Annotated in this window: 42 protein-coding genes, 1 pseudogene and 1 riboswitch (2 of these 44 cut by a window edge); of the genes and pseudogenes, 9 read left to right on the forward strand and 34 right to left on the reverse strand. The window is 54.5% G+C overall.

Annotated elements, in window-relative coordinates:
- The 4 genes from qoxA to qoxD all read left to right on the forward strand — a co-directional run.
- On the forward strand, window positions 1-707 hold the 3' portion of the coding sequence (gene qoxA / locus M2108_RS16070) for a cytochrome aa3 quinol oxidase subunit II (RefSeq protein ID WP_277470402.1). 304 nt of this gene lie to the left of the window's left edge; only the last 707 of its 1,011 coding nucleotides appear in the window; the start codon falls outside the window, past its left edge; its stop codon occupies window positions 705-707.
- 76 nt (window positions 708-783) lie between these two features.
- The gene (gene qoxB, locus M2108_RS16075) at window positions 784-2,727 is read left to right on the forward strand and encodes a cytochrome aa3 quinol oxidase subunit I (protein WP_277470403.1); all 1,944 of its coding nucleotides are present in this window, start codon (window positions 784-786) and stop codon (window positions 2,725-2,727) included.
- Complete coding sequence (locus tag M2108_RS16080) at window positions 2,724-3,320, forward strand: cytochrome (ubi)quinol oxidase subunit III (RefSeq protein ID WP_277470404.1); 597 nt, start codon at window positions 2,724-2,726, stop codon at window positions 3,318-3,320. Before qoxB ends, M2108_RS16080 begins: the two co-directional genes overlap by 4 nt.
- A 1-nt stretch (window position 3,321) precedes the next feature.
- Entirely contained in the window at window positions 3,322-3,615 is a 294-nt protein-coding gene (gene qoxD, locus M2108_RS16085; RefSeq protein WP_039870052.1) for a cytochrome aa3 quinol oxidase subunit IV, read from the forward strand.
- Window positions 3,616-3,753: 138 nt separating this feature from the next.
- On the opposite strand, the gene M2108_RS16090 is transcribed toward qoxD, so the two are convergent.
- The 13 genes from M2108_RS16090 to M2108_RS16150 all read right to left on the reverse strand — a co-directional run bounded on the left by M2108_RS16090 (window position 3,754) and on the right by M2108_RS16150 (window position 31,356).
- Window positions 3,754-5,463: a methyl-accepting chemotaxis protein gene (locus M2108_RS16090; RefSeq protein ID WP_277470405.1), complete on the reverse strand. Its 1,710-nt coding sequence runs from the start codon at window positions 5,461-5,463 to the stop codon at window positions 3,754-3,756.
- Between the two features lie 137 nt (window positions 5,464-5,600).
- Window positions 5,601-6,287 (reverse strand): ECF transporter S component, encoded by a 687-nt coding sequence (locus tag M2108_RS16095; protein ID WP_277470406.1) that lies wholly within the window; start codon window positions 6,285-6,287, stop codon window positions 5,601-5,603.
- Complete coding sequence (locus tag M2108_RS16100) at window positions 6,251-7,957, reverse strand: ABC transporter ATP-binding protein (RefSeq protein ID WP_277470407.1); 1,707 nt, start codon at window positions 7,955-7,957, stop codon at window positions 6,251-6,253. Before M2108_RS16100 ends, M2108_RS16095 begins: the two co-directional genes overlap by 37 nt.
- On the reverse strand, window positions 7,873-8,817 hold the full coding sequence (locus M2108_RS16105) for an energy-coupling factor transporter transmembrane component T (RefSeq protein ID WP_277470408.1): 945 nt from the start codon (window positions 8,815-8,817) through the stop codon (window positions 7,873-7,875). Before M2108_RS16105 ends, M2108_RS16100 begins: the two co-directional genes overlap by 85 nt.
- Window positions 8,814-9,680 (reverse strand): DUF4430 domain-containing protein, encoded by an 867-nt coding sequence (locus tag M2108_RS16110; RefSeq protein WP_277470409.1) that lies wholly within the window; start codon window positions 9,678-9,680, stop codon window positions 8,814-8,816. The genes M2108_RS16105 and M2108_RS16110 overlap by 4 nt, the downstream gene beginning before the upstream one ends.
- Window positions 9,681-9,865: 185 nt before the next feature.
- Window positions 9,866-15,079, reverse strand: a complete 5,214-nt coding sequence (locus M2108_RS16115; protein WP_277470410.1) for an S-layer homology domain-containing protein — start codon at window positions 15,077-15,079, stop codon at window positions 9,866-9,868.
- A 271-nt stretch (window positions 15,080-15,350) separates the two neighbouring features.
- Window positions 15,351-15,558, reverse strand: a riboswitch (cobalamin riboswitch).
- A 1,031-nt stretch (window positions 15,559-16,589) separates the two neighbouring features.
- The gene (locus M2108_RS16120; protein ID WP_277470411.1) at window positions 16,590-19,670 is read right to left on the reverse strand and encodes a GAP1-N2 domain-containing protein; all 3,081 of its coding nucleotides are present in this window, start codon (window positions 19,668-19,670) and stop codon (window positions 16,590-16,592) included.
- Window positions 19,667-20,929, reverse strand: a complete 1,263-nt coding sequence (locus M2108_RS16125) for a hypothetical protein (RefSeq protein WP_090719956.1) — start codon at window positions 20,927-20,929, stop codon at window positions 19,667-19,669. Before M2108_RS16125 ends, M2108_RS16120 begins: the two co-directional genes overlap by 4 nt.
- Window positions 20,930-21,196: 267 nt before the next feature.
- Window positions 21,197-21,832 (reverse strand): beta-mannanase, encoded by a 636-nt coding sequence (locus M2108_RS16130; protein ID WP_277470412.1) that lies wholly within the window; start codon window positions 21,830-21,832, stop codon window positions 21,197-21,199.
- 52 nt (window positions 21,833-21,884) lie between these two features.
- Window positions 21,885-23,162, reverse strand: coding sequence for a vWA domain-containing protein (locus tag M2108_RS16135; RefSeq protein ID WP_277470413.1), 1,278 nt, complete (start codon window positions 23,160-23,162; stop codon window positions 21,885-21,887).
- 590 nt (window positions 23,163-23,752) lie between these two features.
- The gene (locus M2108_RS16140; protein ID WP_277470414.1) at window positions 23,753-26,143 is read right to left on the reverse strand and encodes a transcription initiation factor TFIID; all 2,391 of its coding nucleotides are present in this window, start codon (window positions 26,141-26,143) and stop codon (window positions 23,753-23,755) included.
- A gap of 4 nt (window positions 26,144-26,147) precedes the next feature.
- Window positions 26,148-29,537 carry a tubulin-like doman-containing protein gene (locus tag M2108_RS16145; protein ID WP_277470415.1) on the reverse strand — a complete coding sequence of 1,130 codons (3,390 nt, stop codon included), beginning with the start codon at window positions 29,535-29,537 and terminating at the stop codon, window positions 26,148-26,150.
- Between the two features lie 13 nt (window positions 29,538-29,550).
- On the reverse strand, window positions 29,551-31,356 hold the full coding sequence (locus M2108_RS16150; RefSeq protein ID WP_481856918.1) for a vWA domain-containing protein: 1,806 nt from the start codon (window positions 31,354-31,356) through the stop codon (window positions 29,551-29,553).
- Between the two features lie 176 nt (window positions 31,357-31,532).
- Here M2108_RS16150 and M2108_RS16155 point away from each other — a divergent pair, with 176 nt between their 5' ends.
- Genes M2108_RS16155 through M2108_RS16165 form a run of 3 tightly spaced genes read left to right on the forward strand, consistent with a single transcriptional unit; the run spans window position 31,533 to window position 34,564 of the window.
- Window positions 31,533-31,685: a hypothetical protein gene (locus M2108_RS16155; RefSeq protein ID WP_277470417.1), complete on the forward strand. Its 153-nt coding sequence runs from the start codon at window positions 31,533-31,535 to the stop codon at window positions 31,683-31,685.
- Window positions 31,678-32,601 carry a hypothetical protein gene (locus tag M2108_RS16160; protein ID WP_277470418.1) on the forward strand — a complete coding sequence of 308 codons (924 nt, stop codon included), beginning with the start codon at window positions 31,678-31,680 and terminating at the stop codon, window positions 32,599-32,601. Before M2108_RS16155 ends, M2108_RS16160 begins: the two co-directional genes overlap by 8 nt.
- Before the next feature lie 58 nt (window positions 32,602-32,659).
- The gene (locus tag M2108_RS16165) at window positions 32,660-34,564 is read left to right on the forward strand and encodes a hypothetical protein (protein WP_277470419.1); all 1,905 of its coding nucleotides are present in this window, start codon (window positions 32,660-32,662) and stop codon (window positions 34,562-34,564) included.
- Window positions 34,565-34,987: 423 nt separating this feature from the next.
- On the opposite strand, the gene M2108_RS16170 is transcribed toward M2108_RS16165, so the two are convergent.
- The 10 genes from M2108_RS16170 to M2108_RS16215 all read right to left on the reverse strand — a co-directional run bounded on the left by M2108_RS16170 (window position 34,988) and on the right by M2108_RS16215 (window position 44,005).
- Window positions 34,988-35,317 (reverse strand): hypothetical protein, encoded by a 330-nt coding sequence (locus M2108_RS16170; protein ID WP_277470420.1) that lies wholly within the window; start codon window positions 35,315-35,317, stop codon window positions 34,988-34,990.
- 187 nt (window positions 35,318-35,504) lie between these two features.
- Window positions 35,505-37,034, reverse strand: coding sequence for an MFS transporter (locus M2108_RS16175; protein ID WP_280777086.1), 1,530 nt, complete (start codon window positions 37,032-37,034; stop codon window positions 35,505-35,507).
- Window positions 36,992-37,630, reverse strand: a complete 639-nt coding sequence (locus M2108_RS16180) for a cysteine hydrolase family protein (RefSeq protein ID WP_277470422.1) — start codon at window positions 37,628-37,630, stop codon at window positions 36,992-36,994. The genes M2108_RS16175 and M2108_RS16180 overlap by 43 nt, the downstream gene beginning before the upstream one ends.
- Window positions 37,631-37,672: 42 nt before the next feature.
- Window positions 37,673-38,719, reverse strand: a complete 1,047-nt coding sequence (locus M2108_RS16185) for an ABC transporter substrate-binding protein (protein WP_277470423.1) — start codon at window positions 38,717-38,719, stop codon at window positions 37,673-37,675.
- A gap of 42 nt (window positions 38,720-38,761) precedes the next feature.
- Entirely contained in the window at window positions 38,762-39,649 is an 888-nt protein-coding gene (locus tag M2108_RS16190) for an ABC transporter permease (RefSeq protein WP_277470424.1), read from the reverse strand.
- A 28-nt stretch (window positions 39,650-39,677) separates the two neighbouring features.
- A complete protein-coding gene (locus M2108_RS16195) occupies window positions 39,678-40,454 on the reverse strand; it encodes an ABC transporter ATP-binding protein (protein ID WP_277470425.1) in 777 nt (258 codons plus the stop codon).
- A gap of 108 nt (window positions 40,455-40,562) precedes the next feature.
- The gene (locus M2108_RS16200; RefSeq protein ID WP_208607192.1) at window positions 40,563-40,937 is read right to left on the reverse strand and encodes a Na-translocating system protein MpsC family protein; all 375 of its coding nucleotides are present in this window, start codon (window positions 40,935-40,937) and stop codon (window positions 40,563-40,565) included.
- 320 nt (window positions 40,938-41,257) lie between these two features.
- A complete protein-coding gene (gene aroB / locus M2108_RS16205; protein ID WP_277470426.1) occupies window positions 41,258-42,397 on the reverse strand; it encodes a 3-dehydroquinate synthase in 1,140 nt (379 codons plus the stop codon).
- A gap of 52 nt (window positions 42,398-42,449) precedes the next feature.
- Entirely contained in the window at window positions 42,450-43,430 is a 981-nt protein-coding gene (locus M2108_RS16210; RefSeq protein ID WP_277470462.1) for a phosphotransferase, read from the reverse strand.
- A gap of 68 nt (window positions 43,431-43,498) precedes the next feature.
- Window positions 43,499-44,005, reverse strand: coding sequence for an NUDIX hydrolase (locus M2108_RS16215; RefSeq protein ID WP_280777087.1), 507 nt, complete (start codon window positions 44,003-44,005; stop codon window positions 43,499-43,501).
- Between the two features lie 148 nt (window positions 44,006-44,153).
- Between M2108_RS16215 and thyX the strand changes: the two genes are divergently transcribed.
- Window positions 44,154-44,855 carry an FAD-dependent thymidylate synthase gene (gene thyX, locus M2108_RS16220; RefSeq protein WP_277470428.1) on the forward strand — a complete coding sequence of 234 codons (702 nt, stop codon included), beginning with the start codon at window positions 44,154-44,156 and terminating at the stop codon, window positions 44,853-44,855.
- A gap of 102 nt (window positions 44,856-44,957) precedes the next feature.
- Here the strand turns inward: thyX and M2108_RS16225 are convergent, their stop codons facing one another.
- Both M2108_RS16225 and helD read right to left on the reverse strand, forming a co-directional pair.
- Window positions 44,958-45,560 carry a GNAT family N-acetyltransferase gene (locus tag M2108_RS16225; RefSeq protein ID WP_277470429.1) on the reverse strand — a complete coding sequence of 201 codons (603 nt, stop codon included), beginning with the start codon at window positions 45,558-45,560 and terminating at the stop codon, window positions 44,958-44,960.
- Between the two features lie 122 nt (window positions 45,561-45,682).
- Window positions 45,683-48,118, reverse strand: a complete 2,436-nt coding sequence (gene helD / locus M2108_RS16230; protein WP_277470430.1) for an RNA polymerase recycling motor HelD — start codon at window positions 48,116-48,118, stop codon at window positions 45,683-45,685.
- A gap of 332 nt (window positions 48,119-48,450) precedes the next feature.
- Here helD and infC point away from each other — a divergent pair, with 332 nt between their 5' ends.
- Entirely contained in the window at window positions 48,451-48,978 is a 528-nt protein-coding gene (infC, locus tag M2108_RS16235; protein ID WP_277470431.1) for a translation initiation factor IF-3, read from the forward strand.
- A 107-nt stretch (window positions 48,979-49,085) separates the two neighbouring features.
- Here infC and M2108_RS16240 read toward each other — a convergent pair whose 3' ends face one another.
- From M2108_RS16240 to M2108_RS16280, 9 genes and pseudogenes are all read right to left on the reverse strand, one after another.
- Window positions 49,086-50,366, reverse strand: a complete 1,281-nt coding sequence (locus M2108_RS16240) for a J domain-containing protein (protein ID WP_277470432.1) — start codon at window positions 50,364-50,366, stop codon at window positions 49,086-49,088.
- Window positions 50,367-50,379: 13 nt separating this feature from the next.
- On the reverse strand, window positions 50,380-52,272 hold the full coding sequence (locus M2108_RS16245) for an Hsp70 family protein (RefSeq protein WP_277470433.1): 1,893 nt from the start codon (window positions 52,270-52,272) through the stop codon (window positions 50,380-50,382).
- Window positions 52,269-52,889, reverse strand: a complete 621-nt coding sequence (locus M2108_RS16250; protein WP_277470434.1) for a nucleotide exchange factor GrpE — start codon at window positions 52,887-52,889, stop codon at window positions 52,269-52,271. The genes M2108_RS16245 and M2108_RS16250 overlap by 4 nt, the downstream gene beginning before the upstream one ends.
- 478 nt (window positions 52,890-53,367) lie before the next feature.
- Window positions 53,368-54,849 carry a sensor histidine kinase gene (locus M2108_RS16255; RefSeq protein ID WP_277470435.1) on the reverse strand — a complete coding sequence of 494 codons (1,482 nt, stop codon included), beginning with the start codon at window positions 54,847-54,849 and terminating at the stop codon, window positions 53,368-53,370.
- 18 nt (window positions 54,850-54,867) lie between these two features.
- Window positions 54,868-55,545: a response regulator transcription factor gene (locus tag M2108_RS16260; protein WP_277470463.1), complete on the reverse strand. Its 678-nt coding sequence runs from the start codon at window positions 55,543-55,545 to the stop codon at window positions 54,868-54,870.
- 35 nt (window positions 55,546-55,580) lie between these two features.
- Window positions 55,581-56,609 (reverse strand): DUF4097 family beta strand repeat-containing protein, encoded by a 1,029-nt coding sequence (locus tag M2108_RS16265; RefSeq protein WP_277470436.1) that lies wholly within the window; start codon window positions 56,607-56,609, stop codon window positions 55,581-55,583.
- Window positions 56,610-56,858: 249 nt separating this feature from the next.
- Window positions 56,859-57,083: pseudogene (gene tnpA / locus M2108_RS16270) on the reverse strand (IS200/IS605 family transposase); the annotation flags it as partial.
- A gap of 216 nt (window positions 57,084-57,299) precedes the next feature.
- Window positions 57,300-57,512, reverse strand: a complete 213-nt coding sequence (locus M2108_RS16275; protein ID WP_277470437.1) for a hypothetical protein — start codon at window positions 57,510-57,512, stop codon at window positions 57,300-57,302.
- Window positions 57,513-57,525: 13 nt separating this feature from the next.
- Window positions 57,526-57,671, reverse strand: partial view of a hypothetical protein gene (locus M2108_RS16280; RefSeq protein WP_277470438.1) — the 3' end only. Its footprint extends 334 nt past the window's final position; only the last 146 of its 480 coding nucleotides appear in the window; its start codon lies beyond the right edge, outside the window — the gene reads right to left on this strand; the stop codon is at window positions 57,526-57,528.

A 57,671-nucleotide genomic window follows, 5' to 3' on the forward strand; every position in this document is an offset into this window, starting at 1 on the left:
CTGTTGTGACTGTAAAGTCCACCCATGCCGTCGAGAATGTGGCGAACGAGTATAAGGATCAGAAGCCGCTTGTCATTTATGCCTCCTCCTCCAACTGGAAATGGCATTTCAGCTATCCTGAGGAAGGAATTGAAACGGTCAACTACGTGAACATTCCGGTTCACCGTGCAGTTGAATTCAGACTGTATTCCTTCGGAACAATCACCAGTTTCTGGGTTCCGCAGCTGGCCGGACAGAAATACGCAATGAGCGACATGCTCACCTATCTTAACCTCTCTGGTGATACCGTAGGCTCTTATATCGGTAAGAATTCGAATTTCAGCGGTAAAGGCTTTGCCCACATGGAATTTGAAACACTGGTTATGACTGACAAGGATTATCAGGATTGGGTTAAGGAAGTGAAGGAGACTGCGCCTGCGCTGACAGAAGACGAATTCAAGGGCCTTCTGGCCGCCGAGCATCTCGGACGCAAAACTTATTCTTCTACCCATCTGGAATTCAGTCCGCCTCCTGGCGATCACAGCGAGCATATGAGCGGTGACGGCATGGAAATGGATATGCAAAACGGCGGTGAAGAACACGAGGATAACAAGGAGATTCATCCTTCCCCGGCGCCTTCCAGCCAGACCGAGTTCGACGGCAACCCTGCCCCTGAGGTAGAAGAGCCTCTGCCAAGCTCACCTGTTGAAGAGCACACGCACCAATAAAACCAACCATGAGAGCTATCCGCTCTTAGATAGCATGAATCATGCTGGCAGCAACAACCTGAAAGGAGCCACCCTAATGGATTTAGAGAAATTTAAGGTTCACGGCGAACCCCTCATTTATGGAGCCATGGTCAGTATTGCACTTGCCACCATCGGGATTCTCGTCGGGTTGACCTACTTCAAGAAGTGGGGCTATCTCTGGCGCGAATGGCTTACCACTGTGGACCACAAGAAAATCGGGGTTATGTATATCCTGGCTGCCCTCCTGATGCTCTTCCGCGGCGGCGTAGACGCCATGATGATGCGTCTGCAGACTGCAGCGCCTGAAATGAAGTTCCTTGATGCGCAGCACTATAATGAGGTCTTTACTACTCACGGTCTGATCATGATCCTCTTTATGGCCATGCCGTTTATCATCGGTCTGATGAATGTCATCATTCCGCTGCAGATCGGCGCAAGAGACGTTGCTTTCCCGCGCCTCAACGCCGTCAGCTTCTGGCTTTTCTTCATGGGAGCCATGCTGCTTAACATCTCCTTCGTCATCGGCGGTTCTCCGGATGCAGGCTGGTCCGCTTACTTCCCGCTGGCGAGTCTGGAATTCAGCCCGACTGTAGGGAACAACTACTACTCTCTGGCACTGCAGATTTCCGGTATCGGTACGCTCATTACAGGGGTTAACTTCATTGTTACCATCCTCAAAATGCGCGCTCCGGGCATGACCCTGATGAAGATGCCGATGTTCACCTGGTCTGTACTGATTACAAACGTTATTATCGTCTTCGCTTTCCCTGTGCTTACCGTAGCACTGGCACTGATGATGTTCGACCGCCTGTTCGGCTCACAGTTCTTTACGATGGCTAACGGCGGGATGGATATGCTCTGGGCCAACCTGTTCTGGGTATGGGGGCATCCTGAGGTATACATTGTTATTTTGCCGGCCTTCGGTATTTACAGTGAGATTATTGCCACCTTCTCCAAAAAGAACCTGTACGGATATACCTCCATGGTATTCAGTATGGTTATCATCTCGCTCCTGTCCTTCCTGGTATGGGCTCACCATTTCTACACCATGGGTCAGGGCGTAATGGTCAACAGCTTCTTCTCCATCACCACGATGGCGATTGCTGTTCCGACCGGGGTCAAAATATTCAACTGGCTGTTCACCCTGCGTAAGGGCCGGATAACCTTTACTACACCGATGCTGTACACGCTGGCCTTTATCCCGATCTTTACTATCGGCGGGGTTACCGGCGTCATGCTGGCGATGGCGAGTGCTGATTACCAGTACCATAACACGATGTTCCTGGTAGCGCATTTCCACTATGTTCTGATTCCGGGCGCGGTGTTCGCCGTTATTGCTGGGTTCCACTACTGGTTCCCGAAAGTATTCGGCTTCCGTCTGAACGAACGTCTCGGCAAACATGCCTTCTGGTGGATTATCATTTCCTTTAACGTAACCTTCTTCCCGCTGTTCTTCCTCGGTCTGATGGGGATGACACGCCGGATGTACACCTATTCGGAAGAGACCGGCTTCGGTCCGCTGAATATGCTGTCGTTCGCCGGAGCGGTTGGTCTGGCTATCGGTTTCGTACTGCTGGTGTACAACATCTACTGGAGTACCCGCTACATGCCGAGAGATACAACCAGCGACCCTTGGGATGGACGTACCCTGGAATGGGCTACACCAAGTCCGATCCCGGCTTACAACTTTGCAATTGTGCCTAAGGTTAATTCCCTGGATCCGTTCTGGGAATCCAAACAGAAGAACATTCCGCTGTTTGAAGACAAAATCACCAAGATTCACTTGCCTAACAATACCGGGAAGCCGTTTATCCTCGGTGTAATCTTCTTCTTCCTGGGCTTCTTCCTTGTATTCAGCATGTGGATTCCTGCTATTGTCGCCGGAGTCGGTGTTATCGTTATGCTGGCTGCAATGTCCTTTGACCAGGATCATGGCTTCTATGTGTCAGCTGAGGAAGTAATCGCTACTGAAAAGAAACTGCGGGGTGAGACTGTATGAAAATAGATGCGTCGAAGCCGCTGGAATATTCAACTGAAGAAAACAGTAACAAAATCTTTGGCTTCTGGGTTTTCCTTGGAGCTGAAATTCCGCTCTTTGCTACGCTGTTTACTGTATATTTTGTAATGGTTAACCGTTATGCCAGCGGCCCTAGCGGCCCTGAGCTGTTCGAAATCGGACCGGTGCTGGCTGAGACCTTCCTGCTCCTGACCAGCTCGTTCACGATCGGCCTGGCTGTGCATGCCATGCGTCTGGGCCACAAGAAAGCCATGATGATCCTTATGGGCATTACACTGCTCATGGGTCTCGGTTTTATCGGGATTGAGATTGATGAATTTTTCACTTATATTCATGAAGGTGCTACTCTTCAGACCAGCGGCTTCCTCTCCAGTCTCTTTATACTGCTGGGAACGCACGGTGCCCACGTCAGCTTCGGCTTCCTGTGGGGAGTAGGCATCATGATCCAGCTGTGGCGCCGGGGAATTACTCCCGCTACAGCTAACAAAACATTTATCTTCTCACTGTTCTGGCATTTCTTAGACGTTGTCTGGATCTTCATCTTCAGCTTCGTCTATCTGAAAGGACTGATGTGACATGATAAAGCAACTATTTCCAATCCGCCATGTAATGGGCTATCTGGCCTCACTGGTCCTTTCAGCCGCTGCGCTGATTGTCATTTACGGCGATCTGTCCCATACAGCCAATGTGGTGGTATTGACGGTCACTGCCCTTATCCAGGCTTCCCTGCAGCTGTTCGTGTTCATGCACATCGGCGAATCGGCAGATACCAAGAAAGAGCTTTACCTCAATATCGCCTATGCTTTGTTTGTAGGCCTAATCACCCTTTTCGGTACCCTCTTCATCTTCGTATGGGGCTGGTACGCGTAAGCTCTACAGCTTCATAATCGTTTTCACAGTAAAGCCCGCGCCATTTGAATAACAGGATGGATCGAACGTGAAAACATAACAGCCCCTGGAACCTAAGCGTTCCAGGGGCTGTTTACGGATACAATTATTTACACTCTGCTATAGCTTGAACCTTGCCAGCTCCTTCTGTAAATCTTCAGCCAGCGTCGCAAGGTACTGGGCGGACATGGACATCTCACCCATGGCGGACAGCTGCTCTCTGGTCGCAGCACTGGCATCCTGGACATCCTCCGCACCTTTACGGGAAGCTTCGCCCACCTGTTCCATCGCTTCTGTCACCGACTGTGATTCCCCAGAGACATGCTCCACCGCGATTCTGATCCGCTCTGTCTGCCGGACAGCAGACTCGATGGCAGACTGGATTTCCGCAAAGGCCAGCGCGACGGCTTCACTCTGCGCGACACCCCGTGCCACAAGCTCCGATCCGGCAGTCATTGAATCGACTGCACCGCTCGTCTGCTGCTGGATATCCGTAATGATCTCCGTAACCTTCAGTGAGCTGTGCCCTGTCGCTTCAGCCAGCTTGCGGATTTCCTCCGCAACCACTGCGAACCCCCGTCCGTGTTCGCCTGCTCTGGCTGCTTCAATAGAGGCATTCAGCGAGAGCAGATTCGTCTGGTTCGCGATATCGTTTATTGTAGTAATGATAGTGTTAATCTCCTCCGAGAGGCTGCCCAGATTGCCGACAATGGCTTGTGTAGCAGCAACGCTGGCATTGATTTCACTCATCCGGGTGATAATGCCGTTTACCGCCTCGGCACCGTATCCGGTTGAAGCCGCAGCGCCTGTCATCAGCCCGGCCATATCATTGCTGCTGCGCTCCACTGCGGCAATATCCTCCGCCATGGTCTGCACGGATGCTGTGGTACGGGTAATGCTGTCCGCCTGGACCTCAAATCCGGCTGCAATATCGCCCGAGGCTTCGGCGATCAGCTGTGAAGCGCGCGCCGTCTGCTCTATGCTTGCACTCATCTCCTGTGAAGAAGCCGACAGCATTTCCGTACTCTCCGATATCCCCTGCATCATCCGTTTCAGACTGGTGAGCATAGAATTGAAGGACTGGTTGATCTGGCCGATCTCATCCCTGGAGGCATAAGCCGCGGTTACGGTCAGGTCACCTTCTTCTGCCCGTTTCATAAGAGCCTGGAGCTCTTTAAGCGGCTTCGTGATCAGCCGGGAAATGATGATACTGATGACAATGCACAGCACCCAGGCAGCGGTAATCAGCAGGCTGCTGACCGTACTGGAGGTCTTGGCATCGGATAGTGTCAGCTCGTTATGCGCTTTGGCATCTGCAATCAGGGAAGCGGCGGCATCGTCAAGCAAGCCGAACAGCTTGGTCCGCGAATCGCTGAAGGCACTTCCCGAATACACCTGGTAGCCCTCTTCATTCAGATTTTTGCCTGCCAGCTGAATGATATTATCACGCTGAGTCCGGTAGTCCTCAAGCAGCGACAGATACTCATCGATTCCGTTGCTGAACTTCGCATTCTTGAACTCAATGGATTTCAGCTGGTTCATCAGCTCGTTGTTCTGCTCAATCTTGCCCTGGATTTCAGCGGTGAGCTGCTTGCTTTTGTCTGAGTCCAACGTCAGCAGATTCTCCAGGAGAAAAGACTCGATCGCCCGGTTATTGGCGCGTATTTCAGTAACCAGATAGATGGGAATCAGATTCTGATTGTAAGTCTCCTGGGACCGGTCAGCAAGTTTACCCGTAAAGAGGATTCCTACAGTTCCGACACCAACCACCAGGATTACTGCAACAGCTACCAGAACTGCCATTTTGAATTTCACTTTTAAATTCCTCATCAGCCTTATTCCCGCCTTCTCCCTATCATTCTATACAATCTATATCGGCGAAAAAAGTCGAAAAATGATGCATAGATTTGAATTTTGTCGAATACCTTGATGTTCGCGGAGTGTTTCGACAGGAATAATGAATCCGTTCAATCCTGCAGCAGCCCGTATTTCCGGCGAAAACGCTCCAGTACACCGGTCCAGCCCCCGGCAAGTATGGCCAAAAAGAACACATTGGACAAGGCATGAGCCAGGTCAAAATAAAAACTGGAAGCGTAAGAAGTCATAACCAGTCCCCAGCTGAAGGCCTCCGGCAGACTAATAATGTACCAGATGTTCATGATCCATCCGAACAGAAAGCCCCAGAGAAAGCCGAACAGCAGCATTCCTCCGCGCTTTTTCATCCACCAGGAGTTCCGCAGCCAGCCTGCGCTTAGCCCGGCCATTCCCCAGGCGAACATCTGCCACGGTGTCCACGGCCCTTGTCCGAAATAAATATTGGATACCAGCGCAGCTACGGCCCCGATGATAAACCCCGCCTCCGCCCCAAACACATAGGCAGACAGGATCACAAGGGCGGATACAGGCTTCACGCTAGGCAAAGCTGCGAACGGAATCCGGCTGACTGCGGCAATAGCCGACAACACAGCCAGCAGCACCAGCTCCCTGGACTCCAGCTTGCGCCGTTCCAGCCGGAGAAAAACAGGCAGCAGTGCCGCCCCGAGCAGCAGAAGGCTCAAAAGCATATAATGGCGGTCCTTCAGCGCCGCCGTAAGCGCCAGGCCGGCCAGAAACAGGGCTACAGCAACGATGAGCGGAAAGCGTAACCTTGCCATGCTGTCATCACATCCTCTATTGTCAGTGCCTGGGGCAGTATATCCCGCACCATGCGGTTAACTGCAGTTGTATAGAAATAGTTGCTGCTGAAAAAATCCGCCGGACTCCCCTCCGCCGTGATGCTCCCGTCAAACAGCAGCGCACAGCGGGAAGCATACCGTGCAGCAAACTCTACATCATGTGTTACTACGGCGATACTCATCCCCTGCTCAAGCAGTTGCCGGAGCAGCCCGGCAAAGCGCACCTTCGCGTCAGGATCGAGGCCTTTGGTCGGCTCATCCAGCAGCAGCACCGCCGGCTTCAGCAGCATTACCATGGCAAGCGCCAGCTTCTGCTGCTGACCGCCGCTGAGATCATGCGGGTGGCTCTGCAGCACCTGCTGAAGCTCAAACGCCTCTGCCAGCCGGGAAATCTCCGATGTGGCTTCATCCGGTGCCAGACGGGCAAACGCAGCCATGTGCTGCAGCTCTTCCAGCGCGGTATCATAGCTGAAATAGAGCAGCGGGTTCTGGGCGAGAAAACCTGCTGTTATCCCCCTGGCCAGCTCCACCTTGCCGCGCTGCGGCTTGGCCAGCCCGCTCAACACATGCAGCAGCGTGGACTTACCGGCGCCGTTGCCGCCCAGAATGGCAAGCAGTTCCCCCCGGTGCAGCGCCAGACTCAGCTTGCGCAGCACCTCCCGGCCTTCCTTCTCGTAACGGAAGGTAACTTCTCTCGCACTTAGCAGCGGAGTGGAATCAACCTTATGCGGCAAGGCAGCGGTGTTATTCCCGGCAGCGGCAGCAGAATTGCCGCCAGGCAGTTCGCCCGCCGCAGCAGACGCAAGGTTATGCAGCCAGCGTTTACCTTCGCGCACCGTCAGGGGGATGGACTCCGTCAGAGCATCCGCCTTCCCCTGTGCAGGCAGCGCCAGGTACAGGCGCGCTGCGGTAGGCAAATACGCTTGGACCGCGGCAAACGTGCCCTCCGCTGCTTTGGAAACAAGCTCCCGCGGAGGGCAGGCCGCCTGCAGCATTCCGTCCTGCATAAGCAGCACACGGTCAGCCAGCGGCAGCACCTCCTCCAGACGGTGCTCGCTGATGATAATAGTCACCGACATTTCCTCATTCAACCGGTGCAGGGTCTGGATGAATTCACGCGCTGCAACCGGATCGAGCTGTGAGGTCGGCTCGTCCAGCAGCAGCAGCTTTGGCTGAAGCAGCAGGACTGAGGCCAGATTAAGAAGCTGCTTCTGGCCGCCGGAAAGCTCATGCACCGGCTTGTACAGCAGCGGCTCCAGGCCGAACAGGCCGGCCATCTCCGCCAGTCTGCTCCGCATCACCTGCGGCGCGAGGCCCAGATTCTCCATCCCGAAGGCCAGCTCATGCCAGACGGTATCCATGACAATCTGCGCCTCCGGATTCTGGAATACCATCCCGATCTCTCCGGCCGCCCGTTCGTCCGGCAGCTCCGCCAGAGGCAATCCTGCATAACGGATCACGCCGCTTCCGGTCCCTACAGGGGTGAGCTCACGCTTCAGCTGGCGCAGCAGCGTCGTTTTGCCGCCGCCAGACGGGCCCATCAGTACTACAAACTCCCCCTCCTCTACCGTAAAGGTGAGCTCATGGAGCGAGTCCCGTTCGGCCCCGGGGTAACGGAAGGATACGCCTTCCGCCGCGATGATCTCCATTGCCAAATCTCCTTTCCTTCCAAGCCCGGCGGAATCAGCACGAACAGGCAGAAGCTGATGTACATCACCGCTTCCCCGCTGCCGAATACCAAAGGCTTCATACGCGGATAGATTTCAAATGTTCCATAGCCCTGCAGCCAAAGAATCAGCGGAATCAGTCCGCTGAGCCCCAGCAGCAGGAGCACGGCTTTGTCTAACCAGTCCATTTTGTATATCGAGTACGTACTGCGTCTGCGCATACCATACCCCCTTGCTTTCATGGAGTCCCCCGTCTGCAGCGCCTCCTCCAGCGACCAGGTCAGCAGCACCTTCAGCAGGGTCATGCCATCACGCATTCTTTTACGCAGGCTCCCTTCACCGACATCAATTCCCCGAAACCGCTGGATCAGGGTGATTTCGCGCAGCCTTCTCTGGAACAAGGGCACAAACCGGATGGCCATCAGTGTCAGCAAGGCCGTCTTGGGCGCAGCCGCAGCAAAGGCATACATGAATTTATCCGTTGTTACGGTGTAGTTATAAGAGATAAATAACAGAAATATCGTAAGCAGCACCAGCATCATGATCAGCCCGTACAGCACAGCCTCCAGCGTAACCGGCTGGTCCCACAGGTAGAACAGGATATGCGCTCCCCTGTGCGAGAACAACGGGTTCAGCACAGCCACGGAGCCGGCCATCAGCAGATAGAAGGGCAGCCCGCGCAGCAGCTGACGGCCCTGCCCCTGCAGCAGCAGCAGGAGGATCAGCCCCGTAAGCTCGGTAATCAGAAAAAGCGGATGCATCATCAGGGCGGCGAACAGCAGCAGCCCGGCGTAATAGAGCAGCGCTACTGCCGGATGCATGGCCCGGAAGCCGCTGCTCATGGCGCTTTGGCTCCGATGTCCTTGCCGAGGTCAAGTGTATACAGCCATTCTATCGTATCCCCGGGCTGAACGGTGTAGCTTCCGGCACTCTTGTCCGGGAACTCTCCGTTCACCCGGTACATCCAGCCGCTCTCCGCGCCATGATCCAATTCATATAGATTGTCTATGCCTTCGACATAGGCAAAGCCTTTGACTCCCTGGAATTCCATCTGGATTTTGTGCTGGCGGGTAATCCGCTTCAACAGGTCCAGCGCACTTTCGCCTTCCTTGATCTCGAACGCCGCCGGCGCAAGAATCACCCCGTGCTCCGCATCTCCTGTAATGGAGATGACGGCTGTGTCCGCCACGGCGGCAGGCTGTGCAGCCGCCGTGGGTTTAGCCGTCGCTGCCTGCTGCGGCGACGGTGCGGGTGCCGGCTTCGCCGCGCCGGCAGAAGGGCTTGCGGCAGCGGACGGCTTCGCCGCTGCCGCTGCGGTGGCGCCGGCGCCCTTGGCGGGCGGCGCCGTGGCCGTGGCCGCCGGACGGTGCGCGTCCGGCGCTATCGTGCCTGCGGGGCTGCTGCCCGCAGGCGCTGTGGCAGGCGCGGCGGCTGTGGCCGCGCCTTGGGTGGCCGTCTCCGCTGCGGGAGACGGCGTGGTGTGCCCCGCCGGCGCGGACGGCGGGGCGGTGACGGCAGCGTCTCCGGGCTGCGGAGACGCGGTGGCCGCCGGCTGCGGGCTCTGTGCCGCAGCCGTGGCAGTGGCGCTGCCGCCCGCAGCCGGGGCGGCGGCATCCCTGCCGGGGGCTGCGCAGCCCGGCAGCAGCAGCGCGGCCAGCAGCACTAGCGCTGGCGGAAGCAAACGGCGGATAGCCGGTCTAATCATTACTCTTTGCACCTCCTGAAATAATCCCGCAGAACATACCCTTTTTATCTTTGAAAAAAAAGGGAAAGAACGAGAGCCTGATGCCCCCGTTCTATCCCGATCCTATCATCTTCATTTATTTTAGCTTAAACCGGGCTGTAAATCTGCTCTTTCTTGTAACCTTTCGCATAAACCGCGGCAGCGTCCTACGGCAGCCGGACTGCAACGACTGCGGCCATTTCACGGGTTACCGCGGCTGCTGGATCAAAGGAGCCGTTATACCCGCTCATATAGCCCAGACCGGATACGGTGCGGACAGCAGACAACGCGTAGCTGCTGATCCGGCTCTCATCCGTGAAGACAGCAGATGCTCCGCTGCCCTCCAGCTTGAAGGCCCTCATGATCATAACCGCCATATCCTGCCGGGTAATATAACCGTTAGGGTTAAAGGTCGTATCGCTTACACCCGAAATAATTCCCAGCTCCTTCGCTTTCAGCACCGTCCCGTAATACCACGAACCGGCTTTTACATCGCTGAATACAGCAGCTGCCGAGGAATCAGCCGGCGTTTCTCCCGTCAGCCTTAACAGCAGGGCTGCGAATTCGGCACGGGTGATCTTCTGCTTCGGAGCAAAGACCAGGGCCGTTTCACTAACGCCCTTCATCAGTCCCTGATTAAAGGCCTCTTGTACGGAAGCAAGCGCCCAGGCAGAGATTTGGCTTTCATCGGTAAAGGTAACGCCGTTCACTGCTCCCGGCGTAATGCTGAACAGCTTGGAATCACCTGTCAGGAAGCGGCTATAGGCTGACAATGCCAGCAGCGCCTGCTCCGTAGCCAGACCGTTGCCTTGCTGTCCTGCAGTGTGGGCATAGCTGCCGTCTGCCTGTCTGAATGAAGCCAGATGGCTCAGCAGCCCGCCCTTCGCTTTTACAAAACGTGCATCTCCCGGACCAATGCCGGCAGTACTGAGGGCAATAATAATCTGGGCAGTACTTTCACTGTTTTCTGTGCCGGATACCTTGTAGCCGCCGTTCTCCAGCTGCTGTCCGGACAGCCACGTTACCGCTTTGTCCAGAGCGGCCTGCACTGCCGCCTGGCTGGTATGGGCGGAGAGTGCCGTGACCGCCATCGCGGTCAGATCCACATCATCAGTGCCTCCGGCGGTCAGCGGGAAGCCGCCGTCCTTGCTCTGCAGCTCCAGAATCGCAGCAATCAGACGTTCCCTGGTCCACAGCGCATCTGCTGGCACCTTATAGGAGCCGCTATCGAGAGCAATCAGGCCAAAAATCAGACCGTTGCTTCCCTGGCTTGCCATATTGCCGTTGTTATAAATCTTCTCAATCAGATTATATCCGCCGATACTCTGCGGATCTGCCCCGGCCGCAGCCACGGCCAGCACCAGACGCTCATAATCGGTTACCTTGCGGAATTCACCGCTGCTTGCAGCAAGCTGCTCCTTCACTGCGGTCAAATAGCCTGCCGGTACAGCATGGCCAGTGCGGGCTAGGCCAATGGCTTGCCAATCGCTCAGCTCCTCTGCTGCTGCCACAGTCTTGGCTGTTGCCGTAATATCACTCGCCAGCTTGCCCTGCTGCGGCTCAAACTTGCTGCGGTCTACGACCGCGTATGTGGTGAAGTGGCTGACTTTACCGGTCATGATGCCTGTCTTCAGATCAAGTGATGCGGGAACCGGTATCCAGTTGCCTGTACTTTCATCCAGCCAGGCCAGCGCCAGATTGGCCGGATTAACGGCTGTAACCGGAATGCGGATCAGCAGATCCGCTGTCTTCAGGAATTTCGTGCCGTCCGGCTTGAAATCATACAATCCCGATACAAGCTCCGTACGGTTTGAGCTGCTCTCTCTTACACTGATTTTCACTGTTCCGGACACTGCACCGGAAGGCAGCTGCAGTTCTACTTCTCCGCCGCTGTCCTTAAGGGAAGCTGCTGCCCCCGGAGTCACATTCTGCTCAATGGTGACCACGTTGGCCGCCAGCTGCTGTTTAAGCGCCGCAGCTTCAGCTGCTGCCATCACTGTACCGGTTACGGCTGTCGTCTGGCCGACCTGATTGAGCGGAAGAGTATTGTCATCAGTAATGGTTACTCCTGCAAGACTTCCGGAACCTGCTGCTCCTGTTCCCCCGGCGCTTCCCGGGCCGCCCGGCGGATTTCCGATATCTGCTCCGCCGTCGGTTGTATAGCGCCAGGCCAGCACATCCCCGCTGCTGAGCTTATAGCTGCCTGCGCTTGTTTTCGGATAGCTGCCGTTGACCGAATACATCCAGCCGCTGTCCTTGCCGCGGTCCATCTCAGCCAGGCCGTCGATCGATCTAATATAGACACTGTCACCGCTGCCGCCGCTCACCACTTTGCTGCCAAGCTGGCGGACCAAAAGGCTGTAAGCTGTTTCGCCTTCGTTCAGCATTACAGTTGTACTGGAGAGAATCGTACCTTTCAGGCTATCGCCTGTAACGGAAATGGTGGCTGTTGCCGGCTGTGGAACCGTGGACGGGCTCACTACCGTCAACGCCTGTGTATAACGGGCGATGCTTGGCAGCTGGCCTTCCGCGTATCCCGTTACAGCCAGAGTATGCGTACCGGCAGTCAGACCTTGCCCGAAGTTTGCTATTCCCTCTGAGTTTGTTGTAGCTGTAACTCCACCGGCACTGACCTGAACTCCTGCAGCTGCAGAGACAACCAGTTCTGGTACATAATTCGCATCCCAGACCTGTGCAATCTGCATAACCTTAACCGTAAATGCTTCACCCTGCTTAGGCTGTGTTGGCGTAACCGCCAGTGATTCGACAAATTGTGTATTGCCTCCGCCGTAATAAACAAGCACCTTGTCAGACGCCTGCAGCACGTAATCGTTCATTCCGGTTTCTGGATAGATCCATTTGCCGCCGCGGGATACGGCAAAGCCCCAATACCCGTCTTTGTGGTAGACGCCGCCCTCAATCCCGCCGATTCCCTGAACGAAAATGCCGTACTGTGATTCTGTTGCCTGCAGTTCAATTCCGCGGGCAGCCGTCAGCTGCTGCAGGGCATCATAAGCGTTGAACGCATCAAGCGTGCCCTCCGCCAAAGGACCCTGCGGTCCTTCAATGGCCAGAGAAGCTGTCACATTGCCGGGAGCTACCTTGAAGGCTTGCGTGTGCCGTACAACTTTAGGGGCAGCCCCTTTGACATAGCCGGTTACGGCCAGCGTGTAGACTTTGGCAGACAGACCCTTTTCAAAGGAAGCCGTGCCCTTATCGTCCGTATTTACTGTTGTGCCGTCAATCGTTACCTGCACACCGGTCGCCGGTGATTCTACCCGACTATTGCTGTTCCAATCCCATTTAGCCTGCGTAACCTTAACCGTAAATGCCTCATCCGGCTGTGGCTGTTCCGGGGTTACAGTTACCTTATTTACTACTTGTGTATCTGCCCCCGCAAAGTAAACGAGAACACGGTCAGACTCCTCAAGCTCATAGACTCCCATGCCTACAGCCGGGTAAATCCATTCTCCGCCGCGATAGACTGCAAAATTCCAATAAGCACCGTAAGTCCCGTTTGCAACACCGGCAATGCCGGATACGTAGCTGCCGAACGACGACTCCGTAATCTGCAGCGGGATATTGTTCAAAGCGGTCAGCTTTTTCAGCGCTGCCAGAGCATTTGCTGCCTTCAGCGTACCTTCTGTAATATTGCCTTCCGGTCCTTCAACAGACAGCCGGATGGATACATTTTGAGAAACAACGTTTAGTGCCTGAGTGTATTTGACAACTGCAGGCGCCTGATTTGCTGCATAACCGGTAACGGCCAGTGTATAATCACCTTCCGCCAGACCAACGCTGAACACGGCTTTGCCGTCCTGGTCAGTCTTCGCAGTCAGGCCGCCGATTGCAACCTCAACACCTGCTGCCTTGGAGATCACTGGATTGGAAGTTTTGGTTACATTGTCCCAGACCCACCGGATCTGATTAACAGTAACCGTGAACGCCTCGTCTTCCCCTGGCTGCGCCTTGGACAAAATTACCGATTCAACAAGCTGGGTATCAGCGCCCCCGTAATAGACGACAATCCGGTCAGAGCCCTTGAGGCTGAAATCCTTCATGCCTACATCCGGATACAGCCACTGTCCTCCGCGGACGACAGCATAGCTCCAGCCATCCCAGCCGCCGAACATTCCCGCAGCTACATTGCCGATAGCCGTAACATAATTGCCGGACGGATTCGTAAGCGCCAGCCCGTTCTGGGCTGCAACCTTCTCCAGCGCTTCGAGGGCATTGCCTGCATAGGCATTCCCTTGGCCCAGCGTACCCTGAGGTCCTTCAATTACAAGCGGTACATATACAAGCGGGTTCTGCGCTGCCGGTTTTGTAAAATCATACAGCTTCCCGTTGCTTCCGCCGCTGAACAGATTATAGGCAACCAGCGCCTGCAGACCTTGCTCGGTAGCATACGCATTGACATTGCCGCCTTCGTTATGGGCAAAACCGCCGCCGGCTGTAAAGAAGCTCAGCAGTCTTCCGGTCAGATCCCCTTCTGCTTTGGTAAAATCAGCCCCGGACGGGTCCACGCCAAAGGAGGTCAAACCAATAATAACCTGGGCAGCACTCTCACTGTTGTCGCCGTATCCGCCTTTGCTGTCCTGTGCAGCGGATAACCAGGCTACCGCCTTCTGTCCGGCTGTCGCTACGCCCGGTTCATTCCGGTGTGCAGCCAGCGCCGTCAAGGCCATTGCTGTCATATCCGGGTCGCTGGCACCTGTGGACAGGGTAAAACCGCCATCCGCATTCTGCTTGGACAAAATCTCGCCGAGCAGCGCAGCTTTGGTCCATTTCGCATCGCCCGGAATGGTATAATTGCCGGAATCCAGTGCGAGCAGCGCATATACCGGGGCATTCAGGGTCTGTCCGCTGATTCTGGTATTGTTATAGATTTTCTCGATCAGATTATAGCCTGCAGCGGAGCCGGTGCCGGCATAATTCTCCGGATCAGCGCCTGCAGCCTTTACTGCGAGCACAATCCGGGCATAATCCGTTACACTGGAAAAGCTGCCGCCGGCAGCCTTAACCTTTTGCTCAAGTGCCTGCACATAGCTGTCAGGTACGGTATAGCCGGCCTGGGCCAGCCCGATGGCCTGCCATTCCGACGTCACACCGCCGGCCAGAATATATTCGGCAGTTTTGTAGGTGGCCTCTTTTACGGTAACTTGTCCGTTTTGCGCTACTGCCTCCAGAGCACCCGGCAGCTCCGAGGAGAAAGCGTCTGCTGCATACATAGCATCTGTTACACGTTCCGCCCCTTGAACCGCTGAATCAGCGGCTGCATAGCTTTGTCCGGAAGGAACAACAGCGCCTCCGATAATCGAGATAACCAGCAATAAAGCCAGGCCAAGCCGCCAATACCTGGCAGAGAATTTCTTCTTCATTGTTAACCCCTTTTCTGTTAATAGAATGATCGTGCCATCAGTGCAGTCAGCAGCACAGACTGGAATTCTCCCCCAGCCTCACTTGCCCAACATAAAAACCGCCCTGTTAAGGGCGGCCGGGAAGAATACAAATTAACGGCTGGACAGCTTGTAAGCTGAGCTTGCTGCTCACAGGCCGGCCATCAGCAGGCGTACCTTCTGCAAGGCGCGCATATGCTCTAAGCCGCAGTTCATCTGCATGTGTTCCGCATTCTTACCCCACGAAGAAGTGAAACGTCCATGAAAAAAGGCAGGTCTCCTGGCTTATGCTTCATCGCTTCCCCTTTGCCTTCCCGTCAGCATAAACAGCCGGACAGTGGCACATCTGCAGGAGTCGCTCTGCATTTACAGTGGCGGGACCGCGCCGGACTTGCACCGGCCTTCCCTATTAAGCGGTTCTATGAAACACAAGAACGCGCACCCTTTTCAATAGCTTATTAAATTTTAATATTCATAATCATATCTACTATTTCCCTCTATGTCCATAGAAAAGCTGTTACAATCTCATTCCATTCCATGTCAGCTATTAGCGCTGGCATAAGGCTGCACGAGACTTGCTCTAACCAGACGCTTGTGTAATAAGGGCAATGTGCGCGTGAACTGCCTAAGTACCTAAACACATAAACACATAAACACATAAACACATAAACACATAAACACATAAACACATAAACAACTCTAACTCTAATAGATAACTAAACTCCCTGCCATGCAAACTAACCTGTACTCGCAGACTACCTTCAACTCTACCTAGACCAGATCAATCACACGCAGACTACATTCTTACACAGGCCACTCCAACCACTGAGACTGCTCCAACCCAACATAGCTAGCTCAAGTTCCCCGCCGTGCAAGTTAATCTGTTCTCACGGACCACCTTCTACCCTAACTAGACCACTCCTACCACACGCCTGCTTTACTCTTACACAGACACCCCGACAACCCCGACCACACACAGACTACTCTGTACATAGGCAAGGCGGACGCGGCAGCTAGTTGGAAAAAAGCAACTTAATTTCGCCGAAACCCTCATTCCAGCGTAATTAATTGGAAAATAGACACTTAATTTACTGGTTAAGCCCACATTTCAGCGAAATCGCCTGAATTAAGTAGCGAATTTCCACTTAGTTCTGTTAATCGCTTGGTTCGGCAGAGATTAGTTGTCTAAAATCCACTTAGTCGTTACATCCAGCCAGCTGTAAAAGGATCATGAACGTACCAGCCCGGCCACATACACAGTTTATTAGTTCAGAATAGAGTATATGCTGCAAATAAGATAAAGTTAGTCTGCAAGAAAACGTTCCTCTACTCTGACTGCGCTCTCTGCAACAATATTCTGTTAACAGCTTCATCGCATTCTGCTGAAAAAAATCCTGAACGCACCCAAGCCGTCATTCGGCTATTTGTGCTGTTCAGGATTATGATAGTTTGTTTTTTTGTTAGTTGGTTGGTTGGCTATATAAAATAGTCGTTACTCCGCTCCGGCAGTGCTCTCTGCACCAGCACCGTTTGTGCCGGATTCGCCAGTGCTTGTCTCACCTGCTGGATTGCTTCCGCCGGCATTGTTACCAGTGTTATTGGTACCAGCTGAAGCGTCAGGCGTGGCCTCAGCTGTGGCGGAAGGCTGTGCTGCCGGAGATGTGGTCACCCCCGCCGCAGGAGCAGGCTGAACAATCAGCTTGTACTCACCGGCCGTAATCATGCTGCCAGCGGCCAGTGCCGCGCCCTGCTCCAGGTCAACGATGACCTGGTACAGCGCAGCATCCGGCTGGCCGGATGACGGCGGCGAAGAGACGGACTCGCCTCCGTCTCCTGTTCCGGTACCCGCGTTGCCGTCCGTCCCGGTACCCGCGTTGTCCGCCGCGCCGCCGTCCGTACTAGAGCCCGCGTTGCCCGACGCGCCGCCGTCCGTACCAGAGCCTGCTGCATCCGTGGCGGCGGCTCCCGGTTCCGGTGACGCCACGAGGCAGTTGCCCGTCGTCGCAACAACATCATACATGTCCGTCACCTCATCCCCGGACATGAGCCCGATCTCCGCCGGCTTAAAGGCGGAACACTCTGCGGCATCCTCAAAGGTGAACACCAACCGGGTGCCGGCTGTCCCGCCGCTGCCAAGCATAGCGGTAACCGTCGAGGCACCGCCGGCCCCGGAGCCATTCTCCGGCTGTGCCGTATCGGCAGGGTCCGGCCGCAGCAGGCTGACCGCTATAATGACCGCGATGATCACGAGCCCCAGAACGGAGCCGCTGATCAGGAGTTGAAATCGGCTGCGGCTGACCCACCGCGCCAGCGGTGAAGCCAGCTTGCCGCGGGCTTCATTGTAGACATTCTGCAGCGCCGGGCCTGCGGCAGCTGCATAGCTTTTGCGGAAATCACGGCTCTTGAACGCTTCACGGTCCTTGTTCATGAAATACTTCAGAATGGCCCGTTTATATCCCGGCCACAGCTTTTTATTCGAGACTGTGAACAGCCGGCTGCCCTGCGACCAGTCGAAGAAACGGTACACCGTCTCCTTATCTCCGCCCGCCTTGCGCACAACCAGCTCCAGCAAAGCCTCATAATCCAGCGGCCCGTCTTCACGCTCACTGATGTGATAGAATGCCAGCGGCAGACGCTCAAACGGCTCCGCACTGCGCATATCCTTCAGCCAGCGCCGTCCAAGCAGCTGCACATCGTCCAGCTCACGCGGCGCAAGTCCGGCAAAAATCCGCTCATCCGGCTTCTCCTCGCCAAACCAGCGGTAGGCGGCCTGCAGGGCATTCGCCTTGCGTCTGCTGATGGAATCCAGCGGCGGCTGCCAGTCCTCAGCATCGCGGTAACGCAGGAACGAAATATCCAGCAGCTGCTCCAGCGTCAGCTCGTCCAGATCAACACGGCTGAGCAAAAAACGGTCTGCCGCATCCGCAAGCTCCAGCAGCAGCGACATCGCCTCCGGATAGAGGCCGCTGCCTCTGCGCCGTTCTTTTTCGGCTTTCTCGACAAAATCATGGGCTGCCGCTACGGCAGCCACAGGATTGTTGTCCCCGGCCAGCTTTTCCAGCAGATATTCTTTGATCATATCCCGGGCAAAGGACTGCTGCAGCACCTCCGGCAATGACCGCCCCCAATGGAATACGAAGCGCATAACCTCCCTTGAATCAGCCGCAGCAGCCAGCCGGGATTCCATATATGGCTCCAGCAGCTGTCTGCGGAATACTGGCTGGCCAAGCACTTTTTTGAAAAAAGCTGCACTCAGCCCGTCATTGCTCTCGATAATGCCATAAGCTGCAGCCAGCACATCCTCCCGTCCCGCAGCCGGACAGTTCAGCATGCCGTTGATGAAATAATCGACGATTTTGCCGCGGTAATTATGACCCTCCAGCACAAAGTACTCCTTAAACTGCTCCAGCACCTCAGGCTGGGGAATCCCGCGCTGCCGGATGGCATCATACTCACGGTCGAAGCGCTCCAGGAACAGATCATTCAGCCGTACCCGTGACTCCAGTGCTCCCCGGGGCTTAAGGTAGGACAACAGACCGCTGAGCACAGCGATTTTATTGTCCGCGTACGACTGCTCATCCCCCTGCTCAATCTCATAAAAGACCGCCAGCTCGTTGTAAACCGCCAGCTGCAGCTTGCGATCAACCCCTTCACCTGTCAGCAGGGAATCGGCAAAACGGGCATAATCCTCCATGCTGCCCTTCCGGTTAAGCGTCTTCCAGACAAGCTCGGCAAAAGGCTGGCGCGTTCCGCCAAAATCAGTATTCAGCATCCGGCCGGAGGCCAGATCGAACACATAATCCTTCTCGATATTGCGGTCCCCGGGACGCAGCGAGCCTTTTTCCACAAAGGTCAGATGGATATATTTGCGGCTCTGCGGCTCATTCGCATACGTAATCACGCCCAGTCTGCGGCGGAAATCATACGGCAGCACACTGAACAGGACCTCCGTCAGCTCTGCGGCACGCCGTGACACCTCGCTGATCGGCACATCAAGCGCAATGTAGATTTTTTTCTTCCCGGCTACGGAGAGCATAACCGCCTGCAGCAGGGCCTTGAACGTTTCTTCGGTAAAACCGAGCGTGCGCAGCACCGTCAGCGGGTCAGGCCGGCTTTCGCGCTGCCGCACAGGGATTTGGTCCAGCTCCGGCAATGTTCCCCCTGGCTCACCTTCATGACTGACGGCAAAGTCTGCATGCAGCCAGTCCCCGTAATGCTCCACAATCTCCTCCGAGCGGATCGGCGGCACAATAAAGTTATGGGCGAAAAAAGCGCTCCGCTGCCCCGTAAAATCAGCCGCCAGGTAGCGGCTCTGCCCAATTACGGTATCGTTCGTCTCCGTATGGAACAGATGCAGCGCAGCTGGATAAATCTCCTCATTCTTCTCGCCGCGTGCCGAAAGCTCAGCCGGAGCATCGTAGACGCAGAAGGGATGGAGAATTTTTTTGACAAAATTATGATCCAGACTGTCCGATTTCGCTACCGTATCGAAGCCCTCGGTTGCCCGGTAAACCCCGCGCCGCTCGCGGGTGTACATCTGCTGGGTGATGCCGGACCCTGAAAATCTGTTCACGGCCCGTCGCTCCCCTCAATATAATTCAGCTTATGCAGCAGCCAGATAAAAGGCTCGTCCACACGGATCGGGCTGACCACACCCTCTATCCTCTGATTGACCGGATTGCTGCCCAGCGCAGACACGGCGAAATACCCCGTATTGGCAAAATAAACATCCATCGTATCCTTAAACGGGCGGTCCACCTTCTCGATGAAGCGGCGGATTTCTCCGTCGATGTTATGATATTCGTCCAGGTTCAGCGTTTTGCGGTGCACATAGTTATTAAAAACATTGCTGTTCGACTTGATATAATCGCCGTCCTCATCCTTGAGCGAATGCAGCATATCGCTTTTGGTCAGCACGACCGCTGTCGGGATGGAGGTTTTGCTCTTCTCCTGATAAGCGATAAAATCGCCGAACATCGTCAGCACCACATCGCGCGGCTCATCATACTGCGATACCCACTCGCCGGGCTTGTCGCCGTAGTTGATGCGGATCTTCTCACGGATGGAGCGGATCTGCAGCGGATCGACCATGAACAGGATACCCGCCGAGTTTTTGATATGCTGGCCGTGTAGCCCGAGATAATCCTGATCGACCATGCCTTCGCCGGCAACATCGAAGAACACCAGTGTCAGCGGCGGCTTGCTCTCATCCTTGAAGACAAACTGGAAGATGAACGGCTCCTGCATTTTTTCCTTCTGGGTCGAGGCCAGCAGATCGCCGCGCTCAAACAGCGGTTCTTCGTACAGCGTGCGGAACTTGCGGCTGATCTCGGCATTCAGCGGCATGCAGGCTGCGTCAAAATGCCCCGCCGTCGTATGCTGCAGCGTATGGATCAGCGAGGTCATATACACCGACTTCCCTACCTGGGAAGCGCCGATGATGGAGATAATATTGCTCGGCACCTTGCCCGCGGTTACAGGCAGCTCATTATGGCAGGCCGGGCAGAGCCGTCTGCGCGTCAGCACCCCGTAGCGGTCGGTGAGCCCGGTCAGCACATGATCCGTGTAATGGTGGTATTCTTCCGGAATGTCAGCCGGATTCAGAATGGCCTCCATATCATCCACCGTATCGAGCCCGAAGCGCTCGCGGTACTTGTTGAGGGCATCATCCTCGCCCAGTGCGTAATTCTCATCATCCTCACGGCTGTGCATGGCCCGGAAAACGACTTCCTCCGGCTGGAATTTCGTGAAGCAGTAAGGGCACACAATATCATAAAAAAGCGGCCGCGGCTGCGGCTGGTTTTTCTTCATAAAGCGGCTGAAAAAAGACATTTCTTTTCCTCCCAGCGTTTTGTCGTTGTCTGAGCGTTACTTCTTGTTGGCCATTCGTTATGGGGCTATGCGCTGCTCTGTACCTTAACGGCACTTTGTACAACTATTTTACCTGTCAGAACGGCTTTTTACCTTTTAGCTGCACTTTGTACACTTATATCAGCCAGTTTAGCCCCTTTTCGGGGAAATCTCCTGATCTGGCTGCAAAAAGTGCAGCTAAAGCCTGTTCCAGCAATAAATCCGAGCCTTTAGCTGCATAAAGTACACTTATTCCGGCACCAGCTCGTAATACTGCCCGTACTTCCGCCCGTCGGTGAAAAAAATCCGCACAAAGTCTTCTTTACCGATCTCGATCGGCGGCAGCGTGTTCCGTCCGGCGGCGAAATCCTGCACGAACGGGAACAGCACGCCGTCCTCCCTGGAAGCCGGGTACCCGCCTCTTTTTTTGACATAGCAGAGTACATCCTTCGGCACCGGCACTTCGGCGGTAATCGTCATATGTACTGTTTTTTGCTTGCCGAATATCGTTTTCTTCTGGCTTACTGAATAATAAATTCTGGCCTTGCCGGCACTGACTGTAATCTCGTTAGAACGGTCCGGCTGCCTGATGAGCAGTGTCTCACCGTTATCGTTAATCCGGGCATATATGGTATAGACCACCAGGCCGATATCATCCATCCGGTCCCGGTAGCCGTTGTTCGCTTTGTATTCCTCGCGGGTGTACAGCTTCATGCCGGAAGGCGGAAGCTCCCCCCGGCCTGGGCCCTCCGCTGTTCCTTTGTGGATGCAGACCGCCTGTACGCCGTCCGGCCATCGCCATCTCAGCGTACAGAACCGGTCCTCCACCCGGGCAGTCACTTCCGTAATGGCCTGTGCAGGGGGAGTTTCTTCGGCGTACCTCATGACTGTATGCTCCTTTCACCTGTTCATTAACTTTAGCTGGTGCTGACGGGCCTTAAAAGCCTTTGCTGTTCCTGTTTCTGCGCGGAGAATGAAACCCTTCGGAACCGGATGCTGCGGCTGCCGCCTCTCTTCTCCCCCGGCGGGACAGCCGTCCTTCACCGACCGGTACCACATAAGTAAAGAGTGAAATAATAGCCGCTAGCACCAGTACAGCGCTCAGCCGGACCAGCGTATCGCCGACGGAATGGCCGTCAAGCCCGAATTCGAGAATCAGACCGGCACACAGGCCGGCTGCCCAGCCGCCGATACCGAAGCTTTTGGCCAAATGCCGGTTATCAAAAATAATGCCAAGCCCAATCCCAAGCGCAGTACCCACCAGCATCAGCGCCAGAATCCGCACAACTGCATAATAGGGACTGTCTGCCGTAGCATCGCTGCGCTCTGTGAGCAGGGTGCGGTCGCCCAGCCGGTCATAGATCTGCTGGAATACCTCACCCAGACGGCCCGCATCAGTAACATCGTAATACTGTCCGCCTGTAACAGTGGCAATATCCTGCAGCAGAAGGGAGCCGGATTTGTCATCAAGCGCAAGCCCGATGGTGTTAACCGCAATCCCGCGGCTTATATACTCATTCAATTCAGTAGATGTATCAAACTGGCTGAAGCCGTCTGAGAGCATAATGACCATGGCACCCCGGCTTGCTTCTCCGTCACTGCTGATTACATTCATTGCCTCAGTCAGAGCGCCGCTGATATTTGTACCGCCTTCAGTCGTCTGGAGGTTGCTGATAACCTCGGATACCTGTTCGCGGTTATCCGTACTCCGCAGGGAGATCAACGGCTGGACAACCGAAGCATTCTCGCTGAAGGTTACTACAGCAACCTGATTGTCTTTATCCATCTGCTGTACCAGCGATCTGGCAGCGGCGTACCGGCTGTTGTCCGGATCACTCTGCTGCATGCTGCCGGAGTCATCAATGACCATAACGACGTTTTTGACCGTTTTGATGCCGCCGAAGTTCAGCTCATATACAAACTCCATCAGTGAGCCGAGGCCAAACAGTATCACTACAGTCAAAGGCAGCAGCTTCCACGACAGCCCCAGATAGCGCTGCTTCCACGACAAGCCGTTCAGCCGCGGGGAGATCATCTCAGCCAGCAGTGCCCCCAGTCCGATACCAAGCGCCACTATGGCGAAATAGATGCCGACAATCAGGATTGACGGCAGATCATAAGGCCTGCTGCCCAGCAGCAGCTCTCCAAGCACAAAAGCTATGCCGCCGCCAAGCAGGCTGAAACACAATAAAAGCAGATTGATTTTCCGCTGCATCCATCCTCATCCTTTCAGGAACAACTATTGTTATATTTATACGTTGCGGAGCACAGCCAGCCTGTTATCCTCTTGGACGTGTGTTCCCTGGCGAAGTAGGCGGCGGAAAAACTCCCTTGCAGATAACAACTGGCGGGCCGGCTGAAATCAGAGGCATTTTTGACTCTCATTCGGGCCGTTTGCCTTTCCTTATCAGTCCGGAGTATGCCCGGGCTAGCTGCAACACCCCAGATTGGAATGTCTGCAACTTCCTTCCCAGCAAATTTTCGCCACAGCCACCGATTAATCGATACATTCACGTATACGGCAAAAACAGAACAAACTACCTTAGCATTTTAGCAGTTCGGCAGTTCAGCAGTTCAGCAGTTCAGCATTTCAGAGCTTCGAAAGTTCAGCATTCGGCATTCAGCATTCGGCATTCAGCATTTCTCTTCATTTCAGAATCTTAGCTTTTTACACCCTTAACACTTCAGTATACTTAGCACCTCAATATCATACCTCTAGCGCAACAATCCCACAGCGCAACAATCCCGCAGCGCAACAGCACCTCAGTGGCCTACCTTAGGGGTAGCCTTCCCCAGCCTCATTACTCATCTAAGCTCAGGCAGCTGCTCCTCATCCACGCCGTGCAGCTTATAGCCGTTCTGGACATAGGTTTCATAGTAGACCCTGCCGTTACGGTAATAGAGCAGGTCTTCCAGATGGAAGCCGCCCATCAGGTTGAGCTTCTCCACACCGCTTCTGCGCTGCTCGTGGACAACGCCCAGACGGTAGATCCGGGTCGTGCCGTCAGCGTTCAGCGCATAACGCAGAAATTCGGAGCCGCTGTCGCCGAAGAAATACTTCTCCTCATGACGGTGCTCCTGCGTATACTCGAACAGGCGGACGTTGATGGCTGCCCCGTCCTCAAGACCGAGGTACAGCTGCTTGAACAGCTCTTCCCTGGACACAATCTCCCGGTTCTCGTAAGCCGCTGCAACATTGGCCCGCCGCAGCAGCTCTTCCTCGAAAGGGAGAACGAACGGCGCTGCAGTCAGCAGCTCTCTCCTGCATACCTCGATCAGCCGGCGGACAACCGCCGGACCGCCCTGGCGCAGCAGCTCCGAGATGCTGCCCATGAAGCGGTCGCTGAAGAAGATGCCCGGCCCGCGCCGGGCCTCAATGTCCAGCATGACCTCTGCGGTCACGGTGCGGTAGTATTCCATAATATTCTGGTCCACCGCTTCACCGGACCGTCCAATGGTGGACAGCGCAAGGCTGCGCAGCTCTTCTTCCAGCGCCTGCATTGTCTGCACCTTGGCCTTGCTCTCAGCATGCAGTTGCTCCAGCGCAGCGTCATAGCGAAGCGCTATGTCCAGCTCCAGCTTCAGCCTGAGAATCTCGTATTTTCTACTATATATACTCTCAAACAAATAATGAATGAAATTGCGCACGGTCCGCTTGTCGAGCAGCGGCACCCGCTGGAACGGCTGGCGCTCCACGCTCTGCGCGTAGAGCTGCTCCAGCTCCTCCTCGGCACCAGCCAGCGCCGAGCGCAAACCGCCCATGTGCTGGCGCAGCGCGTTCAGCACATTGCCCCCGGCCTCGCCCTGCTCGGCCGTCCACTCCGCCAGCTGGAAGAACGTCACCGGCGGAGTTGCCTGCTCCTGAGCCGCCAGTACGGCGGCCCACTCGCGCGCAGGGTCAAGGGCCGCAGCACGCGCAGCGGATACATCCGCAAAGTTGCTGCGGAAATACGCCTCACCGCCGTCGCCGAACAGCAGAGCTTCCGCCTCGCGCAGCGAGAGCGGCTTCAGCTCGCTGTAGGACGGGCGGCCGTGGCTCATCAGCCCAGTCATTTCGGCGATGCCCGCCTCATCGGGCAGGAGGCCCGCAGCCCGCTCGCGCAGCCCTTCCGGCGTCAGGCCAAGCAGCGCCTGGCGGTCGCGCAGACTCCAGGTGCCGCCGGTCTGCAGCTTCGCGGCCAGAACATGAAAAGCATGGTACAGCACCGCCATGGCAATCGGCTTGCTCGGCCTGCGCACCGCCGAGAACCCGGCGGAGGCATAGCCCTGCCGGCCGGTGCTGCCGCGTATGCCGCTTTTGAACGTCATATTGTTGTAACCGCCATGACCGGAAGCCTGATCGGAAGAAGGACGCACCCGGTTTTTGAGCAGGCTGATGTGCGCGATAATCTCGTAGTTATCCTCCATGCCGTTCACCGGGGTCATGCCCCGCTCGTTTTTATCCGAGAGCAGGTAGACCAGATCAAACAGGGCGGAAGGTCCATGGGCTACCGGAATAGACAATCCGTCCTCCGTAACCAGGAGCGGCGCTTTAAACGTATAGTCCGGCAGCTGCATTCCTTCCAGCTCACGCAGAAAAGCCAGCCCGACCGAGCTGGAATATCCGAAGTTATCCCCCTGCTCCCGCTCGTTGATCAGCGTGTACAGGTCGGTCTGCACCGATTTGAACGACTGGCTGAGCACTGCCCGGGCCAGCAGGGCCACTTCCGGCAGCAGCACATTAAGCGGATCATCGACCCGCGTAATGATGGTGAGATGAATTACGTCAAAAGAAGAATACAGCCGTCCATAGTCTGCTATCCTGTTGCCAATCTGCCGGAGCGTCCGGTTCATTCCGGCCAGATAACGGCCGTCTTCGTAAAACTCCCGGTAAACGTCCTGGCGCACTGTTCGGGGATCACGCCCTGCCGTATCCGGCAGGGCCATCGTCATCACCCGTTCCTTGCTATCTCCCTCTTTACTGTGCTGTTCCTTGCCGCCATGCGCGCCGGCATGCAGCGCCAGCACCCCGGCGGCGTTATCCCATTTCCGCTCGCAGCGCATAAGCACCGGCTCAATCGCTGCCGATACCTTGTCGCCAAGGAACAGAAACAGCGCAGGGTAATGGATGCTGCTGCGTCCATCCCCCTTGCTGTGCAGCGCCTCTTCCTGCGCCGCATATTGTTCTGCATAGACCAGTGCTTCTGTTCTAATCATAGGCTTACTTCAGCTTTCTGCGGATGCTGGCCAGCTTGCCGGTCAGACTCTTGTAGAAGCCGTACATTTCATCACCGTCAGCATGCTCTACCCGCTCGTATTCCAGACTGTCGCGCGCTTCGAGGAAGGAGACATACAGCCCCTCCAGCTTATAGAGCAGCGGGGTTACATCCTCGGCTGCAGTCATTTCCCCGGAACGGCGTGCCGCTTTGCGCAGCAGCACACTGCGGCTCTTCTCATCCAGCGCGCGGAAATGACGGTAGACGGCATATTCCACATAGCTGCGTTCCTTCATTAGATTGGCGAACGGCTCCCAGGCATCTTCTTCCTCGTCGCGGTCGTAGACGTAGAGCGCGCCTTTTTTGATAATCGTGTCGGTGTAGAGTGCCTCGATAAACTGGTCAAGCCATTTATCTTCGTCAAGGTATTGGCGCAGCAGCGCATCCAGCTCAGCAGCCTTGGCTGCCAGCGCATCATATTTAGCCAGCTCTTCGCGCACACGGCTGATCAGCTGCGGCGAACGGATGAGATTTTCCTGGGCCATCTCTTTGTTGATGCTGCCGAAGATGTCCTTCACGCCTTCACGCTCCAGCCCGTTCTCACGCAGTGAGCGCAGTTCATCGGCAGCCTTCTTCACTTCGCCAAGGTTCGGACGGGAAGCGCCCAGCTGCAGGTCATAGCCGCTCAGCAGCTTATCGATATCGAACGGCTTGGTAAAGACAACAGAGTAGCGGCTGCTCGTATTTTCGTCCAGCCCTTTTTCGGTAATAACCCCGGACGCCAGCGCCTTCTCAAAATCAGCCCGGACTCTGGCATTGTACTCACGCACACGGGCATTCTCATACGTATCGCCCCAGGACTTCTCTGGAATCGGCGACGGCAGATAGGTCCAGTTGTTCTTGTCCGTCATCACCAGATGGCGTCCGATGCCCTCTTTGTCAAGAATGGTACGCTCGTAGTTTTCTTCATATACGCGCAGCGGAGTATAGACAAAGAGCGGCACACCATTACGGGTGTTAAGCCAGAAAATCCGGTTCTTGACCTCGCTCTCCTTGATCGTAAACTGCGATTTGCCGAGCGCGTTGTTCTGGTAATTGCGGATCCCCTTGAGGATGCCCGGCGCTTTAACCGGCACAGAGACAAAGCCCCATGACGGGAAATGCAGGCTGCCCGAGCTGTTGCTCAGATGGAAAATCGGCACCGCATCCTCATCCAGCCGTCCTGCTATAATCCGCTCCACAAATTTGTCCAGCGGCTCTTCGCGGCCGTACTTCATCACCAGGAAGTCTTCCATCGAACGGGTAATCAGATCCCCGAACTTGTCGGTCAGGAACTCGGAAATGGAGCGGACGATGTCAATCTCCTGTTCTCTCACCCAGCGTCCGGAATGCTTCAGCATTTCGCGGGCAAAATCACGGATCAGGTCGTCGCCGTCCTTCTGGTCCATCAGCTTGGAGATATTAGCTGCAATATCCGGCACGTTGACGATATTCCAATAGTAGGTTTTGTTGCCGCGGTGGTCGGTCTGCTCTTCACCGTTCAGCAGAATGTTCCCGTTCTTCTCAAAAATCGCGCTCAGCGCACTGAGAATCTCCGTAAACACCCCGTAAATCCGGCTATTTTCTTCGTTCAGCAGCTCAAACAGATCCTCGTAGAACTGGATCATCTGCTCCGTACGCTCAACATCGGCATGCAGCCAGTACTCGTTGATTTTGGCTTCGATATAAGCATTTTTCTTCTTCTCCTTGGACACAAAAGCGCTCCGTGCATCGCCCAGCTTCTCTTCCGCACTGTCCTGGGCCGTCTCGATATCACGCGGCAGACGCAGCAGGCTCTCGCGCAGCGCTTCGATATAGGACTGGATCAGCTTCAGAATGCAGAAGCCCTTCTCGGTATACAGCAGCCGCGACACATAAAACGGCCCCTGCTCCGGATGCAGGAAAATGCGCTCCAGCTCCTCGCCGAACCGTCCGGTGATTTCGCCCGGCAGCTGTTTTTTGGCCTTGATATATTCTTCACGCGCCCGGGACAGGAAGCTCTGCTCCAGCTCGGTGTCCATATCGACGACCTGGTTTTTGATGACATTAGCATGGCTCAGCCGCTCACTGTTCTGATAGCCCGGAAGCGGTTCAGGTACGCGGGATTCGAATGTTTTGATCATCGTATCGAGGTCGATGCCCAGCTTGCGGGCAAATTTCTCGACATCCTCCTGGCCCGGAGCCTGCTGGAACATCTTGTCCATTTTGTCGAACAGGCGGTAGGCCAGATAAGTGGTCATCTCTTCAATCGGCAGCACGGCCGACGAAGCCCCGATAATGTTATATTGATAGTTGGCCGGATATGTCTTGTTCATCTGTGCAATGTTCGTGTTGATGTTGCTGATATAATCGTGGATGGCGAATTCCTCGCCGGAGGCTTTTTCCTCACTGGCCATAAAGTTCGTGATATTCTCAGCCGTTACGTTCATGCAGTAATCGTAGGCGTTCTCCAGCAGCTTACCTTCTGTGTTGGTTGCGGAGATCAGATGGCAGAGGTTAAATGGCGGCAGCGGCGAATTTACAGTCAAAATGTTGCCGTACTGCTGGCGGAACCGTTCACCCCGGCTGTCCACATTCATCCAGTAATCCAGCTCTTTGAGCGCCGCATAACCGTTCTTGCGGATATACTCGCGGGTGTGCTCGCTCAGGCTTTTATTGGACAGATTGACGTCCGGTGTGAACAGGTAACCGAGTGTGTTGACCCGGTCGATGCCTGCCGCACCGTAGTCACGTTCAATAATCCCGCGCACAATATAGGCGATGTCGAGAAAAGAACCGCTGCCTGTACCCCCGGAAAGGCCGGTAAGCAGGAATACCATCAGCTTTTTGTTAGTGCCGACTGACAGTGTTTTGATCTTCTTGTCGATTGCGCCGACAACCTGGTTGATCTTGGTGAACATCAGCAGGCGTCCGGCCTGGCGCACACCGGCTGCCCCATTCATGCCATCGGTAATGCTCAGCTCAGGCGACAGCCATTCCGTAATATACGGGTCAAGGATGCTTCTGTTCTGCAGCAGACCTCCGATTTCCGCGTTCGCAAGCAACACAAATTCGCTCTGCGGGTCAAGGCCGATGCCTTTGTATTTTTTGCCGCGGTCCTGTTCATTCGTTTCAAAAGCCAGAAATTCCACGTTGTCCGGCTTATCCCGCTTCTTCTTGGAAATCGGGTCCTCAGGCAGCTTAAAGCGGCGGTTAATCTGATACTTCAGGCGCAGCAGGGCATCAATTCCCGTTCCTCCAAGGCCGATGATCAGGATTGGATTGTCAATCGTATCCACTCTGATCTTGTCGCTGACGATTCCCCCGCCAAGCGATACGTCTAGCTGCTGTATATGCTCTCTTACTACCGGTTTCATAGGTTCTCCCCCTCTATATTAAAAACTCCAACAGAATAGTCTTGTCTACTGTCTGCAACGGCACTGAAACGCGGTCCCCGCTCTTCAGTTCCAGTCCGCGCGAAGCGTCAGCCGCCCGCCCGGATCTCTCTACTGTGATCCCCTCGCTGCTGCGCAGGAGCAGCCGGTCGTTTTTGCCTGGTGTGAAGATAACCTTCTCGCTCTCCTTCAGTTCAGGAGCCAGCTGGAGCAGCTGGTGCAGCGTGAATTTGCCGCGGAAGCCGGACAGCTTCTTGTACTGCGGATACGTCTTCTCACCAGTGTTGCCGTCCAGCACCTCTACGACCATCTGTCCGACAAAGCCGCGGTTGGCCTGCTTGCGCAGCATCCATACAGCCACCGCCGCAATGAGCAGCAGCAGAACGCCGCCGATGATAAAGTACAGGGTGTTCGAGGACTTTTCAGCCTGAAGCGGCTCTTCCCCCGTTGTTCCGCTGCCTGTAGCAGGGGCTGTACTCACAGCTCCTGTCTTAGCGTCGATCTTGAGTACATCACTTTCACGGTAAAAGCTGCTCTCCTCCGCACGGACCTTCAGCTCGTAGGTATGGCTCTCCTTTATTTCAAAAGCGCCCTTGAACTCCGCCCCGGAATTGTCCAGCGGGATTTCCTCCACAGCCCCTGTATCGACGTCCGTAACTAGCAGCACCGCATTCATATCTTGATACAAATTGCTGAGTGTTACCTGAGCACCATTGCTGTACAGATGGGAGACGATGCCCACGGTGTCGCCCTTCTTGTACGTTGCTGACGGCAGCGCGTCTATCTTGAGCTCGAGATCATAGTTGAATACGAGATTGATGTCGATTTTATCCTTGGGAACACCCTTCACCTGAAGCTTCCAGTCTCCCTGCTCCGGCGACAGCAGCTTGATCAGGCTATAGGTGGACGACTTGGACAGCAGCACATCATCTGACGGGATCGCGACCTCCTTGCCCGACGGATCGGTCAGCTTCGCAGTCACCGGCTGTGCTGACATAATCGAGATATTCGCCTCCAGCACGCTGCTGTTCGGCACATTTACTGTAACCTCCTGGAAGCTGCCGTCCGCCGTGATCGACTGGACCGGAACAATCTTCAGCTTCAGGTGGCTGGCAAAAATCTCGCTCAGAATCTGCGGCAGATCATCCGCGGAGTTCGTTGTAAAGGATTTGCCGCCTGTCTCATTGGACAGTCCGGCCAGAATGTCCTTATTCAGCTTGCCATCAGCATTGAGCCCTATAGTATAAACCGGATAGCCCTTCTGCTTGGCGGCATCCACCGCAGCAGACAGCTCCTGGTCAGACTGGCTCTGCGTCCGGCCGCTTGCCTCATCGAGGTCATTGTTGCCGTCGGCCAGCATGACGATCATCGGCTCATGGCTGGGGTCACTGCCGTTCTCCAGCACCTTGACCGCTTCTTCCATACCGACAGCGATGTCGGTGTACGGCCCGCGGTTCAGCCCGTCGATGAAATCCTTCAGATCCTGCTTGTCGCCGGCTGAGCCGATTTCAAGCAACGCCTTCTCGCGCTGTACCTTGTCGGTGTAGGCTACGATTCCGACCTTATCCCCTTGGGTGGACAGCATATCTATAAACATCTTCATCGCCTCACCGGCGATATTGTTCTTGTCACTCTTGTTCATGGAGTTGCTGACATCAATCAGCAGCACTGCATCAATCCGGGATGGCCCTGCCGCTGAGGCCGATGAACCGGCCGTGGCTGCTGAGGCCCGAAGTGCTGCAAAAGGTGATGCCATAAGGCACAGGATCAGCAGCAGTACAGGGATCAGCCTCTGCAGCATATTCTTGGTTGTTCTGGGGCAAAGCTGTGTACGAAGCATAAAAATGGCTCCTCTTGTGTTATATTCGGTAATAGGGACGGTGCAGCAGTTAGCTAAAATCTGTCAATAGCATGCCATTATGATATAATTAAACATTGTAAACTTCAACTTTAGGCCCGCGTGAAAGGAAGAGTTCCATGATTTCATACGTCCTACTCGGCATTGCGTTTCTATATGCCGTTATTCAAATTTCACTTTATGCCTCAAGGCGGCGCAGGCCGCTTACCCGTGACGATATCGACGAGCGGCTGCTCGCCGCACTGAACGGAGGGACAACATCCCGTGACTAAAAAAAGACCCGTAACCTTCCGGCCGTTCAAGGCTCCGCGCTACGCCTATAACAAGCTGCGGATCTGCCGGCACTGCGGCAATTATACGGCGCTGGGCGAAGAACGCTGCCTCAAATGCGGCCGCGCCGCGCTCAGGCCGGCCCTGCAGCAGGCTTCCTCGCTTGCCGGACGAAAGATGCAGACCCGCCTGCTGCTCCTCCTCCTGCTTACCCTGGCTGCGGTCTACTTCGGCCAGAGCCTGCAGCAGATGGCACTCAGCGGCGCCGGGGGAGCTGTACTGATCGCAGCTCTCTACTATATGCAGCGGAAAGTCCGGCAGAATGAAAATCTCGTCTCCCTCAACGAGCTGCTGGGCCGGAATATCGACCGCATCCGGGAAGGGCTGGAGCTGAACCGCCAGGAGGCAGTCGCCGTACTTCGCGAGGATGATGTGCTCGCTTATGAGAAGCTGCGCGAAATCTCCGTCCTGCTGCGCGGTGACCGAATTGCCCGCCAGCGTGTAGCCCTGCTGCACGGCTTCCAGCTGCGCAAGGATATGAACCTGGAGCTGGAGGAGCTGCTGCTGCGTGATTTCGAACCGCTGCTCGCCGAATATATCGGTGAGATTGCCCGGGTCCGGCCCGAGCTGATCAAGGACCGAACGCTCCGCTATGTCAAAAATTATGAGGCGCAGATTCTCGAAATGGATAAGGGCAGAGACATTCTGGCCGGCGTTGCCGGAGCGGCTGTACGCCTGAAGCGCTATGTGCTGCTCTACTCCGGAATGATCGGCAGATACGTGCAGGACCTGCCCAAGGACCGCTTTCTGCGCCTGTCCAGGCTGATTAGCGCCAGCCCGCATGAGGCATGGAACGGACTGGACCAGAAGGTAGCCGAAGTCAGGGAAGCGAAATACCGCTGGGACCCCGATTTTTAAATAGCGTGCCGGAGACTTCAGGCAGGCTTTATTTTCGAAAAAAAGGGGCTACTATACTATGACGTTCAAACAAGCCATAACCCTGCGGAATATTATGATCATTCTGTGTATATGTATGTTGGGGCTGCTCGGCTCAAAGGCGCTGATGATCAGAGACAAGATCCTCGTGGTGCAGGAAGCTGAGCAGATGTATACCGCCGGGGATCTGATTGCCGCCGAGCGGCTGTACCGCCAGGCGGCGGATAATTTTTCTATCCATTATAAAGAGGAACAAATTTCCGGACGGCTCACGGAGCTTGCGCCGATTACGGCGATCCGCAGCGGTCTGGACATACTGGTCCGTACGTCTGCAGATCAGCTCGTCACCAAGGATTTTTCCGGATTCATGGAGAGCTATGCTTCCCTGCTCAGCCTGAAATCCAAGTATTTCATCAGCGGCGGGCCGTATGAGAGCTTTTACCGCGAGCTGTCGGAGGAATCAGGCATTTCAGTGCAGCTGACAAATGGCTTCCGGCAATTCAAAGACCAGTTTCTGGCTGAGCTGGCGACCGGCGGCAGCGGGGATGGCGCAGGTGAGACTTACAAATGGAACCTGCTGCTGATTCCGGACGCTTATTATGGTGGACAAGAGGCCAAGGATGCGCTGCTGGCAGCGGAGTTTGAAGCACATGACGTTGCCGGGCTTAAGGCTCTGGCAGCAGCCGGAAGCTTCCAGCCTATGCTGGACAGCGCCTTATCCATGGCACAGGCCTACAGCAGTCACAGTTATACAGCTCCATGGGTGCAGGAGCAGGCGGAAGAAAGCGCACGGCTTATCCTCGACAAGGATCTTGAAGGCGATAACGTCACAGCTTTTGCGGGCCATGCTGTCATGTACCGCAGCTATGCTGCAGCAGCCGGACTTGATGCCGGCTCTTCCAAGGTTCTGGCCTCCATTGAGCGCAGCACCACAAAGCTGCTGTCCAGTGCTGCCCGGCTGGTCCGGGGCGGGCAGTATGCCGAAGCGATTCAGCTGTATAGCAGCCTCACTCCGCTTCAGGATACTTCAACCGAGATAGCCGCTGCGCAGCTGGCCTGGAATACGGCAGAGCCTGTCCGTCTGTTGCCGGGCGGTAATGAGGAAGGTAAATATGTATTTGTAACTTCCGTTTCTTCTAAGTATGGGGCGAAAATCGCTGTAGCCGGTATAGATAACAGCGGCAGGCTGTACTATGCCGATCTGCAGGAAGACGGAATCACCTCCACGCGCACAGGTGACGTTATTCCGGATTTCGGGCAGCTGAGCGGCATTTCTTTTGACGACCGGCTGGCTGCTGTGGCTGAGGTGCCGGTTGTGGTAGCTCAAGGGAGCCGGGGTGACGGCCGCACGGATTTTACAGCTTATCAGATTAAGCCTGAGGGCATTTCTGTACTGTTCACCTTTGCCGGTGACAGCTATGAGCTGCAGGCAGAGGACGCCTCCATCCTTGTAGCCAATGCAGATACTGGCGACGGCGTGTCCGGTGAGACCGGAGTGTATACTTTAGGTGATGGCAGCTATCAGTTTGCCGGAATCCGGCAGGTGATGACAGAGCCTCCGCTTATCTCCGCCTTCGATCTTGAGCTTTATCCGTATCAAACCGTGAAGCTGGGGATGGAAATTTATATTGATAATAGCGGACGGAGCGTCGGCATCGCCGAAGGTCGTTACTTCGCTCTGCAAGGTGCTGCCGGTTCATTTACAGGCTCTGCTGTGGTCAAGGGCCAGTATCTGGGCGGCTATGAGTATATAGGGACAGAAACCGGCGAACAGTACGTCCCTGTATTCGTTGTTGACTCGCTGGAGAATCTCAGCTCAAGCGGTGCAGAAACGGGTACGGATATGGAATCCGGTCAGGATATTAACCCGGATTCAGGCGCGGATTTGAATCCGGCTTCGGATGATACAGGTGACGGCACGAATGCCAATACCGGCTTGGACTAAATAAAACAGAGCAGCGATTCTTCGGTTCATCCGAGGAACGCTGCTCTGTTTGTTGTTGTAGATGAATATGCTGACTGTGTAAATCCCGAATCCGGCATCCATGCCATGTGCAGCAAATTTTAACGGACTCAGATAACGTTAAATGCCGGTTTTACGGTGATTTTCCCTTGTAACGGACCCGGATGCACTTATTTATACCAACAATCGGGGTTATCTGAGTATAAGAGGGCAATAAAGGCTGTGGAGTCCGTTAGAGCTGAGCCGTGCCGCACATTAGGTGAATAACGTCATCTCAGTCCGTTAGATCGGCAGCAGGCCTTGCTTTATCCGCAAATCCCCGCTCACACGTTCCAGGGCACATCACGTCACCGCCGTCCATTCCAGCTCTCTGGGTACTCCCAAAATCACATTACCCTGCTGAGATTATCCTGCTGAGCCGGCAATGTCTGACTTTTTCCCGCGTCCCAAAAGACGTTTATAGCGCTTCTGGGCGTATAGAACCTCCGAGGCTGCGGAGACGGTATCCTTGACCTCACCCAGCACTGCTTTTGTCTCCTGCACACAGGCTTTCATCCGGCCGAACTCCGACTTCACCCCTGCCTTCCTGATTTTCGCCTCATCCAGAGTCTCCTGGACATTTGCCTTCACCTCATCCACCGGCTTTTTGAGGCGGTCTACCGACTGCTTCACTCCATCCAGCGACTGCTTCAGGCCGTCGAGGCTGTTCTTGAATTCCTTGATAGGGTTACCCATGTCTATCCCCTCCTGAATATCCTTTCCCTATACTTACCCAGAATGGAAATAGCGGATTCAGTATTCCGCCCGTTTTATATACGCAGCATATTGTTGCCTCTGACGAAAAACGCTGCCGGCTGAGGCAGCGTTAATGCACAATAATGAAGGAACACTGGTGCATTTAAGTACGGAGGCATCCTGCTGCTCAGCGCGCTGAGCCGCGCAGCTCCGTACCTTCCCGCTTGCCGCTGCGCCGGAAGGAATACAGCAGCCAGATGCACGCGGCGGCAACGCCTGCAGCGCATGCCAGGAACACAGCCCTGTAAGCTCCTCCCTCCCCGGCGATCCCGCCTCCAATGACCAGGCCGCCTGCCGCTGTGCCAAGCATCATCCCGATATTACGGGATAATGCCAGTATGCTGCTGACCATGCCCAGCCGTGCTTTGGCGGCAAGACCCATAACGATACTGGTGTTGGGCGAGGTTATCATGCCCATCGCACAGCCCAGCAGCAGCACAGGCAGGAACATCGTGCCTGCACCTAGCGCCGGGGCGGCGAACCCCAGCGCCAGCAGTGTGCCGCTCATGAGCAGAAGGCCTGCCGCCAGAATGCCGAGCGGGCCTTTGCGGTCCGCAATCCCCCCGCTTAGCGGCGCCGTCACCACAAGTGCCAGCGGATACCCGATCATGATCAGACCGATCCAAGCAGGTTCGGCACCGGAGAGCCGCAGCACCGCAGGCAGAGCCAGCTGTGCTGTAAAAGCCGCCATATACGTAATCACCGTTATGGCAATTCCCATGACAAAGTTTCGGTCTGCAAATCTTCCTTTTCCTGGTGCTGCAGAGGCTGGCCGGTTCCGGCCAACCCCCGGGCCAGCCTCCACGGACTCCTTAGCCTCCGCTTCAACAACAGGCAGCTTCTCCCTCCGGCCCGCTGCACGGGTATAAGAGGCATAAGCGGCAGCTGTTCCTGCCGAAGCTGCGAACAGCAGCAGCACCGGAAGTGATAAGAACGAAGTCCGGCCGCCGAGATCCAGAGCAAGCATCAGCGCAGACAGGGCAACTGCGAACCAGACCGCTCTGCCCAGATTCAATCTGCCTCCCGCTGTTTCCATATCTGCAGGAATTAGCAGATGCGCAAGCACCCCTACAACTCCGGCTACTGCGGCCAGCAGCCAGAAATTGCTCTCCCAGGATAACCACTGGATCAGGAAGCCGCCAAGTGCCGGTCCAGCCATAGAGCCTGCGGCTACAAAAGTGCTCATCAGACCGAGCGCCCGCCCCCGCTGCTCCCCGGGAAACACAGAGACTATCAGGGCCATGTTAGTGGCCTGGTACATTGAGGCGCCAACTCCCTGAATGACCCTGAAGCCCAGCAGCAGCACCGCATTCGGGGCCAGTGCGCAGCCCAGCGCTCCCAGTGCAAAAGCAAACAGGCCGAGATTATGCACCTTCCGGCGCCCGAGCATATCTCCAAGTCTGCCCATCACGGGCAGCAGTACCGAGATGACGAGCAGGTAGATGCTCACCACCCACTGGGCGGAGGCCACCGGGATATTCATATCCGTTGAAATATCGACCAGCGCAATATTGAACATGCCGGCAGACAGGTTGGACAGAAATGCGCCCAGACAGATGACTACCTTTACGGGTGAAAGATTTACCCGCTTAGCCGCCCGCACATCCGGGGAATTCATAAAATCTTTTGCAGCGCAGACTGACTCCAGATGTTCCAATTCTCCTCCACTTCAGCTGCCGAAGAGACTACGCCGAAATAGCCCCTCATGTTCTCCACAGTCATCTCATGCGCTGCCCGGGAATACGAGGCACAGGCATCCTCCGCCAGCACAATATGGTAATCCCGCATAAAGCCGTCGCGCGCCGTCGATTCCACACATACGTTGGTGCTGACTCCGGTCATGATCAGCGTTTCAATCCGCAGCGTCCGCAGTACAGAATCGAGCCGGGTATTGATAAACGCGCTGTAACGGTGTTTGTTGACTACAATCTCATCCGCAAGCGGTGTTACTTCAAAAAACTCCGCCCCCCAGCTCCCTCTCCGGCATACACCCAGCGAACCTCGTCCGGAACGTGAGACCCATACCTGCGAATCCGTGGCTCTTTCATGGAACGTCTGGATAAAAATAACCGGGACATCATGCGCTCTCGCCGCCGCAATCAGCCTGTGCAGCCGCGGCATCATCTCTTTTACAGCGGATACATCATTCCCTGCTGAGGCAAGCACACCTTCCGGGTGGCAGTAATCATTCTGTACATCTACTATTAGGAGTGCAGTTCTTTCCGGCATAATCAGATCTGCTGTTAATTCCATATCGTCACCTCTTCTTTATTTGGGAGACCCATTGCTACATGTTCAGTTTCCGTTTGTCTTGTTGACGAACTGCATATCCACAAGTCCGTCGTAGGTATATTCGCCATTAAAAATCCCTGTCTTGATCATCACATTCATATCCTTATTAAGCGCTTCCTCCGAGATGATCCCGTCCGGTCTCCACAGCTGATCTTCGAACGCCCGGTCAAGCGCAGCCTGCGCTGCCGCATCCGAAAGGGTCGGGAACTCGGCCTTCAGCACCTTCATCGCCATCCCCTGATCCTCCTGAATCGCCTTCAGCGCTTTGACGACTGCATTTACTGCCTTCTGCACCGTTTCCGGGTCCTTTTCAATCGTCGATTTCTTCACACTAAGGACTGAATACGCATAGTCACCCATGTCATGAAACTTATAAAAAGGCTCGTCCCACACCCCCTTCTCCATCCCGTCACTGATCTGCGGCTCTGCACCGTTCGCAATATCCGCCGCGCCCTGCTGCACCATCGCTACAACCGTTGAGCCGTCTGCCGGCTCCAGCAGCTGTACATCCTTTTTCGGATCAAGGCCGAGCTCCAGCAGCAAATACTGGGTCAGCAGGTTCGGTGTTCCGCCATGCCGTCCGGCATTTACTTTTTTGCCCTCTATAAAAGCTTTTAATTCCTCATCCGAACCGCCTGCCGGTGCCGTACCCTTTTTGGCCATCAGATAGACATTCGCACGGTTGACGACATTGCTTACCGAGATAATCGGATCCGAATTGCCGATGTTCGCCAAGGCGTTCGATTCCGGCCCGCCGATAACTCCCCAAGCATCTCCGCTGACTACCGACGTGACATGCGCACCGCCCGCAGCCTGCAGCATTTCCACCTCAAGCCCTTCTTCCTCAAAATAACCCTCCTGCTGGGCCACATAAAGCGGCAGATAACCGGTGTAGTGGAGCGGCTCAGCGATGACGAGCTTCTTCAGCTCCTTGTCTGCGGCGGCGGCATCGGCATCCGTGGCCCCGTCGGCACCGCAGCCTGACAGCAGAATCATACCGGAGATAAGCAGCAGGACGGCGGGCAGCTTGAACTTGCGTGTGTTTTTCATTCGTTTCTCCCCTTTTGGATGAATAATCTATAATGATTTCTGCTACGCCTTCTTCATTCCGTACCCTTTGGACAGCCATTTTTCCAGCAGCACGACCCCCATATACATCACCATGGACAATACTGACAGGACTACAACCCCTACCCAGACCAGATTGATGTCCAGAATCGTTCCGGCATAAATAACCATCCGCCCGATCCCGTGGCTTGAAGCAATAAACTCTCCGACAATCGCTCCGGCAAGCGACAGGGCAATATTAATCCGCAGACTGCTGATCATCCACGGCATGGCCCACGGAATCACCACTTTGGTAAACACCTGGTGTCTCTTGGCGCCGAGGGAGTACATCAGCTTCTCCATGTCCTTGTCCACACTCTGTACACCGCTGTGTGCCGACAAGGCGGCGACCACTACCGTCATGGCAAAGGCCAGCGCCACCTTCGAGAAGAATCCGATACCAAGCAGAATGACCAGCACCGGAGCCAGAGCCAGCTTCGGCATGGCATTCAGCAGGATCAGAAACGGCTCGCTGATTCCGGCAAATTTACGCGACCACCAGAAGGAGAGACCCAGCAGCGATCCGATCAGGGTGCCGCCAGCAAATCCGAGAATCGTTGAGCTGGAGGTATAGGCGATATCCTCAAGCAGCGTCCCTTGCGTGATCTGCGTCCAGGTCGTCGTTAGAATCCGCAACGGGCTACTCCAATAATAGGCATCCATCCAGCCGATCCGTGTAAACAGCTCCCAGCAGAGTACAATCAGCAGTGCGACCGTCAGACGTCCGAAACTTATCACCCGTTTCGTACGGCGGACCAGTGCTTCTTCGTCATGGATGAACGGCTCCGCCTGCTTTTTCTCCGGCCTGGGCACCGCCGGCCCGGCAGCTTCAAGCTTGTGGATGATATACCCCTTCTTTTGCACACTCTCCATTCTGATCTCCCCCTTAAGTTTGTAATTATTAATAAATATGAGCAGACGGCTTGCCGGAGAGCAGATCCAGCAGATGGGCTTTGAGCTCCATGAAGGAAGCAGACACAGTATCTTCCATATGTCTCGGGCGCGGCATATCTACCGAAATTTTGGAGATGATTCTTCCAGGCCGTCCCGAGAACACATAAATGTCATCCGACAGGTATATTGCCTCGTCAATATCATGGGTGACAAAGAGTACCGTCTTCCGGAAGTCCTCCCAGATTTCCAGCAGCCAGTTCTGCATCGTCAGCCGGGTCTGGGCATCGAGCGCACCGAAGGGCTCGTCCAGCAAAATAATATCCCGGTCATACAGCAACGTCCGCAGCAGCGCCGCCCGCTGCCGCATGCCGCCGGACAGCTCTGCAGGATAATGCCCGCCGAACCCCTTCAGCCCGTAGCGGTCCATGAGGGGCTGGGCCCGGGCTACAGCTTCTTTACGCGGCACACCGCGGATTTCCATTCCGAGAATAATGTTGTCGAGGATCGTCCGCCAAGGCAGCAGCATGTCTTTTTGCAGCATATAGCCCACATGTCCGGTCTTTCCGATAATGTCCTCCCCGTCAGCCAGCACGCGGCCCGTGGAGGGAGGCATGAGACCCGCAATGATATTGAAAAGCGTCGATTTCCCGCAGCCGCTGGGGCCGATAATGCTGACGAACCTGCCCTCTTCAATCGACAGATTCGTCTCCTGCATAGCGATAATTTCCTGTCCATCCCGGCGGAACCACTTGCTTACTCCGGCAATTTCAATCTTTGTCTTCATCCCATCGCCTCACTTTCCAGTCTCTAAATATGCAAAAAGCCGCCAGCTTTAGACAGAGCCCAAGGGCTCATGTCTGAAAACTGACGGCAGGCCGGCTCTCTTGACAGATCAGAGTTCCAACGTAACGTTCAGGTACTGCTCCAAGTCCTTCTCCAAAATTATGATCGTACCGGAATACTCGGTCTCCACATCATAATCTTTAAGAACGGCCTTGATATTTAATTGAAATTCATCCATAAAGGCCTGCTTGATCTCCTTCTTGAACACTTCATGCAGCACCAGATTAATCTCGCGCCCAGCCGAAGCATGATGAGTATCAAGCACTTTGAGTACGGGAACCCGGCTGTTAACGGACAAGATAATAATCTTGTTCCCGACAAAATCGACCTTCTGCTGCTTAACGCCAGCGTTGAACAGCTTCTTGTTGATCTCGTTGTACACCCTTAGAATATCCTGTTTCCATTGTCCGGCGGAAGCGATCATGGCGATCACACCTTTATAGCTCATAATAATGTTACAAAATACTACACAAGAACTGAAAACTGTGTTATCACCTATCACTTATACATCATTATAGATAAAATGATAGAGTTGTCAACTGGAATTATGTCATATTCATTAACGTATAGCAGTATAAATCGTTTAAATGTTAGATATAGTTACATGAATATCCAATTAAACTATACGGATGCGAATGATCCCTCGAGTCTGCCAGGATACCTTCTGTCACCCCTCCACCTGTACTCTTCCCCTGTAAACAGAGGCGGATTTAGGATATACAGGATATACAGGAGCTGAATCTTTTAGCCGCGAAGCTCTTGCAGCAGCGCCATTATCGTATCTTCCTCCACCGGAACAGAATAAGAGCCATCCGCAAATGTCTTCATCGCCCCGATCCCATCCTGGAAAACAAAGCGGATTTGTCCGCTGCGCACTTTTTTATCTGTGTACATTTTGTTCACCAGCATCCGGTTCGTAATGGACACCGGAATCTCTGTGGGCAGGCCTGCTTGCTGCAGCAGCGCTGTCACCCGGTCGGCCTCATCACAGGTCATATAACCGAGCTTCACTCCGAGTCTTGCCTGGATTACGAGCCCCACGGCAATAGCTTCCCCGTGCAGCAGCTCATACCCGCTGACCGCTTCCAGGGCCCGCCCGGCCGTATGGCCGAGGTTCAGGATCTGCCGCAGGTTGCTCTCATGCTCGTCCTGCCGGACTACCTCATATTTGATCCGGCAGTTACGCAGCGCAATCTCTTCACAGATTTCAGGGTCAAGGATCAGCTCACCGTCCGGTGAAACAACCCTGCCGATATTCTCCTCGAGATAACGGAAAAATCCGGCGTCGGCCAGACAGGCATGCTTAATGGTCTCAGCCAGACCGCTTCGGAACTCGCGGACCGGAAGCGTACGCCAGGCGGCCAGATCAATATACACCTTGCGCGGCTGATGGAAAACACCAATCAGATTGGTTGCAACCGGCGTATTCACGCCGGTTTTGCCGCCGACGGATGCATCGGCCGCTGCCAGCAGCGTCGTTGCATAGTTCAGGCTCGGCACCCCGCGGCCGAAGGTTCCGGCCAGAAAACCGGCCAGATCCGTAACGGCCCCGCCGCCTACTGCGATGATGCAGCAGTCTCTCCCGTAGGAATGGCTCAGCAGCTGGTCTTCCAGCAGCGCTTTGGTCTCGCGGGTCTTGGATTTCTCGCCGGCCGGGAAGGCGAACAGCTCTGCCGTAAAACCATGCTGGCGCAGCAGTTCAAGCAGCGGACGCCCGTACAGCGGCTCAACGGAAGAATCCGTAATTACAGCGTACTTGCTTACGCCGGGGACAAGCCCCTGCTGCAGATCGCGGATCAGCGAGGGAAACAGCTTTTCACCAATTTCAATTGCATAAGAGTGATCGACCACCTTTTTCAGTACAACCTCGAAGCTCCGGGACATCGCTTCTCCTCCTTTTTCTCCTGCCCAAGCAACACTTCTGCCGTTATTATTGTCATCCATACAGCGGGGCTGTCACCATCTTCATATATTTGACCAGATCCGCTCTGGCTTGTCCGTTCTGCTGCCATACTCCCAGATTCCAGCACATAAACCGGAGGCCCAGGAAACGGGATGCCGCCCGGAACAGCATTGCATAATGCTGCTGCGGGATTTCGCAGCCCAAGCGGCCAAGATGTCTCCGGTAATCCTCTGCCTGCTGCAGCGTCCCGCAGCGCATGGGGATGTCCATAAACAGTGAGCCGTAGCGGGCCTCTTCCCAGTCGATGTAACAAACCTCTACGTTGTCCTTTACAAGAACATTGCCCGGGTTCAGATCATTATGGATCATCGTATAAGTATCTGTATCATGGATTACCGGTATCATGTCCTTTACAACCTGCCCGGCTATCACCTCAATTGCCGAAAGGGTTTCCGGCCCGAATGCTTCGGCAAAAGCCGGATTCTGCCTGGCGTATTCCCAGGAAACTCTCCAGTTTGCATGAATGACCTCCGACAGATAGGCTTCGTTAACCTGCGGCAGCCACGGCAGATCGCATCTGCAGCCGAGATTCACATAATGGATATACGCCAGCGCCTCCATCTCCTTATGCTGCAGCGCAGGCACATTCAGTCTGCCGTAATCGGTCCTGCAGTCAACATCTTCAATGCACAGCAGGCTTCGCCCTTCATGCAGCGGCTGGCCCGAGAGGCTGAACGGAACCTTCGCTCCCTGCGAGTAGAGCCTGGAGAGTGCCGAACGCTCCACAAACGTAGCCTGCTTCGTGATCAGCGAAACCTCCTCTCTTTGTACAGCTTCGTCTGTCATTCCTGCTCTGGACTGCAGCCACACTTGATTGCGCATTAGCTCTACAGCCTTTGAACCCAGATTCATCGGGGTGCTCTCGATATCCACTACTTCAGCTGCGGACGAGATAAAGCAATAGACTGTATCCTTAATCAGGCCGATCCTTTTGCTGCTGTCGGTCAATTGCATAGGCACTCTTCCTTAATTATTAAAGTGAATTTCTGCAGCCTCTTTAGTTCGCTTTCCGGATTGTTACTTTAATCCTCCCAATCTTCCAATACGCTCCAGGTCATAGCAGGCTCTCCCTGCAGCGAATGCATAGTGCCCGTATAGATAGATTCGTTATGTATCCCATTTTCAAAATAATGCTGCAGCACAGCGCGTGTTGATGCCGTGACAGGCATGCCGCCAAGCTTGCCGGCTTCGAGCCACAGCAGCTCTCCTTCTTCTCCGGAAACCAGCCGGCTTCCAGGTGCAACGATGCCCATGAAAATGTACTGTATGCGGATTTCCTGTCCGGCCTTGAGCCGGTTAATGATATAGCGGAGCTTCAAGCCTCCGACATCCGGCTCCGCAAGCCCTGTTTCTTCAGCAATTTCCCGCACACACGCCTGCCGGGGATCGCCGAATTCCCCTTCCTCTATATGGCCTCCAATAGGAACCAGATGTCCGCCCAGAAAACGGCTGCCGCTCTTTTTTTGCAGAAACAGCATTTCCCCGGCTTCATTAAACAAAAAAGCAACTGCCATCTGCCTGAGCCGCATACTAAATCACTCCACTCCCGGGATACGAACATGCAGGAAAATTATACCACAGTAAATCCCTGCCGATCAGCCATAAAAGCCATATGCAGGAAAAGTATTCCTGGCAGGTGAATAAGAGTAAAAGCTTAATCTATTGGAGGTTGATGAAATGTTGATTAATGTGCTTGATAAGGGATATGTCCGGCTGGTAAATCATATGGGCAGTGATCTGACCGTTGTGAATGCAGCGCGGGTTTCTTATGCCAAACAATCGGAGGAGCTTAGCGAAAAGGATATCCGGCTGATCCGGTTTCTGGCCCGGGAAGGCCATACTTCGCCGTTCAGGCATGCTGTCATCCAGTTCGAAATCTATGCGCCGCTGATGGTCGCCAGGCAGTGGTGGAAGTATGTGGTAGGTTCGGCCCATTACGAAGGCACCGGTGACAGTCTGGAGGCCTGGAATGAGTCCAGCCGCAGGTATATTACGGAGGAGCCGGCCTTTTATCTGCCTTCGGGCAGAGAGTGGCGGAGTGCACCTGAGAATTCCAAACAGGGCAGCGGCAGTCTGATTGCCTGGGAGCTTGGGGAGAAATATACAAAAGAGCTGATGGATTACACTGAACTGGGTATGCAAAAATATGAAGCCGCCCTCGCGGACGGCATCTGTGCAGAGCAGGCACGCCTGTTTCTCCCTGCCTACGGCCTGTATGTCCGCTGGTACTGGACAGCATCCCTGCAATCGGCCGCCCACTTCCTGCAGCAGCGGCTGGAGCATGATGCCCAGAAGGAAATTCAGGATTATGCCAAAGCCATCCTCAGCATGGTAAAAACGTTATTCCCGGTTACTGTGGACGAGCTGCTGTCACGCTGAATGTTAGTTGTCCTCTGTGCGGAAATCTCCTAAGCCGGCACATACAACAACACCCCTGCATTAAAACTGCAGGGGTGTTGCTTCATTACATAGAGTTTCTACTCAATAAATGTTAACAGCCTGCTCCTCAACAAACCTGCTGTAACCCCCAATTTGTTCCCTGGTCAGCACATACATCTCTTCTCCGTTACAGTCCGCGTAATCTCCAGTCAGGCCTTCGAGCACACGGTCCAATGTGAAGCCGAGCCTGCCAAGAATCTTAACAGAAGCTGTATTCCGCGGGTCGGCCTTGGCATATACCCGGTCCAGCCCGATTACCCCAAAGGTATATTCCGCTAAGGCCGCAGCCGCTTCAGCAGCATACCCCCGGCCCCAGTACTGTCTTCCGATCAGATAATACAGCTCTTTGTCAGGCGGGCAGAAATCGAGTGTGCCTACACCGCACCAGCCGATGAATGCACCGGACTCTTTTTCCCGGATTCCGAACGAATATTTAAAAGCTTCATCAAACGGTGTATCGTAGCTGCTGATCAGCCAGTCAAAAACCCCTTGATACTCCTCAGCGGAAAAGACATTCATATGCATATACGTAAGCACTTCCGGGTCCTGCATCAGCTCAAACGATTCCTGCAGATCGCTTGGGATGTATGGGCGGATAATCAGCCGTTCCGTTTCCAGGCGCATCACGGATAGAGCCTCTATCATGGCCATTCCTCCTGTTTCTTTCAGGCAATATGAGCTAAGCATAATCCGGTGCGCCGGCAGATGCCAATGTAGAGTTTGCTTTTAACTGAGTTTACCCGCGATTTATGGCCCTTATATACTGCTTAGTCAACAGTCACCGTGTCATACAAGGATTCGTCCATCCCCTGAATAAAAGGCGTCCAGTCCCCGGACGAATAGAGCATTAATTGATGCATTGCTCGCGTACATGCTGTATAAAAAAGCTTCCGCTCACTCTCCCGCTGATACGTCTGCACAGAAGCATCATAGATCAGCACGGCGTCGAATTCGACACCTTTGGCGAGGTAGGCGGGGAGGACCAGGATTCCTTTTTCAAAAGTGAGCGTATCCTTCGTAACCAGCCGCAGGCCCTCAGCGCCATGTGAAAAGAGTGCCTCATAGGCTTCGCGGCTTTCGTCAGCTGTTTTGGTAATGACTGCAATGGAATCGAGGCCATTGGTCTTGAGCGCAGCAATATCCTGCATCATCCGTACCGTACGTTCATCGGCACTGCCCAGCCTGGTGAGACACGGCTTCCTGCCCTCCCGCTCAAAAGGAATGATCCCCGCCTCCGGCAGCAGCGATTTCGTAAACTCGACAATCTGGCGGGTGGAACGATAGCTCCTGACAAGGGTGATCAGAGCTGTCTCTTCTTCACCGTACAGCTCCATTAAAGATGAGTCTGCTTCAGCCAGATTCGTCGCCTGCGGAAAAATCGCCTGCCCGAAGTCGCCGAGCACTGTCATCCGCGCCCTTGGAAACAGCTGCTTCAGAAAAGCATACTGAAACGGCGAGTAATCCTGTCCTTCATCTATAAAGAGATGTCTGACGATGGTATTCGTCCGCGTCCCCTCAATGAGCTCCTTCAGGTACAGAAACGGGGTTGCATCCTCATAAAAAAGCTCAAGCCGGTCCAGCTTCTCCTTTGTCTGCCCGCAAATGTCCGCCCACAGCTCCGGTACAGCTGCAGTCCCCGTCATCTGCCGGTAGGCCTCCGCATCCTCCGCAAACAGCTGGCTGTAAAGTCCGGTTACATCTATAAATTTCAGGCGTCTGACCTCCCGCTTCAGCGGCTTGAAGCTCTTCTTCACAATCAGCCGCAGCAGCAGTTCCTCCTCCTGGTAGGCGTAGTCGAATACGTTCTCTTCACCCTGCTCTTGTCCGCGCAGCTCCCCGTAGATTTCCTCATATTGCTCTGCGAAATCGAAAACGGCCGATTGCCGCTGCACTTTTTTGAGCAAGGTGCTGTAGGCTTCGGCATATTGCTCGGTATCGAGATAATCCAGCTCATCCCGGGCCCAGTCCGCCTCCAGCTCCTTGACTTCAAGCGCCGCTAGCTCCCGCAGGAGCCAATCCCGCAGCAGGATAATCCGGTTAGCCAGACGTATAGAAGGAGCGTAGCTGTAGAACTGCGATTTCATCTGCGCTGCCGTAATCAGCTCACGGTCCCGGAAGCGGATGCTGCGGAACAACATGCCCTCCTGTCCCAGCCACAGCGCGTAGCTCTGGAGCGCCTGCAAAAATTCACCGGAAGCCTTATAGGTCATCCCGCTCATCCGCGCTTCATAATCCGGAGGAGTCTCAGGACTCATCGCATATTCGATCTGCGCAAACGGGTCCTCCAGCCGGAACTCCGCCCCAAGCCAGTGCTCCAGATATTCCTGGAAGGTCGTCTGCTGCATGTTCTCCTCTCCAAGCTCAGGCAGGACAGTGGATACATAGCTGTTAAACATCGGATTCGGCGAAAAAAGCACGATCTGATCTGCCGTGATCCGGTCTCGGTGCTTATACAGCAGATAGGCCACCCGCTGCAGCGCTGCGGAGGTTTTGCCGCTGCCGGCCGCGCCCTGGACAATAAGCATACGGCTTTTGTCATCACGGATAATCGCATTCTGCTCCTTCTGGATCGTAGCTACAATGCTCTTCATCTGTGAATCGGCACCCTTGCCGAGCACCTGCTGCAGCAGCTCATCACCGATGGTCAGGCTTGTATCGAACACATTCTGGAGCTTGCCGCTCCGGATCTGATACTGCCGCTTCAGCGTCATCGTTCCTGTTATTTCTCCGCCCGGCGTCTCATAAGCTGCAGCGCCGGGTGAATGGTCATAATACATACTGGCAATCGGAGTGCGCCAGTCATAGACCAGGAAGTCCAGGCCGTCTTCAGTGGCAAAAGAGGCAACACCGATGTAGACTTGCTCATTGCAGCCCTGCCCCTCCTCCTGAAAATCAATGCGTCCGAAGTACGGGGATGGCAGCAGCCGCTTCATGCTCTTGTAACGCTGCATCCGCACCCGGTGGCTGCGCTCCCGCTCCGACAGCAGCGCCTCCTGCTGCTTGATGCTGTAGAAGGTCTCTTCAAAATCCTCATCCGTGCTGGTATTAACGGTAACTTCCTCCCAGAACCGCTTGCGGATCTCCGTTACCTGCTCCCGCAGACCGGATACCTCCGGCTCAATTCGGGTGATCGCCTCCTGCAGCTCCCCCGTCACCAAATCCAGCCGTTCCTGCTCCCGCTGCCAATCCTCCGCATGAATCATCCGCTGACACACTCCTTTATTAATCTGGTCTGCCTTCTGCAAAAAAATCAGGTTTGACAAAGCTGCAATTCCTATGGTAAGATTAAAGTGTAAATAAGATGTAATACTTATGTCTTGATTCAGGTGAAAATAGTGACGCTGTTTTACTATATCACAACGGATTTTATCGTGCAACGGATTTATATATGTGGACCCGGCAGAGACTGCCGGGTTCTTTTTATTCAGCGGGAGTTTGGGAGGGGATTTCATGCGGGACTCCGTTCTGCTGATTGAACGGCAGGCAACTTCCCGTTATGATAACAGTATCCATGTTTGCAGGAGGTTAACTATCAATGGCAGTATTCATGAACGAACAAATACGGGCGTCCGAGGTTGTGCTTACCGGTCTCCGGGGCGAGAAGCTCGGCATTGTCTCCAGGGAGGAAGCGCTGGCGCTGGCCCGGTCCCAGGGGGCTGATCTGGTCTGCACCTCGCTGATGAGCAGTCCTCCGCCCTGCACCCTGATGCCCAAGGGCAAAGCAAAGGCTGCGGCCCAGAAGGAAGCGGCCTCCGCACGCAAGGCCGGTTCCGGCCAGGCCGCCGGGCGGAGCGGCGGCAAAGACAAGGTCAAGGTCAAGGAGCTGCGCTTCACCGCCCATATCGAGGAGCACGATTATGACACGAAGCTGCGCCAGGCGGACAAGCACCTGCGCTCCGGCAAGCCGGTGCTGCTGAATGTCCAGGCTTCCGGTGCCAAGGAAGCGGCCGCAGCCAAAACCGTAATGGAGCGGCTCGTCGCTGATTTGAAGGAAGCCGGAGTCAAGGACACCGGCATCCAGAGCGGCGGCAAAGGCTCAAAGGTGCAGCTGAATCCGCGCTAAGCTACGCGGCAGCTTATTATCTCAGAATACACGCTTTCTATGAATAACCGGTAAAGGGGACAATCTCCGTTTCACAGAAATATCTGCTGGTATCCTATATTCTCCATTCAGCGCAGCAGCTTGTCCCATTGCTCCTGATAAAACTTGTATACCTGCGGATATTTACGTTTCAAATGACGAATGCCTTCGTTCATAAACGCATCCATTACCTCTGGTCCGCCGAGTTCATCAATGTGTCCTGGAGGGTGCATATCAAACAAGTCACCTTCCTCTCCCCCCTCATCAAAGTCACCGTAAGCTTCCTCGGAGAAGAACTGAATTGCTTTAATTTTGACACCTGGATAGATCTGCTTATCCTTCACCAGCCGGTCGATTTCCAGAATCAGCTTATTCCCCTCCTGAGCCAGCCTGCGCTGCTCCAGCACCCCGGGATTCCTGGGATCGATATAGTAGGCGAGCTCTGCGAAGATCAGAGACTCCTTATAGGCATTACTCTCTGATAGCTCAATAGAATGCTCCAGCAGCCGTTCTACAGCCAATTCCTTGAGTTCACCTTCAGGCAAAGAGCGCAGAAAGGCGCGTAAGCGCTGCTTGACCTTGTTCCAGAACTGCATTTTACGAAGGTGGAACATCATCATAATCCAATGAATATAGAAGTTCAGCGAAGCTTCCGCATCTTCAATACCCAGGTTCTCATTCCATCCCTCGTTTACCTCCTCCGCCGTCTCTTCAAAGAGTAGCCACGCTTCATTGTCGTGCCCATTGTAGTGCAGCATATCTGCATAGTCCATAATATAGAGCGTACGCAGGCCTCGATACTTCTTATCCAGTGCACGCATAACGCTGAGAGCCTTCTCATATCTGTCGTAATCCATTAGTATGCGACATTTAATGATAGTGGCGGTTACTTTCTCTTGCGGATCGGCGGCGGAAGCCTCCAACTCCTTCCATATTTTATTAAATGAACTGAGCTTGTTCACTTCGAGATAGAGAGCCGACAAGCTGACCCCTGCCCCTGTATGGCCCGGATGAAGCTCAAGTGCCTTATGGTACAGCTCTTCCGCCAGCGGATAGTTTCCTGTAGCGAATGCTTCGGCCGCATTGCTCAGGATGGTATCTAGCGAATCGCCATATTTGCGGGTAAAATCATATTCGGCGCGTTTAGCGGGATCTCTCAAAATATCATAAGCCTTACGGATATGCTGGAACTCCTCCGGATGATGCTCCGGCGGGAATTCCTTCACCTTGGCGATATACCCCTGCTTGATCGACCGGGGTGTGGCGTTCACACGGACGCCCAATACCTTATAGTAATTCACAGCAGACGGAACTCCGCCTTTGCGGCCTCTGCCTGTCCCTGATTTCCGAGTATTCGATGTCGTATTCATTCGTTATGCCTCCTTAAAGCTCTGCTTCAATCAGCTGATCTGTCACCTGATCCATAGCCTGCTGCAGCTTGTCCACATCTTCCTCCTGCAAGGCCTGCTCCAGCTCCAAAATCATGCCCAGCAGCTCCGGTTGACGGCTCGTCTCCAAGCCCGCCAACACTTCACGTGCCTGCTGCACCAGCCTTTTACCAGCCTCATGTAGCATCGTTGGCTCTTCATCCTCCTCAGGGATGTCCCATTCCCCCTCAATCTCATCCAGATCCTCCGGAAACCCGGGCAGCAGGTCCCAGTCCTCCAGGCCGGCATAGACATTATCTGCGTAATTTTCTTCCTGGTCCTGTTCGTCGTCTGCCCTAGCTGCATTCTCCCACACCTGCTGCAGCCGCTGTACACTCTCCTCAAATTCACGGCGATTATTGCGGTTCAGGGCGTCCTGTACGGTAATTGTCATCTCTTCTCCAGAACTTACGCTGCGCGCCGCTACCTCCAGAATTCCGTTAAGATTGTAGCGGAAGGTGACTTCAACAGCTTCCTGCCCCCGCCAATCCTCAGGAATGCCCTCCAGCATAAATTCGCCTAGTCTGTGATTGTATTTCACCCATTCATGCTCACCCTGATATATTTCAATGCCTACCTTTGTTTGTCCCGGAGCAGAAGTATAGAATTTCTGTGACCGTGTAACCGGAATAACTGTATTTCGGCTGATAATCGGCGCAAATGCTCCAGGCCGTTCCCTTCCTCCAGCGCTCTCTGCAAGAACAGCAATACCCATCGAAAAGGGCGCCACATCTGTGGCAATCAGACCACTCTCGGAGAGCAGACCACTCTTCAGACCGGCCTGCACAGCGGCACCCAGCGCTACAGCCTCATCCGGATGAACATCCGAACGGGGAGCACGGCCGAGTAGTACAGTAATGGCATCTCTAACCATAGGAATACGGGTTGAGCCCCCGACCAGCAGTACTTCATTAACGTCTTTGGCTGTCAGTTCAGCTTCTCGGATGACATCGCTCACCCGTTCCATCGTCTTTTCAATCAGATCCTTAATCAGTGTGTTGAATTGTACGCGGGTAACCTCTACCGCCAGGCCTACGGGATGATTATCCTTAATGGTAACAAGCGGCAGAGCTACCGTGACAGTCTCTTCGGTGCTGAGAGCAATCTTTACCCGCTCCGCCTCTTCTTTTAATAATGCCTTGCCCCTGATATCGAGGCGCGGATCTACGCCATGCTCCGCTACAATCTGCTCGGAGAACCAGTCTACCAGCCGCCAGTCGAAGTCTTCTCCCCCCAGCATTCGGTCACCTGTAGATGCCTTCACTTCCAGCACACCGCTGAACATCTCCACTATAGAGACATCAAAGGTACCCCCTCCCAGGTCATACACCAGAAACGTACGGTCCTCCTGCAGATGATCCAGACCGAACGACAATGCAGCTGCAGTAGGCTCATTAATAATACGCTCGACCACAAAGCCCGCCAGTTCACCTGCATATTTCGTAGCTCTGCGCTGCTCATCATTGAAGTAAGCCGGTACAGTAATTACCGCTTCCTTCTCCCCGTCCCCGTATAATTCATCAGCCCGCAGCTTTAGCTCCTTAAGTATGAAAGCCGATATTTCCTCCGGAGTATAGCTTTGACCAGCCAAAGTAAGCTCCTCCGCGTTTCCCATCTTGCGCTTTACAGCAGCAATAGAACGGTCCGGCATGGCTACCAGCGCATCCTTTGCATCCTGTCCCACAATGATTTGGCCCTTGGGGTCAATCAGTACAACTGAGGGCAGCAAAACTTGTCCTCCCGCTTCTGCAATAAGCTCAGGCTTACCGCCACGAATATACGCAATAGCAGAATTAGTGGTACCCAGATCGATGCCCACGACAGGGCGAACTGTGGATTCTTGGCTCATGACATACTCTCCTTTGACAAAGTAATTACTTGAGCTTTACGGTACAGACTCCCGTCTTCCAACTGGTAGCCTCTTCTTAAGACGGATACTACCTCGTAAGGTATTATTGATTCGGCATCCGGAGACATGGGAATGGTACCCACCGCCTCACAAAGGGCCGGTTCAAACATCTTGCCCAGCACATTAATCTCCTTAAGTCCAAGCTCCAATAACTGCCCGAGCATTTGCGCCTGCCAATGGCCTGTAAGCTGTTCCCATCCGCCCGGAAGGGAATTCTCTTGCTGGCGCTGTCCCGCAGCAATAGCATCCAGATCATCAAGCCAGCCCATTATAGCCGCAGCGGCTGATTGCAGCGCGTTGGCATTCTGCGCTGAACGAGCCTTCTCCTGCTCATAGGCCACCTTCCAGCCGGACTCCTGAGATTCCAACAGGCTGTTTAACCGTTCCAGCTTGTCTGCTGTATCTTTCCCATTCTTATAAGTTAGCCGTGCCAGCTTGCTCCCCTGCTCAGCAATGCCGCTCAGCTGTTCATCCGCTTTCGCACCCGCACTCTCCATTAAGCCGTTAAGTCTCTGAACATCCGCACGCACGGCATCAAGCCGTTTACCAAACCACATAATTAGCCTCCCGGTTCATAGTCATTCGTAATTTCTGCCCACAGACGGCGAATAGAATATTCCGTGCTTGCCTCCCGCTGTAATCCCTATCTTCAAAAGATTCAGTGTATCTGCTCTGGAGCATAACCCGTCAATTCGGTCCACATTATTGTAACATATCAATTTCTTCCACCGCATTTTTCTCCATGACAAATTAGAAACACCAGAAGCCGAGAACGAAGGTGCAGAACCTGCGAAACCTAGGGATACCGGAATGACAAGGACTGCCGATGGTGGACTCCCCCTTGGACCACTTGCGAGTGACCGGAGATCCAGTGTTCTCCCGTTCCATAACAAACAAAAAGCCCGCACTGGCCGGATAATATGACTTTCCGGTAGAGTACGAGCAATTACTTAAGCAAACGGTACTGAGGCAGCATGAGTATTGGCTGAAAGAACTCAAAAAAAAAGAGAAACCTCTGGCTACTCGATTATATAATCAGTCCGGCTCGGGAATCGAGGAGTTACCGCCCGCTCCCCGCACAAACGACAGCACCACTTTGGTGCCCGCCCCCTCTATACTCTCAATGGCGATCGAGCCTCCGTATCGCTCCATAATCGCCTTGGCGATGGCCAGCCCCAGTCCCGATCCGCCCTTGGCCCGGTTCCGCGACCCTTCCGCCCGGTAAAAGCGGTCAAAAATATGCGGGAGCTGCTCAGATGAAATTCCGGTTCCCGTATCTGTCACAGATACAATGACCTGATCCACGTCTATCTTATGCGCAATACGCACACTGCCGCCTTCCGGTGTATATTTCAGCGCATTCTCCACAATGTTGCGCAGCACCTGATAGCAGGCGCCCGCCGGCATCCTGACCGGCAATGGAGCGGCATTTCCGGCTTCACCGGCGCTCAAAGTGACACCGGGACCTACGTGTACGGTCTGGGGCAGGAGCTCGTGCAGTACCTGCTGAACATCACATTCTTCCCCGGCTCCCTCCTGCACCGGCTCCTCCGTCTCGGCCAGCAGCAGCAGCTGGGCAATCAGCTCCCTCATCCGGCCCGCCTCATCCATCATGTAGCCCAGCGATTCCTCCAGCACCTCCGGCGACTGCTTGCCCCAGCGCTGGATCATATGGGTATGCCCTTCAATGATGGCCAGCGGTGTCTTCAGCTCATGGGAAGCATCCGCCACAAAACGCCGCTGCTGCTCAAAGGATACGCTCAGCTTTTGCAGCAGCGCATTAAAGGTTGCCCCCAGCTGGTGCAGCTCATCCTGCGCAGCAGGCAGCGCAAGCCGGTGCGACAGATTGTCTGCCCCGATGCTCTGTACCTCGCCGATCATGCTGCGGATCGGCTTCAGGGCAGAACAGGCGACAAGCCACCCGGCCAGCGCTGCTGCCCCGGCAGCCAGCAGCAGGCCGAGCAGCAGCAGCCGGCCTACCTCGCGCGAGGCTGCCACCGCTGCAGAATACCCGCTGTCAGCCAGCCGCAGGGTTACAGTGCCAAATACCGGCAGGGTCAGGCTGCTTACTGCCTCATACTGCCCGGCCTCTGCACCGCCCGATACCGCAGCGCCTTTCTCTGCTTCTGCACCATCCGGCATCGCTGCGTCCTTCCCTGTCTCTGCACCGGCTCCCATTGACGCGCCCTCCTCCGCGAGCACGCGCCCCTTGTCATCCAGCAGCTGCAGCGTCTGGCCTTCATCCAGATCAGCGGCAAAGGAAGACAGGTCCGGCTTCAGCACCGCTGCCGCCCCGCTCCCTCTTCCGAAGCCGGGCCTGAGCAGAGAAGGCAGGAAGGTAACCTCCTTAATCTGCAGCTCAAATTGCTTGAGCTTTTCGGAGAGCAGCTCTTTCTCCTGCTTCTGCGTCCATTGACTGAAGGTAATATACACAAAGCCGCCAAGCACAGCCGCCACAATCAGGGAGGCCAGTGCAATGGATACGCTGACCTTGCGGGAGAATGTCCACCCCTTCATTTTTTTTCACCCTCCCCGTCAGTCCCTCAGAATATAGCCGCTGCCGCGGACCGTATGGATCAGCTTGTCCGCGTAGCCCTCATCCACCTTCATCCGCAGATAGCGGATATAGACATCCACCACATTGGTTTCGCCCTCGTAGGAATAACCCCAGACCAGATTCAGCAGCGCTTCCCGGTTCATCAGCCGGTTCTTGTTCTGCAGCAGGCAGCGGAGCAGCTCAAATTCACGCTGTGACAGCTCGATGTCCTGGCCGGCGCGGGTTACCCGGTGCGAAGCTGCGCTGAGCGTCAGGTCTTTGGCTTCCAGCAGATCCACCGGCTCCCGGCTCTGCTGCAGCCGCCGCTGCAGCGAACGCATGCGGGCTAGCAGCTCCTCAATGGCGAACGGCTTGGGCACATAATCATCCGCGCCGGTATCCAGCCCCCGCACCCGTTCGCTGACGGTATCGCGCGCGGTAATCATAATGATCGGCGTCTGTTTGACGGCGCGGATTCTTTTGCAGACTTCAATTCCGTTAATCCCCGGCAGGTTCAGATCAAGCAGAATAAGATCATAGCTGCCATGCACTGCCTGCTCGGCACCGGCCAGCCCGTCTCTGGCTACGGTAATCTCATAACCCTCATAAGCCAGCTCCAGCTCCAGCAGCCGCACCATGGCAGCTTCATCCTCAATAATCAGGACATGCTCCTTCATACTCAAACGGTACTCCACCTTCTCACAGTATCAAATTAATTGCTATGCTGAAGAGACAAACCGGCTAGCGAAGAAGCCTCAATGCGATACGTTCCCGCGCCGATGGTTCCGCTGACTCTCCCGCCCTTTACTGTTAACGGAAAATCCGTTTCCGGCTTCCCGAACGTTGCACTGGCCTCTACCTGCACATCCGCTTTTTCCGGCCAGGCCAGATAGACATTGCCTGCTGTATTGGACACGTCCCAGTGGCCGCCAACTTTTGAAGTTTCAATATGGATATTGCCTGCAACGCTTTCTGCCTTGATGGAGGAGTAAGCATCCTCAACAGTCAGATTGCCGTTTACAGTCCGGATATCAAGCGGCCCTGTAACCTTTGTCGCATCAATGTTTCCGTTCACTACAGAGGCTGCTGCGCTTTTCCCGGCACCTGATAGCGTAACTACCCCGTTGTCCGTATGCAGGGCGAGCTCGCTCCCGCTCTCTTTTACCGTAATATTTCCGTTATCTGCAGCTAATGTAATGGGGCCGCCCGCTGTCACTTTAGACAAACGCACATTTCCATTGTTAAGCTCCGCCTTCACTCCTGATTTAACAGCCTTGGGAAGCGTAACCGTCAGATGAATGCTGGTATTATAGCGGGTACCCGCTCTGGCCGTTTCACTGTAAGTCTTGATGCTGAGCTCCTTGCCTTCTTGTACCTTAATTCCGCTTTTGGCTGCGATAGCTTCCGCTTCCGTACGGGATGCATGATCGACTACCACCTTGGTATGTACCTCTATCTGTGTGCCGCTGCCCTGCTTCAGTTCAATCGACCCGTTCACGCCGGTAATGGCGATCATCTCTGTGTCAGCGCCCAATTTGATGCTGGTTGTCCCTTTGTCAAAAGAATATCCCGACTCTGTCACCTCAACCGCAACAGGCGTCTTCACTTGTCCGGCCGGCTTCGCTTCAAAAACAGCCTCATCCAGCTGCCGGGCAAGCACCCCGCTTCCGAACCCTGAGCCTGCATACAGCAGCACTGCTGCCGCAAATCCCGCCGCTGTCATTTTCACGGATTTTTTCATAACCTCTATTCCTCCCCATCCCTTGTGATTGTTCGGCTTAATGGTATACCACAAAGGATGAGAAAGGCTTTGCAGCCAGATTAGAGTTTGATTAGAAGGGCAGGACAAAGCTTTTTCCTAATATGTAATAACATACCACTGTAAAAGCAAATCCGTCTATTTCAGCCCGGCCGCTGATTGCTCAGGAGCCTGCCTGCTCCGGACACCCCGTGTATATTAACAAAAAGAAATCAGGACCACCCGTCGCCCAAAACCCATGAACGTGGACACGGCGATCTTCGGCGGTATCGCTACCAGCATGTGCACGTGATCTCGCATCATGTGTCCCTCTATGATCTCGACTCCTTTGTATTGACACAAACGCTTGAAGATTTCGATTAAAACTTTCCTCACTTGATTATAGATTTCTTTGCGTCTATACTTCGGGGTGAACACGATATGGTATTTGCACATCCACTTCGTGTGAGCTAGACTTTAGCTCTTGTTTGTCACCTTTGACCATTCCTTTCCTTTGAGCCTGAACATCTCAATTCTATCGGAATGGTCTTAGTGGTCAAACCCTCAGTCCCTCCACCCGCATAGCGGGTGGTTTTTTGTTTCGCGCGTTTCACGCACTCAACTGGCTAAAACCATAAAACAAAAAAAAAAAAAAAAGCTCCGCGGGTGCGGGGCTTTTGAAAACGCCTCTATTTAAAGATAGTTAATTTGAACATCGCTGTCTTTGCATCTTTTTATATATTCAGACATTGCAGACTTAGCTTCGCGGGTATTATCACCCGGTGTAGTAAATGCACCTGACGGATCAATGACGCGCGCATCCTGCATTTCAGCAGCTCCAACTGTCACCTTTATATTTTGCCCAGAAGTATTTTGCATACCCGGTAATATCTTTCGCGTTGTCATAAGATCACATCCTTTATTTATAGTATACCGTTATCCAGTGATTTGACACAACTCCATGAATCGCCATGTTTCGGCCATATACTGGCTCGGCTTTAAATTGTTTCTCAAAATAATCCCTTCTGTTAGTCTTTGGAGTTAGGGCCAAGAAACCACTATAGC

It is taken from the genome of Paenibacillus sp. PastM-3 (assembly GCF_029893965.1).
GTDB lineage: Bacteria > Bacillota > Bacilli > Paenibacillales > Paenibacillaceae > Paenibacillus_AQ.

What these genes read in the sequence shown, in the direction of transcription:
- M2108_RS16215 (WP_280777087.1), bottom strand. Translation starts at nt 44,005, where the DNA reads ATGCGGCTCAGGCAGATGGCAGTTGCTTTTTTGTTTAATGAAGCCGGG.
- M2108_RS16080 (WP_277470404.1), top strand. Translation starts at nt 2,724, where the DNA reads ATGAAAATAGATGCGTCGAAGCCGCTGGAATATTCAACTGAAGAAAAC.
- M2108_RS16190 (WP_277470424.1), bottom strand. Translation starts at nt 39,649, where the DNA reads ATGGAGAGTGTGCAAAAGAAGGGGTATATCATCCACAAGCTTGAAGCT.
- M2108_RS16140 (WP_277470414.1), bottom strand. Translation starts at nt 26,143, where the DNA reads ATGATTAGAACAGAAGCACTGGTCTATGCAGAACAATATGCGGCGCAG.
- M2108_RS16100 (WP_277470407.1), bottom strand. Translation starts at nt 7,957, where the DNA reads ATGGAGATCATCGCGGCGGAAGGCGTATCCTTCCGTTACCCCGGGGCC.
- M2108_RS16125 (WP_090719956.1), bottom strand. Translation starts at nt 20,929, where the DNA reads ATGTCTTTTTTCAGCCGCTTTATGAAGAAAAACCAGCCGCAGCCGCGG.
- M2108_RS16095 (WP_277470406.1), bottom strand. Translation starts at nt 6,287, where the DNA reads ATGGCAAGGTTACGCTTTCCGCTCATCGTTGCTGTAGCCCTGTTTCTG.
- infC (WP_277470431.1), top strand. Translation starts at nt 48,451, where the DNA reads ATGGCAGTATTCATGAACGAACAAATACGGGCGTCCGAGGTTGTGCTT.
- M2108_RS16180 (WP_277470422.1), bottom strand. Translation starts at nt 37,630, where the DNA reads ATGGAATTAACAGCAGATCTGATTATGCCGGAAAGAACTGCACTCCTA.
- M2108_RS16245 (WP_277470433.1), bottom strand. Translation starts at nt 52,272, where the DNA reads ATGAGCCAAGAATCCACAGTTCGCCCTGTCGTGGGCATCGATCTGGGT.
- M2108_RS16250 (WP_277470434.1), bottom strand. Translation starts at nt 52,889, where the DNA reads ATGTGGTTTGGTAAACGGCTTGATGCCGTGCGTGCGGATGTTCAGAGA.
- M2108_RS16115 (WP_277470410.1), bottom strand. Translation starts at nt 15,079, where the DNA reads ATGAAGAAGAAATTCTCTGCCAGGTATTGGCGGCTTGGCCTGGCTTTA.
- M2108_RS16145 (WP_277470415.1), bottom strand. Translation starts at nt 29,537, where the DNA reads ATGAAACCGGTAGTAAGAGAGCATATACAGCAGCTAGACGTATCGCTT.
- qoxB (WP_277470403.1), top strand. Translation starts at nt 784, where the DNA reads ATGGATTTAGAGAAATTTAAGGTTCACGGCGAACCCCTCATTTATGGA.
- M2108_RS16105 (WP_277470408.1), bottom strand. Translation starts at nt 8,817, where the DNA reads ATGAGCAGCGGCTTCCGGGCCATGCATCCGGCAGTAGCGCTGCTCTAT.
- aroB (WP_277470426.1), bottom strand. Translation starts at nt 42,397, where the DNA reads ATGTCCCGGAGCTTCGAGGTTGTACTGAAAAAGGTGGTCGATCACTCT.
- M2108_RS16265 (WP_277470436.1), bottom strand. Translation starts at nt 56,609, where the DNA reads ATGAAAAAATCCGTGAAAATGACAGCGGCGGGATTTGCGGCAGCAGTG.
- M2108_RS16210 (WP_277470462.1), bottom strand. Translation starts at nt 43,430, where the DNA reads ATGCAATTGACCGACAGCAGCAAAAGGATCGGCCTGATTAAGGATACA.
- M2108_RS16260 (WP_277470463.1), bottom strand. Translation starts at nt 55,545, where the DNA reads ATGAAGGAGCATGTCCTGATTATTGAGGATGAAGCTGCCATGGTGCGG.
- M2108_RS16150 (WP_481856918.1), bottom strand. Translation starts at nt 31,356, where the DNA reads ATGCTGCAGAGGCTGATCCCTGTACTGCTGCTGATCCTGTGCCTTATG.
- M2108_RS16135 (WP_277470413.1), bottom strand. Translation starts at nt 23,162, where the DNA reads ATGCAGCGGAAAATCAATCTGCTTTTATTGTGTTTCAGCCTGCTTGGC.
- qoxD (WP_039870052.1), top strand. Translation starts at nt 3,322, where the DNA reads ATGATAAAGCAACTATTTCCAATCCGCCATGTAATGGGCTATCTGGCC.
- M2108_RS16090 (WP_277470405.1), bottom strand. Translation starts at nt 5,463, where the DNA reads ATGAGGAATTTAAAAGTGAAATTCAAAATGGCAGTTCTGGTAGCTGTT.
- M2108_RS16165 (WP_277470419.1), top strand. Translation starts at nt 32,660, where the DNA reads ATGACGTTCAAACAAGCCATAACCCTGCGGAATATTATGATCATTCTG.
- M2108_RS16170 (WP_277470420.1), bottom strand. Translation starts at nt 35,317, where the DNA reads ATGGGTAACCCTATCAAGGAATTCAAGAACAGCCTCGACGGCCTGAAG.
- M2108_RS16195 (WP_277470425.1), bottom strand. Translation starts at nt 40,454, where the DNA reads ATGAAGACAAAGATTGAAATTGCCGGAGTAAGCAAGTGGTTCCGCCGG.
- M2108_RS16200 (WP_208607192.1), bottom strand. Translation starts at nt 40,937, where the DNA reads ATGATCGCTTCCGCCGGACAATGGAAACAGGATATTCTAAGGGTGTAC.
- helD (WP_277470430.1), bottom strand. Translation starts at nt 48,118, where the DNA reads ATGATTCATGCGGAGGATTGGCAGCGGGAGCAGGAACGGCTGGATTTG.
- M2108_RS16255 (WP_277470435.1), bottom strand. Translation starts at nt 54,849, where the DNA reads ATGAAGGGGTGGACATTCTCCCGCAAGGTCAGCGTATCCATTGCACTG.
- M2108_RS16275 (WP_277470437.1), bottom strand. Translation starts at nt 57,512, where the DNA reads ATGACAACGCGAAAGATATTACCGGGTATGCAAAATACTTCTGGGCAA.
- M2108_RS16110 (WP_277470409.1), bottom strand. Translation starts at nt 9,680, where the DNA reads ATGATTAGACCGGCTATCCGCCGTTTGCTTCCGCCAGCGCTAGTGCTG.
- M2108_RS16185 (WP_277470423.1), bottom strand. Translation starts at nt 38,719, where the DNA reads ATGAAAAACACACGCAAGTTCAAGCTGCCCGCCGTCCTGCTGCTTATC.
- M2108_RS16225 (WP_277470429.1), bottom strand. Translation starts at nt 45,560, where the DNA reads ATGATAGAGGCTCTATCCGTGATGCGCCTGGAAACGGAACGGCTGATT.
- M2108_RS16130 (WP_277470412.1), bottom strand. Translation starts at nt 21,832, where the DNA reads ATGAGGTACGCCGAAGAAACTCCCCCTGCACAGGCCATTACGGAAGTG.
- M2108_RS16240 (WP_277470432.1), bottom strand. Translation starts at nt 50,366, where the DNA reads ATGAATACGACATCGAATACTCGGAAATCAGGGACAGGCAGAGGCCGC.
- thyX (WP_277470428.1), top strand. Translation starts at nt 44,154, where the DNA reads ATGTTGATTAATGTGCTTGATAAGGGATATGTCCGGCTGGTAAATCAT.
- M2108_RS16155 (WP_277470417.1), top strand. Translation starts at nt 31,533, where the DNA reads ATGATTTCATACGTCCTACTCGGCATTGCGTTTCTATATGCCGTTATT.